The sequence below is a fragment of the Pseudomonas sp. LFS044 genome (assembly GCF_047978245.1).
Classification (GTDB): domain Bacteria; phylum Pseudomonadota; class Gammaproteobacteria; order Pseudomonadales; family Pseudomonadaceae; genus Aquipseudomonas.
In genome coordinates this window covers 112,506-161,433 of record NZ_JBFPFX010000014.1, presented here as the reverse complement: position 1 = coordinate 161,433, position 48,928 = coordinate 112,506, and the positions used below count along the sequence as shown (strand labels likewise).

44 protein-coding genes, 2 tRNA genes and 1 pseudogene (1 of these 47 running past the window's edge) are annotated in these 48,928 nt (G+C 62.6%); 35 read left to right on the top strand and 12 right to left on the bottom strand.

Features of this window, described 5'->3' with window-relative positions; translation table 11 throughout:
• The first annotated feature begins 130 nt into the window (after window positions 1-130).
• Entirely contained in the window at window positions 131-1,414 is a 1,284-nt protein-coding gene (gene cytX / locus ACNQPL_RS14340; RefSeq protein ID WP_416467088.1) for a putative hydroxymethylpyrimidine transporter CytX, read from the top strand.
• Here the strand turns inward: cytX and ACNQPL_RS14335 are convergent.
• Window positions 1,383-2,129 carry an RsiV family protein gene (locus tag ACNQPL_RS14335; protein WP_416467087.1) on the bottom strand — a complete coding sequence of 249 codons (747 nt, stop codon included), beginning with the start codon at window positions 2,127-2,129 and terminating at the stop codon, window positions 1,383-1,385. The genes cytX and ACNQPL_RS14335 overlap by 32 nt on opposite strands.
• 185 nt (window positions 2,130-2,314) lie before the next feature.
• Here ACNQPL_RS14335 and ACNQPL_RS14330 point away from each other — a divergent pair, with 185 nt between their 5' ends.
• From ACNQPL_RS14330 to ACNQPL_RS14290, 9 genes are all read left to right on the top strand, one after another.
• Window positions 2,315-2,932: an NUDIX domain-containing protein gene (locus ACNQPL_RS14330; RefSeq protein WP_416467086.1), complete on the top strand. Its 618-nt coding sequence runs from the start codon at window positions 2,315-2,317 to the stop codon at window positions 2,930-2,932.
• Window positions 2,923-3,375, top strand: coding sequence for a DUF1249 domain-containing protein (locus ACNQPL_RS14325; RefSeq protein WP_416467085.1), 453 nt, complete (start codon window positions 2,923-2,925; stop codon window positions 3,373-3,375). Before ACNQPL_RS14330 ends, ACNQPL_RS14325 begins: the two co-directional genes overlap by 10 nt.
• An 85-nt stretch (window positions 3,376-3,460) precedes the next feature.
• Window positions 3,461-4,264, top strand: coding sequence for a 3',5'-cyclic-AMP phosphodiesterase (gene cpdA / locus ACNQPL_RS14320; RefSeq protein WP_416467084.1), 804 nt, complete (start codon window positions 3,461-3,463; stop codon window positions 4,262-4,264).
• A 200-nt stretch (window positions 4,265-4,464) separates the two neighbouring features.
• Window positions 4,465-5,073 carry a YqiA/YcfP family alpha/beta fold hydrolase gene (locus ACNQPL_RS14315; RefSeq protein ID WP_416467083.1) on the top strand — a complete coding sequence of 203 codons (609 nt, stop codon included), beginning with the start codon at window positions 4,465-4,467 and terminating at the stop codon, window positions 5,071-5,073.
• 35 nt (window positions 5,074-5,108) lie between these two features.
• On the top strand, window positions 5,109-7,013 hold the full coding sequence (gene parE, locus ACNQPL_RS14310; protein ID WP_346614830.1) for a DNA topoisomerase IV subunit B: 1,905 nt from the start codon (window positions 5,109-5,111) through the stop codon (window positions 7,011-7,013).
• On the top strand, window positions 7,010-7,996 hold the full coding sequence (locus ACNQPL_RS14305) for an esterase-like activity of phytase family protein (RefSeq protein ID WP_416467082.1): 987 nt from the start codon (window positions 7,010-7,012) through the stop codon (window positions 7,994-7,996). The genes parE and ACNQPL_RS14305 overlap by 4 nt, the downstream gene beginning before the upstream one ends.
• Complete coding sequence (locus ACNQPL_RS14300; protein ID WP_346614828.1) at window positions 7,993-8,511, top strand: retropepsin-like aspartic protease family protein; 519 nt, start codon at window positions 7,993-7,995, stop codon at window positions 8,509-8,511. The genes ACNQPL_RS14305 and ACNQPL_RS14300 overlap by 4 nt, the downstream gene beginning before the upstream one ends.
• A 10-nt stretch (window positions 8,512-8,521) precedes the next feature.
• Window positions 8,522-10,780, top strand: a complete 2,259-nt coding sequence (gene parC, locus ACNQPL_RS14295) for a DNA topoisomerase IV subunit A (protein WP_346614827.1) — start codon at window positions 8,522-8,524, stop codon at window positions 10,778-10,780.
• Window positions 10,781-10,955: 175 nt separating this feature from the next.
• Complete coding sequence (locus ACNQPL_RS14290) at window positions 10,956-11,666, top strand: PqiC family protein (RefSeq protein WP_346614826.1); 711 nt, start codon at window positions 10,956-10,958, stop codon at window positions 11,664-11,666.
• Between the two features lie 151 nt (window positions 11,667-11,817).
• Here ACNQPL_RS14290 and ACNQPL_RS14285 read toward each other — a convergent pair whose 3' ends face one another.
• A complete protein-coding gene (locus tag ACNQPL_RS14285; RefSeq protein ID WP_416467081.1) occupies window positions 11,818-13,290 on the bottom strand; it encodes a histidine kinase in 1,473 nt (490 codons plus the stop codon).
• A gap of 135 nt (window positions 13,291-13,425) precedes the next feature.
• Here ACNQPL_RS14285 and serB point away from each other — a divergent pair, with 135 nt between their 5' ends.
• On the top strand, window positions 13,426-14,640 hold the full coding sequence (serB, locus tag ACNQPL_RS14280; RefSeq protein WP_346614824.1) for a phosphoserine phosphatase SerB: 1,215 nt from the start codon (window positions 13,426-13,428) through the stop codon (window positions 14,638-14,640).
• 51 nt (window positions 14,641-14,691) lie between these two features.
• On the opposite strand, the gene asd is transcribed toward serB, so the two are convergent.
• The 3 genes from asd to ACNQPL_RS14265 are packed head-to-tail and all read right to left on the bottom strand — an operon-like array spanning window position 14,692 to window position 17,954.
• Window positions 14,692-15,555, bottom strand: coding sequence for an archaetidylserine decarboxylase (asd, locus tag ACNQPL_RS14275; RefSeq protein ID WP_346614823.1), 864 nt, complete (start codon window positions 15,553-15,555; stop codon window positions 14,692-14,694).
• Between the two features lie 9 nt (window positions 15,556-15,564).
• Window positions 15,565-16,374: a rhodanese-like domain-containing protein gene (locus ACNQPL_RS14270; RefSeq protein ID WP_416467080.1), complete on the bottom strand. Its 810-nt coding sequence runs from the start codon at window positions 16,372-16,374 to the stop codon at window positions 15,565-15,567.
• 44 nt (window positions 16,375-16,418) lie between these two features.
• Window positions 16,419-17,954: an HDOD domain-containing protein gene (locus ACNQPL_RS14265; protein ID WP_416467079.1), complete on the bottom strand. Its 1,536-nt coding sequence runs from the start codon at window positions 17,952-17,954 to the stop codon at window positions 16,419-16,421.
• 130 nt (window positions 17,955-18,084) lie between these two features.
• Here ACNQPL_RS14265 and motA point away from each other — a divergent pair, with 130 nt between their 5' ends.
• Both motA and motB read left to right on the top strand, forming a co-directional pair.
• Window positions 18,085-18,936: a flagellar motor stator protein MotA gene (motA, locus tag ACNQPL_RS14260; RefSeq protein ID WP_346614820.1), complete on the top strand. Its 852-nt coding sequence runs from the start codon at window positions 18,085-18,087 to the stop codon at window positions 18,934-18,936.
• 3 nt (window positions 18,937-18,939) lie between these two features.
• A complete protein-coding gene (motB, locus tag ACNQPL_RS14255) occupies window positions 18,940-19,983 on the top strand; it encodes a flagellar motor protein MotB (RefSeq protein WP_416467078.1) in 1,044 nt (347 codons plus the stop codon).
• 32 nt (window positions 19,984-20,015) lie between these two features.
• Here motB and ACNQPL_RS14250 read toward each other — a convergent pair whose 3' ends face one another.
• A complete protein-coding gene (locus tag ACNQPL_RS14250) occupies window positions 20,016-20,495 on the bottom strand; it encodes a molecular chaperone Tir (protein ID WP_416467077.1) in 480 nt (159 codons plus the stop codon).
• A gap of 113 nt (window positions 20,496-20,608) precedes the next feature.
• Window positions 20,609-21,640 (bottom strand): small ribosomal subunit biogenesis GTPase RsgA, encoded by a 1,032-nt coding sequence (gene rsgA / locus ACNQPL_RS14245; RefSeq protein ID WP_346614817.1) that lies wholly within the window; start codon window positions 21,638-21,640, stop codon window positions 20,609-20,611.
• Between the two features lie 141 nt (window positions 21,641-21,781).
• On the opposite strand from rsgA, the gene orn reads away from it, so the two are divergent.
• Window positions 21,782-22,324, top strand: coding sequence for an oligoribonuclease (gene orn, locus ACNQPL_RS14240; protein WP_346614816.1), 543 nt, complete (start codon window positions 21,782-21,784; stop codon window positions 22,322-22,324).
• Window positions 22,325-22,415: 91 nt separating this feature from the next.
• Complete coding sequence (locus tag ACNQPL_RS14235) at window positions 22,416-23,027, top strand: trimeric intracellular cation channel family protein (RefSeq protein ID WP_003249516.1); 612 nt, start codon at window positions 22,416-22,418, stop codon at window positions 23,025-23,027.
• A gap of 49 nt (window positions 23,028-23,076) precedes the next feature.
• Here ACNQPL_RS14235 and queG read toward each other — a convergent pair whose 3' ends face one another.
• Entirely contained in the window at window positions 23,077-24,141 is a 1,065-nt protein-coding gene (gene queG, locus ACNQPL_RS14230; protein WP_416467076.1) for a tRNA epoxyqueuosine(34) reductase QueG, read from the bottom strand.
• Window positions 24,142-24,206: 65 nt separating this feature from the next.
• On the opposite strand from queG, the gene ACNQPL_RS14225 reads away from it, so the two are divergent.
• The 17 genes and pseudogenes from ACNQPL_RS14225 to ACNQPL_RS14145 all read left to right on the top strand — a co-directional run bounded on the left by ACNQPL_RS14225 (window position 24,207) and on the right by ACNQPL_RS14145 (window position 41,736).
• Window positions 24,207-25,067: an NAD(P)H-hydrate dehydratase gene (locus ACNQPL_RS14225; protein ID WP_346614814.1), complete on the top strand. Its 861-nt coding sequence runs from the start codon at window positions 24,207-24,209 to the stop codon at window positions 25,065-25,067.
• Complete coding sequence (tsaE, locus tag ACNQPL_RS14220; RefSeq protein ID WP_346614813.1) at window positions 25,055-25,528, top strand: tRNA (adenosine(37)-N6)-threonylcarbamoyltransferase complex ATPase subunit type 1 TsaE; 474 nt, start codon at window positions 25,055-25,057, stop codon at window positions 25,526-25,528. The genes ACNQPL_RS14225 and tsaE overlap by 13 nt, the downstream gene beginning before the upstream one ends.
• Window positions 25,529-25,539: 11 nt before the next feature.
• Complete coding sequence (locus tag ACNQPL_RS14215) at window positions 25,540-26,973, top strand: N-acetylmuramoyl-L-alanine amidase (protein ID WP_346614812.1); 1,434 nt, start codon at window positions 25,540-25,542, stop codon at window positions 26,971-26,973.
• Window positions 26,970-28,868: a DNA mismatch repair endonuclease MutL gene (mutL, locus tag ACNQPL_RS14210; protein WP_346614811.1), complete on the top strand. Its 1,899-nt coding sequence runs from the start codon at window positions 26,970-26,972 to the stop codon at window positions 28,866-28,868. Before ACNQPL_RS14215 ends, mutL begins: the two co-directional genes overlap by 4 nt.
• Before the next feature lies 1 nt (window position 28,869).
• On the top strand, window positions 28,870-29,841 hold the full coding sequence (gene miaA, locus ACNQPL_RS14205) for a tRNA (adenosine(37)-N6)-dimethylallyltransferase MiaA (protein ID WP_346614810.1): 972 nt from the start codon (window positions 28,870-28,872) through the stop codon (window positions 29,839-29,841).
• A 94-nt stretch (window positions 29,842-29,935) separates the two neighbouring features.
• Entirely contained in the window at window positions 29,936-30,196 is a 261-nt protein-coding gene (gene hfq, locus ACNQPL_RS14200; protein ID WP_003258160.1) for an RNA chaperone Hfq, read from the top strand.
• Between the two features lie 12 nt (window positions 30,197-30,208).
• Window positions 30,209-31,510, top strand: a complete 1,302-nt coding sequence (gene hflX / locus ACNQPL_RS14195) for a ribosome rescue GTPase HflX (protein WP_346614809.1) — start codon at window positions 30,209-30,211, stop codon at window positions 31,508-31,510.
• 96 nt (window positions 31,511-31,606) lie between these two features.
• Window positions 31,607-32,788 carry an FtsH protease activity modulator HflK gene (gene hflK, locus ACNQPL_RS14190; protein ID WP_346614808.1) on the top strand — a complete coding sequence of 394 codons (1,182 nt, stop codon included), beginning with the start codon at window positions 31,607-31,609 and terminating at the stop codon, window positions 32,786-32,788.
• Window positions 32,788-33,657 (top strand): protease modulator HflC, encoded by an 870-nt coding sequence (hflC, locus tag ACNQPL_RS14185; RefSeq protein ID WP_346614807.1) that lies wholly within the window; start codon window positions 32,788-32,790, stop codon window positions 33,655-33,657. The genes hflK and hflC overlap by 1 nt, the downstream gene beginning before the upstream one ends.
• Window positions 33,658-33,947: 290 nt before the next feature.
• Entirely contained in the window at window positions 33,948-35,135 is a 1,188-nt protein-coding gene (locus ACNQPL_RS14180; RefSeq protein WP_346614806.1) for an ATP phosphoribosyltransferase regulatory subunit, read from the top strand.
• A 56-nt stretch (window positions 35,136-35,191) separates the two neighbouring features.
• Window positions 35,192-36,484, top strand: a complete 1,293-nt coding sequence (locus ACNQPL_RS14175; protein WP_346614805.1) for an adenylosuccinate synthase — start codon at window positions 35,192-35,194, stop codon at window positions 36,482-36,484.
• A 523-nt stretch (window positions 36,485-37,007) separates the two neighbouring features.
• A pseudogene (locus ACNQPL_RS14170) lies at window positions 37,008-37,700 on the top strand (methyl-accepting chemotaxis protein); the annotation flags it as partial.
• 21 nt (window positions 37,701-37,721) lie between these two features.
• The gene (locus ACNQPL_RS14165) at window positions 37,722-38,606 is read left to right on the top strand and encodes a methyl-accepting chemotaxis protein (RefSeq protein ID WP_416467090.1); all 885 of its coding nucleotides are present in this window, start codon (window positions 37,722-37,724) and stop codon (window positions 38,604-38,606) included.
• A 522-nt stretch (window positions 38,607-39,128) separates the two neighbouring features.
• Window positions 39,129-39,617 (top strand): Hcp family type VI secretion system effector, encoded by a 489-nt coding sequence (locus ACNQPL_RS14160; protein WP_416467075.1) that lies wholly within the window; start codon window positions 39,129-39,131, stop codon window positions 39,615-39,617.
• Between the two features lie 9 nt (window positions 39,618-39,626).
• Window positions 39,627-40,601, top strand: coding sequence for a hypothetical protein (locus ACNQPL_RS14155; RefSeq protein ID WP_346614802.1), 975 nt, complete (start codon window positions 39,627-39,629; stop codon window positions 40,599-40,601).
• Window positions 40,598-40,975, top strand: a complete 378-nt coding sequence (locus ACNQPL_RS14150) for a hypothetical protein (RefSeq protein WP_416467074.1) — start codon at window positions 40,598-40,600, stop codon at window positions 40,973-40,975. Before ACNQPL_RS14155 ends, ACNQPL_RS14150 begins: the two co-directional genes overlap by 4 nt.
• A 386-nt stretch (window positions 40,976-41,361) precedes the next feature.
• A complete protein-coding gene (locus ACNQPL_RS14145) occupies window positions 41,362-41,736 on the top strand; it encodes a hypothetical protein (RefSeq protein ID WP_346614800.1) in 375 nt (124 codons plus the stop codon).
• 40 nt (window positions 41,737-41,776) lie between these two features.
• On the opposite strand, the gene ACNQPL_RS14140 is transcribed toward ACNQPL_RS14145, so the two are convergent.
• The 4 genes from ACNQPL_RS14140 to ACNQPL_RS14125 all read right to left on the bottom strand — a co-directional run bounded on the left by ACNQPL_RS14140 (window position 41,777) and on the right by ACNQPL_RS14125 (window position 44,799).
• On the bottom strand, window positions 41,777-43,342 hold the full coding sequence (locus tag ACNQPL_RS14140; RefSeq protein ID WP_416467073.1) for an ABC transporter permease: 1,566 nt from the start codon (window positions 43,340-43,342) through the stop codon (window positions 41,777-41,779).
• On the bottom strand, window positions 43,342-44,355 hold the full coding sequence (locus ACNQPL_RS14135) for an extracellular solute-binding protein (RefSeq protein WP_346614798.1): 1,014 nt from the start codon (window positions 44,353-44,355) through the stop codon (window positions 43,342-43,344). The genes ACNQPL_RS14140 and ACNQPL_RS14135 overlap by 1 nt, the downstream gene beginning before the upstream one ends.
• A 182-nt stretch (window positions 44,356-44,537) precedes the next feature.
• Window positions 44,538-44,624: transfer RNA gene (locus ACNQPL_RS14130), tRNA-Leu, on the bottom strand.
• 88 nt (window positions 44,625-44,712) lie between these two features.
• Window positions 44,713-44,799 (bottom strand) — tRNA-Leu (locus tag ACNQPL_RS14125).
• Between the two features lie 271 nt (window positions 44,800-45,070).
• Between ACNQPL_RS14125 and rnr the strand changes: the two genes are divergently transcribed.
• The 3 genes from rnr to rpsF form a co-directional block, all read left to right on the top strand.
• Window positions 45,071-47,650 carry a ribonuclease R gene (gene rnr, locus ACNQPL_RS14120; RefSeq protein WP_346614797.1) on the top strand — a complete coding sequence of 860 codons (2,580 nt, stop codon included), beginning with the start codon at window positions 45,071-45,073 and terminating at the stop codon, window positions 47,648-47,650.
• Window positions 47,647-48,393, top strand: coding sequence for a 23S rRNA (guanosine(2251)-2'-O)-methyltransferase RlmB (gene rlmB, locus ACNQPL_RS14115; protein ID WP_012316466.1), 747 nt, complete (start codon window positions 47,647-47,649; stop codon window positions 48,391-48,393). Before rnr ends, rlmB begins: the two co-directional genes overlap by 4 nt.
• Window positions 48,394-48,693: 300 nt before the next feature.
• Window positions 48,694-48,928 carry the 5' portion of a 30S ribosomal protein S6 gene (gene rpsF, locus ACNQPL_RS14110; RefSeq protein ID WP_346614796.1) on the top strand. It continues 191 nt past the right edge of the window, so 235 of the gene's 426 nt are visible here — the first part of the coding sequence; it begins with the start codon at window positions 48,694-48,696; its stop codon lies beyond the right edge, outside the window.

Genomic DNA, 48,928 nt, shown 5'->3' with positions numbered 1-48,928 from the left:
CTACTGTATTCGCGCATGGCCCGGGCGGCGCTGTACCTGTGGGCGCGGGCTGGCCGGCGATGGGCTGCTAAGCAGCCCAACTGGCCCGATTCACGGGTTTGGCTCACTTAACTCTTTCGGCGATACAACAATGACAACCCCCAGCCATTTCTCCCCCGACCACCCGGTCCCCACCCACCAGCGCCCGTTCGGCGGCCGCGACCTGTTCTCGCTGTGGTTCTCCCTCGGCATCGGCCTGATGGTCCTGCAAGTGGGCGCCATGCTCGCCCCGGGCCTTGGCCTGGCCGGCGCAGTACTGGCCATCGCCCTCGGCACCGGTGTGGGCGTGCTGTTGCTGGGGGCCGCGGGCGTCATCGGCAGCGACACCGGCCTGTCCGCCATGGCCACCCTGCGGCTTGGCCTGGGTAGCCACGGGGCGCGTCTGCCGGCTTTGCTCAACCTGCTGCAACTGGTGGGCTGGGGCGCGTTCGAGATCATCGTCATGCGTGACGCCGCCAGCCTGCTGGGGGCGCGCACCTTCGGCGAAGGCAGCCTGTGGAACAGCCCGATGTTCTGGACCCTGTGCTTCGGTGGCCTGGCTACCCTGCTCGCGGTCAGCGGGCCGCTGGCGTTCGTGCGCAAGGTGCTGCGCAAGTGGGGCATCTGGGTGCTGCTGGGCGCCTGCTTGTGGCTGACCTGGAACCTGTTGGCCAAGGCCGACCTGGGTGAGTTGTGGAACCGGGCGGGTGACGGCTCGATGTCGCTGGCTGTCGGCTTCGACATCGTCATCGCCATGCCGCTGTCATGGTTGCCCCTGATTGCCGACTACTCGCGCTTCGCCCGCAACGGCAAGCATGTGTTCGGTGGCACCGTGCTCGGTTACTTCATTGGCAATACCTGGCTGATGAGCCTGGGCGTGGCCTACACCCTGGCTTTTGCACCAAGCGGTGAGGCAAACGCGCTGCTGCTGGCCCTGGCGGGTGCCGGTATGGGGATTCCGTTGCTGTTGATTCTGCTGGACGAATCGGAGAAGGCCTTTGCCGATATCCACTCGGCAGCCGTATCGACCGGCTTGCTGGTTCGCGTGAAGGTCGAGCACCTGGCGCTGGCCATCGGTGTGCTGTGCACCCTGATCGCCTTGCTGGCGCCACTGGCCCAGTACGAGAACTTCCTGCTCTTGATTGGTTCGGTGTTCGCACCGCTGTTCGGCGTGGTACTGGTGGACCACTACGTGATCCGCCGCCGCCGCTTGCCTGCGCAGGTTGATGGCTGGCATTGGCAGGCACTGCTGGCCTGGGCGGTGGGCGTTGCGGCTTATCACATCATCGCCGCGCAAGCCCCGGAGCTAGGTGCGACCCTGCCAGCATTGCTGCTGGCAGGTGGGCTGCACCTGCTGTTGAGCTTCAGCCGCGGCCGGGAAACAGCTCAGGCTTGAGCACGCCATTGAGGCGAGGGTAGGGCAGCTTCAGTTCCACGTGGCCCATGGAATAGGGCGCGATGGAGTAGACCTCGTACTTGACCACCACCGCGCCGTACGTCAGGGCGATGTGCGGCGACTTCTTGAATGGCCAGGTTTTGACGAACTCGGCGTCCTTGTCCATGCCCACGCTGATCAGCCAGGCGCGGTGCGATTCCTCGACCGTCTTCCAGAAGGCGTCTTCCTGGCCTGGCAGCAGCATGTCCTGCAGGGTCAGCTCCTTGTCCAGCTTGCGCGAGTAGTTGATGAAGCCGCGGCCTGGCATGCCGTGGGCACCACCGCTGTCGAGGTAGCTCGACAATTCGATGATCACCAGCCCGTCATGCTGTTCGCGTACCTTGGCTTGCAGGTAGCTGCTGTTACGTTTGTCGGCGTTGGCCAGGTATTGCTGCTCATACGCCTGCAAAGTGCTGGGCGCGGTGCCATGCTGGTTGTCTTCGGTCAATTGCAACAGGCGTTTTTCGACGATGCCGTCGAGCTTGGGCAGGTCCGGGAAGTGGATGGTGTCGATGTTCACCAGCGGGCAGTCACTGGCGCTGCACCCCGGTTTCACATGCTCCCAGGCGTCACGCTTGACCTCAAGCGGGGCCCGGTAATTGGGCGTGAACAGACTCTGGCAGGCACCCAGGGCCAAGGCCAGCACAGCCACGGAGGTCAGTTTGACAAGTGTCATGATGATCCTTGCAGTACAGGGAAAAGTCGGCCTTTGACCGCCTGCGCGGCCTTCAGTTCGCCACTAAGCTAACAGAGAGCAGGCCCGCTGTCCCGACCGCGCGAACGGTTGCCGGAAGGGGGTGAAACGGGCAGTCGTGCAGAGTAGGATGGCGCGAAGCAGTATTTGAGGTAATGAGGATTTCCATGTCAGACGTGTTGAATTCAGTGCCCAAGGGCTTCGAGGTCATCGAGCGGGCCAATTGCTTCCAGGGCTTCTACAAGCTCGACAAGCTGCGCTTGCGCCATGAACTGTTTGCCGGGGGCATGGGCCGCGAAATCAGCCGCGAACTGTTCGTGCGCCACGATGCCGTGTGCGTGCTGCCCTACGATCCCCAGCGCGACGAAGTGGTGCTGATCGAGCAGTTCCGCGTTGGCGCGCTGGGCAAAACCGACAACCCTTGGCTGATCGAGCTGGTTGCCGGCCTGATCGACAAGGACGAACAGCCAGAAGAAGTCGCCCACCGCGAAGCCGAAGAAGAAGCCGGCCTGACTTTCAGCGCGCTGTGGCCAATGACGCGCTATTTCCCGTCACCGGGTGGCAGCGATGAATACGTGCACCTGTTCCTCGGCCATTGCAGCAGCGAAGCCGCCGGTGGCTTGCACGGCCTGGAAGAAGAGGGCGAGGATATCCGCGTGCGTGTCTGGTCGTTCGAAGATGCCTTGCAGGCTGTGCGCGACGGGCGCATCTGCAATGCGGCGACCATCATCGGCCTGCAATGGCTGGCGCTCAACCGCGATGAAGTACGAGGTATGTGGAAGTGAACCTGCTGCGTGAGCGTTATCGGGTCGATCTGGCCGGGCTGCAGGCAGCCTGCGAGGCCAACTACGCCCGGCTCATGCGCCTGCTGCCCGACATGCGCACCACCCAGTGCTCGCGGCGCATCGGCATGACCCAGGGCGACCAGATGCTGGGCGTGCTGGTGCTCGACGTGGTGCTTGCCTGCCCCTACACCACAACCCTGCGGGTACGCCAGGAGCACAGCCTGCCTTGGCTGCCGGTGCCGCACCTGGAGGTGCAGGTGTACCACGATGCGCGCATGGCCGAAGTGATCAGCGCCGAACATACCCGGCGCCTGCGCAGCATCTACCCGTATCCTAACGATGCCATGCACCAACCGGATGAGAAGGCCCAGCTCAACCTGTTCCTCGGCGAATGGCTGAGCCACTGCCTGGCCTGCGGCCACGAACTGGCAAGTGTGCGCTGAAATGTGATGGCGGTTGGTTTCGGGTGTTTGCTCGCAACCATTCCCCCGCCATAATTCCTGCTGAATCCGCACGAGGAGACGGCCGGTGCCGCACCCAGACCCTTCCCAGGCACCCGTACACGTGGTGCAACTGACCGACGCTCACCTGTTCGCAGACCCTGCGGGCACGCTGCTGGGCCTGCGGACCCGCGACAGCCTGCGCCACGTGATCGGCCAGGTGCGGCGTGAACAGCCGCGCATCGACCTGCTGTTGTGCACCGGTGACTTGTCTCAGGATGGCAGCGTTGCGTCGTATCAGGCGTTTCGCGAGCTTACAGCCGAGTTCGCCGTGCCCACTCGCTGGTTGCCGGGCAACCATGATGAAGCCAGGGTCATGGCCGAGGTAGCCCCGGACCTGGTGCAGGCGGTTACCGATGTGGGCGCCTGGCGCGTGGTAATGCTCAATTCGGCCGTGCTCGGTGCTACCCATGGGCTGCTCGGGCCGGACCAGCTGTCGTTGCTCGATGATGCGCTTGAATCAGCAGGTGAGCGCTACTGCCTGGTCTGTTGCCACCATCAACCCGTGGATATCGGTTGTGCATGGATCGCACCGATCGGCTTGCGCAATGCCGATGAATTGCTGCGTCGGCTTGAGGGTCGTCCACACGTGAAAGCGTTGCTCTGGGGGCATATCCACCAGGAATGGGACGCGCTGCGCGGCGGTTTGCGCCTGCTGGCCACGCCGTCGACCTGCATCCAGTTCGCCCCGCGCAGCGAGGACTTCAAGGTGAGCGAGGAGCAGCCGGGCTACCGCTGGTTGCGCCTGTACGCTGACGGGCGGTTGGAGACGGGGGTGGAGCGGGCCTTGGACTTCGAGGTGAAGCTCGACTTCGACAGCCCGGGCTATTGATGTGGAGATGCTGCACAGGGTTTGAATCGATGCGCTCCTGGTGGCAGCCGGATTGCCGGCGATGGGGCGCACAGCCCACAGCCGTAGCTGAGAAATTGTTGCGAAAATCCCACCGCTACGCCAAAACACGGCGAACGCGCTACACTGCGCATCCCTGCGCCCGCACCATTGGGCGCGAAGCCACAGATTTCGGGGGCAGCATGTCGGGTTCCATCCTCTATATCCATGGCTTGAACAGCTCACCGCTCTCCACCAAGGCGCGTCAGCTCGAAGCTGTGATGCAGCAGCTAGGCCTTGCGGACCACTTGCGCGTCCCCGCCCTGCACCATCACCCGCGCCAGGCCATCGCACAGCTTGAAGCAGCCATCGCCGAGTTGGGCGCCCCCTTGCTGGTGGGCAGTTCGCTCGGCGGCTACTATGCCACCTGGCTGGCCGAGCGTCATGGCCTGAAGGCGCTGCTGATCAACCCGGCGGTCACGCCGCACAAGCTGTTCGACGGTTACCTGGGCACGCAGCGCAACCACTACACCGACGAAACCTGGGAGCTGACCCACGACCACGTACAGGCCCTGGCCGAGCTGGAAGTGCCCGCCCCCACGGATGCCGGCCGATATCAAGTATGGTTGCAGACGGCCGATGAAACCCTGGACTATCGCCACGCCGAGCATTACTACCGTGCCTGCGCGCTGCGCATCCAGGCCGGCGGCGACCACAGCTACCAGGGCTTTGCACAGCAGATGCCGGCGCTGCTGGCCTTTGCCGGGGTTGCCCGGGGGCAGTATGCAGCGCTCGACTTTTCTGTATTTTGATCTTTTTGCATTCACCAGACTGACGACGAGAACCCATGGCCAATCCCAGCGCTAGCGCCTATAACGCAGACGCCATCGAAGTCCTCTCCGGCCTTGACCCGGTCCGCAAACGGCCGGGCATGTACACCGATACCAGCCGGCCGAACCACCTGGCCCAGGAAGTCATCGACAACAGTGTCGACGAAGCCCTGGCTGGCCACGCGCGTTCGGTGCAGGTCATCCTGCATGCCGACCACTCGCTGGAGGTCAGCGACGACGGCCGCGGCATGCCGGTGGATATCCACCCCGAAGAGGGCGTGTCGGGCGTCGAGCTGATCCTCACCAAACTGCACGCCGGCGGCAAGTTCTCCAACAAGAACTACCAGTTCTCCGGCGGCCTGCACGGTGTTGGCATTTCGGTGGTCAATGCCCTGTCGACCCAGGTGCGCGTGCGCGTCAAACGTGACGGCAACGAGTACCAGATGACCTTCGCCGACGGCTTCAAGGCCAGTGAACTGGAAGTGGTCGGTACGGTCGGCAAGCGCAACACCGGTACCAGCGTGTACTTCAGCCCCGACCCCAAGTATTTCGATTCGCCGAAGTTTTCCATCAGCCGCCTCAAGCATGTGCTCAAAGCCAAGGCCGTATTGTGCCCGGGCCTGCTGGTCAGCTTCGAGGACAAGGCCAGCGGCGAGAAAGTCGAGTGGCATTATGAGGACGGCCTGCGTTCCTACCTGGTCGACTCGGTCAGTGAATACCTGCGCCTGCCTGACGAGCCGTTCTGCGGCAGCCTGGCCGGTAACAAGGAGGCCGTGGACTGGGCCCTGCTGTGGCTGCCCGAAGGCGGCGACAGCGTTCAGGAAAGCTACGTCAACCTGATCCCCACCGCCCAGGGCGGTACTCACGTCAACGGCTTGCGCCAAGGCCTGCTCGATGCCATGCGCGAGTTCTGCGAGTTCCGCAACCTGTTGCCGCGCGGGGTCAAGCTGGCGCCGGAAGACGTCTGGGAACGCATTACCTTCGTCCTTTCGATGAAAATGCAGGAGCCGCAGTTCTCCGGGCAGACCAAAGAGCGCCTGTCCTCCCGCGAGGCCGCGGCGTTCGTCTCCGGTGTGGTCAAGGACGCCTTCAGCTTGTGGCTCAACGCGCACCCTGAACTGGGCATGCAGTTGGCGGAACTGGCCATCAGCAACGCCGGCCGTCGCCTCAAGGCCAGCAAGAAGGTCGAGCGCAAGCGCGTCACCCAGGGGCCGGCGCTGCCGGGCAAGCTGGCCGACTGCGCAGGGCAGGACCCGATGCGCGCCGAGCTGTTCCTGGTCGAGGGCGATTCTGCGGGTGGTTCGGCCAAGCAGGCGCGGGACAAGGAATTCCAGGCCATCCTGCCGCTGCGCGGCAAGATCCTCAACACCTGGGAAGTGGACGGTGGCGAAGTTCTGGCCAGCCAGGAAGTGCACAACATCGCCGTGGCCATCGGCGTCGACCCAGGCGCTGTCGACCTGTCGCAGCTGCGCTACGGCAAGATCTGCATCCTCGCCGACGCCGACTCGGACGGCCTGCACATCGCGACCTTGCTGTGCGCGCTGTTCGTTCAGCACTTCCGCCCGTTGGTCGAGGCCGGCCACGTCTACGTCGCCATGCCGCCGCTGTACCGCATCGACCTGGGCAAGGAAATCTACTACGCCCTGGACGAGCCGGAGCGTGACGGCATCCTCGACCGCCTGGTGGCCGAGAAGAAGCGCGGCAAGCCACAGGTCACCCGATTCAAAGGCCTGGGCGAGATGAACCCGCCGCAGCTGCGCGAAACCACCATGGACCCGAACACGCGGCGCCTGGTCCAGCTGACCCTGGAAGACGTCGAAGCCACCTGCGAGCTGATGGACAAGCTGCTCGCCAAGAAACGCGCCGGTGACCGCAAGAGCTGGCTGGAGACCAAAGGTAACCTGGCTGAGGTCATGGTTTGATTCGTCTGCTTGCCGCCTTTTTCCTAGCGCTGGTTGCCCTGCCGAGCCTGGCAGGCAACTGGCCGGAGCTGAAGCTGGCGTCCGGGCACCCGATCGATGGCATGCGCGGCGGTAACCTCTCGGGCCTGGCCTGGTGCCGGGGCGCCTTGTGGGGTGTTTCCGACCGTGATGACGACCGTATCTACCGCTTTGATCAGCAGAACGGGGTATGGCGCGCCCAGCCTCTGACCTTCACCCCGCCACCGGTGCCGGAAAGCGGCTTGCCCTGGGGGCTGAAGTCGCGCAACTGGGCGGTGTCGTACATCCGCGGCGGCGAGCTGGATTATGAAGGCATTACCTGCGACCAGGCCGGCACTATCTACTTGGTCAGCGAGGCCCATGCGGCGGTGCTGCAACTGCCGGTAGACGGCGAGCCGGACTGGCTGAAAATCGACCCGGCGATGATTCGCCAGGCCCGTGCCAGCGGCATGCTGCTGCACTTCAACGCCTTGTTCGAAGGCCTGGCGATCAACCCGCAGGGTGACCGCCTGTGGCTGGCGGCCGAGCGCGAGCGTCGCGGCCTGGTGAAGATAGAGCGCCAGCAATCGGTGTGGACCTGCGGGCGCAGTTGCGTGCTGCTGAGCGAGGCCGGCGTCGAAATGCAACCGCCGCAAATGCCCAATGCCCGTGCGCTTTCGCGTGATTTTGCCGACCTGGCCTGGTTCGAAGGCAAGCTGTTCACCCTCGAACGCAATGCCTACCGCATTTGCCGGCGTGATGCCGACAGCGGCAAGGTCGAGCGCTGCTGGTCGTTTGCCGCCGAAGCGCTGGTGCCCGAGCGCCGCTACGATCAGCCGTTCGGCCTCGCCGAAGCGCTGGTCATCGATGCCAAGGGTGCCTGGATCGGCCTGGACAACAATAACGGTGACCGGGCCGATGGCGAAAGCCGGCCGGTGGTCTGGCGCTTCACAGCGCCCGAAGGCGGCTGGAGCGCCAAGCCATGAGCCAGCCGCCGGGCAAGCGTGCGGGCAGGGTACTGATGGTCCTTGCCTGGGCAGCGGCGATGTTCCTGGCCACGCGCTTTTTCGGTGAGTGGGAGGCGCGTGAACGCAACCCCAATACCCAGGTGCAGTCGGCACACGGCGAAGGCTTCATCGAGGTGCGGCTGTTGAGCAATGGCCAAGGCCACTTCGTGGCTGACGGTGCGATCAATGGCAAGGCTGTGCACTTCATGCTCGACACCGGCGCCACCGATGTGGCGATCCCCGAGGTGCTGGCCCGTGAGCTCGACCTGCAACGTGGCAGCCCGGTCATCCTCAGTACCGCCAACGGCCGTACCGAAGGCTACCGCACCCGGCTGGACAGCCTGCAACTGGGCGACATTCGCCTGCAGGGCGTGCGTGCGCTGGTGGTGCCGGGGCTGGATGGGCAGACCGTGCTGCTCGGCATGAGCGCGCTGAAACAACTTGAATTTACCCAGCGCGGCGGCACCATGCTGCTGCGCCAGAACCTGAAATAACGAGGCCCGCATGAGCGACCCACTGGAACTCAGCCTCGACGGCGTCGAACGCCGTTCGCTGGCTGACTTCACCGAACAGGCCTACCTCAACTACTCCATGTACGTGATCATGGACCGGGCCCTGCCGCATATCGGCGACGGCCTGAAGCCTGTGCAGCGACGCATCGTCTATGCCATGAGTGAGTTGGGGCTCGATGCCGATGCCAAGCACAAGAAGTCGGCGCGTACCGTCGGTGACGTGCTTGGTAAATTCCACCCCCACGGCGATTCGGCCTGCTACGAAGCCATGGTGCTGATGGCGCAGCCGTTCAGCTACCGCTACACCCTGGTGGACGGCCAGGGTAACTGGGGTGCGCCGGACGACCCGAAGTCGTTCGCCGCCATGCGTTACACCGAAGCGCGCTTGTCTCGCTATTCCGAAGTGCTGCTGAGCGAAGTGGGCCAGGGCACCGTGGACTGGGTGCCGAACTTCGATGGCACGCTGCAGGAGCCTGCAGTGTTGCCGGCGCGCCTGCCGAACATCCTGCTCAACGGTACCACTGGCATCGCTGTGGGCATGGCTACCGACGTGCCACCGCACAACCTGCGTGAGGTCGCCAGCGCCTGCGTGCGCCTGCTCGACGAGCCCAAGGCCACCCTCGAGCAGTTGTGCGAGCATATTCAGGGGCCGGACTACCCGACCGAAGCCGAGATCATCACGCCGCGGGCCGAGATCCTCAAGATCTACGAAAGCGGCCGTGGTTCGATCCGCATGCGCGCCGTGTACCGGGTGGAAGATGGCGACATCGTCGTTACTGCTCTGCCACACCAGGTCTCCGGGGCCAAGGTGCTGGAGCAGATTGCCGCGCAGATGCAGGCCAAGAAGCTGCCGATGGTCGCCGACCTGCGTGATGAATCGGACCACGAAAACCCCTGCCGCATCGTCATCATTCCGCGCTCCAACCGGGTGGATGCCGACGAGCTGATGCAGCACCTGTTCGCCACCACCGAGCTGGAAAGCACGTACCGGGTCAACGTCAACATCATCGGCCTGGATGGTCGGCCGCAGCTGAAAAACCTGCGCGCCTTGCTGCTGGAGTGGCTGCAGTACCGGATTGGTACCGTTCGTCGTCGCCTGCAGCACCGCCTGGAAAAGGTCGAGAAGCGCCTGCACCTGTTGGAAGGTTTGCTCACCGCATTCCTCAACCTGGATGAAGTGATCCACATCATCCGCACTGAGGAACACCCCAAGCAGGCCCTGATCGCCCGTTTCGACCTGACCGAAATCCAGGCCGATTACATTCTTGAAACGCGTTTGCGTCAGTTGGCCCGCCTGGAGGAGATGAAAATCCGCGGCGAGCAGGACGAGCTGCTCAAGGAGCAGGCCAAACTGCTGGCCCTGCTCGGCAGCGATGCCAAGCTGCGCAAGCTGGTACGCAGCGAACTGATCAAGGACGCCGAGACTTACGGCGACGACCGCCGTTCGCCGATCGTCGAGCGCAGCGAAGCCAAGGCATTGTCGGAAAACGAGCTGATGCCGACCGAGCCGGTCACTGTCGTGCTGTCGGAAAAAGGCTGGGTACGCTGTGCCAAAGGCCATGACATCGATGCCACAGGCCTTTCCTACAAAGCGGGGGATGGTTTCAAAGCGGCAGCAGCTGGGCGTTCCAACCAGTTCGCCGTGCTGATCGACTCCACCGGCCGCAGCTATTCGGTGGCAGCGCACACGCTGCCGTCGGCACGTGGCCAGGGCGAGCCGCTGACCGGGCGCTTGACGCCGCCACCGGGGGCGACCTTCGAGTGCGTGCTGCTGCCTGAGGATGATGCGTTGTATGTGGTGGCTTCCGACGCCGGTTACGGCTTCGTGGTCAAAGGTGAGGACCTGCAGGCCAAGAACAAGGCCGGCAAAGGGCTGCTCAGCCTGCCGAACGGCGCCAAAGTCATCAGCCCGAGGCCTGTGGCCAACCGTGAACAGGACTGGCTGGCGGCAGTGACCACCGAAGGCCGCTTGCTGGTGTTCAAGGTGGCCGACCTGCCACAGCTAGGTAAAGGCAAGGGCAACAAGATCATCGGTGTGCCCGGTGATCGGGTTGCCAGTCGTGAAGAATATGTTACAGATTTGGCCGTAATCGCCGAGGGCGCGACACTTGTTTTGCAAGCTGGCAAGCGTACCCTGTCTTTGAAACCAGATGACCTTGAGCATTACAAAGGCGAGCGCGGCCGGCGCGGCAGCAAGCTGCCACGCGGGTTCCAGCGTGTCGACGGGTTGCAGGTGGAAGGTCCGGCGTAACCGAGTGAAATGTCTGGAACGGCAATTTCAGCGCCGTTCCAGGCAGAAATGCTGGAGTCGGACCGATATTTCGCGGATGATAGTGCCCCTTCGGAGCCAGCGTGGCTGTGTGCCCGATTGAATCTATATCAGTATCACTGCGGTTAGCCTGGTGGCGACCGCCTGGATGGGATGAATGAAATTTCTGCGCCTTCCATTTGCGCTGTTGATGACGGGCTTGCTGGGGCTGAGCGGATGCAGCATGCATCAGCCGGTTGCCCTGTATCAGCTCGACAGCGGTGATCCTGGCCAGCCTTCACAGAGTGCGGGCATGGCCGTGGTGCTCGGCCCGGTGTCGGTCGCCGATTACCTTCAGCGCGAAACCTTTTTGCAGCGTCAGACTGATGGCAGCCTGAGTTCAGCGACGGACGGTCGTTGGGCGGGTAGCCTGTCGGCAGACATCGACCAGCTGCTGGTTCGCCAGCTGGCCTGGCGGCTGGACAGCCAGCGCGTAGTCCTGGCCCCCGCCAGCACCGGCTTCTCGCCGGACGTGCAGGTATTGCTGTCGATCACCCGCCTGGACTCGGGCAAGAACCAGCCGGCCATTCTAGACGCCCAATGGCGTTTGCTCGACCGCCGCGGCCATGTGCGTGACAACCGCATCGTTCACCTCGAGCAACCGCATGAAGGTAGCGAGTCGTCGCAGGTGCAGGCCCAAGGCAAGCTGCTGCAGAAGCTGGCAGAGCAGTTGAGCAGTGCGGTCAAGCCGCTCGCCAATCAGCCTGCAATTGCCGATGAGGCACCCAAGAAGCCCGCTGCACCGGTTCAGGTCAAGAAAGCGCCAGAGAAGTCGAAGATCCCGATGGCTTCACCGATCCGTACCGATATGGAAGTCTATCGGTTCTGACAGTTAGGCCAGATAAGAAAAAGCCCGCACATGTGCGGGCTTTTTTGTGGGCCTGTGGTGGCCTCATCGCCGACAAGCCGGCTCCCACCATGTCTGCAGCGCTGCAGATTCTTGTAGGAGCCGGCTTGCCGGCGATGAGGGCAGCTCGGGGCTAGGCCCGGCGCTCGTGCATGCGCGCCAGCTGCCGCTCCAGCATTGACGGGTAAGGCTCCATCAACCGCTCCACACAGCAGGCCCCCTCAGGGCTGGCAATCGGCCGAATGCGAGCGCGCTGACGAATCAGTGCGTCATCGCTGATCTGCCGCTCCACCAGCAACAGATTGCGGCTGTGCTGGGACAGCGCCAGGGCATCCTGGGCCTTTTCCGTCATCAGCAGGTCAACCTGCTCCAACCCATGCAGGTCGCCACCCAAAGCCAGGCCCAGTTGCAGTTGCAGGGTGATGCCGCTGTCTGCCACCTCGATCTGCAGGGCATGGCCCAGGGCGCGCAACAGCTCGCCGCAGCAGATCGCGTTGGTCAGGTAGTCCTCGCCGCAGTCGCGGCTGTGGAACAACACCAGTGTGCTGCCATCGTTGAGCGTGTAGGTGTCGCCTTCATACAGCGATGCGGCCTGTTCCAGGCAGTCGCGGTAACGCTCCAGCAGCTCGGTCAGGCGGGTGCGCGGCAGGCGGCGCAGTTGTTCCTGGGAGCCCAGCTGCACGGCCAGCACTGCAGAGTGCTGAGGTTCGTCGGACTCGACCACGGCTGCTTTAGGCGCGGGTTCTTCGTTGTCCAGTAGGCCGGCAAAAGCCTCATCGTCGTCTTCATCTTCGGCCAGGGCGGTAACCTTGGCGCGTGGCGCAACTTTAACGGGCGCCGCAACCTCGTGCAGGTCGTCGAATTCGTCCTCTTCGTGTTCTTCCTCCGGCTCAGGCTCAGGCTCCGGGGGCGGCGGCGGGGCCAGGCGGGCATGCAGCTGGCGAGCGATATCGCCGATCTCATCCTGGCGATCAGTCGCCGGGGTGTACGGGTGCGGATCACGCAGCCATACCCGCAGCTGCAGCAGCGGCAGGGTGATGTGGCGGCCCTGGCGCAGGCTCAGGCTCAACGCCAGTGCCAGCAGGATCGCGGCAAGAATGCCCATGCTTTGCAGGCTGATCAGCATCGGCTGCTGGAACTGGCTCATGTCCAGGCTGATGCGCAGTTGCCCGGCAGTCACGTCCTGGAAGGTGATCTTGGTCTGGTACAGACCTTCAGCTTCCCCCAGCAGGCTATTGCGCGGCCGCTGCCCGGCCTCGGCCAGGATGCGGTTGTCCACGCTGTAGATGGCCGCATGGGCCACCAGCGGGTTCTTCACCAGGTTGCCCAGCAGCACGTTGAGGCTGAGGATGTCGTTGGACACCAGCAGCTCGGTCGCCGAGGTGGCGGTCTGGGTGGTCAGGCTCTGGCCAAGGGCATCCGCCTGCTCGTGCATGGCCTGCTTGAACTGCAGGCCCATTACGCAGGCATAGATCACCAGCGCCAGCGCCACCAGGAATATATTGGTGCTGGCGATGCGCAGTGCCAGTGGAACGCGACGTTGGCGCAGGGCACGGAAGATCATGAGGAAGAAGTTGTCTGGTTTGACGGGCGTGGGCCGGTTCACAGAGCGCGGCTCTTAATGGCATGAAAGTGTTGCGCAGTATAGCGATCAGAGTTTTGTCGGCAAAGTATCGTTGGCGCCCGATGGTCACGGAAAATCGGTAGAATGCGCATTTTTCATCGAAGTCGGAGCCAGGTTGTGCGCGAAATCGTCCTGATCAACATCACCGGTGAGGACCGCCCCGGTCTCACTGCCGCAATTACCGGCGTCCTGCTCCAGGGCGGTGTGAACATCCTCGACATCGGCCTGGCGGTCATGCACGGCACGTTGTCGTTCGGCATTCTGGTCGATATCCCGGATAACGAAGTGGCCACCAGCCTGCTGCAAAGCGTGCAATCCAAGGCCCACGAGCTGAATTTGCAGGCCCGCTACACGCCGATTTCCGAAGCGGACTACCAGCACTGGGCCGATGGCCAGGGTGACCCGCGCTACATCGCCACCTTGCTCAGCCGCAAGATCACCCCCGAGCAGCTGCAGCGCGTCAGCGCGGTCATCAGCGAGTATGGTTTGACCATCGAGCGTATCGAGCGTCTGTCTGCCCGTGTTGCCTTGGATGCCCAGGGTGACAAAGGCAAGGCGGCGCTGGAGATTTCCGTGCGCGGCGAGCCAAGCGATGCCCAGGCGCTGCGCGCCGACTTCTTCGCGTTGTCCGAAGCGCTGAACATCGACATCGCCTTCCAGAAGGACGACCTGTTCCGTCGCAATCGCCGCCTGGCCGTGTTCGACATGGACTCGACGCTGATCGAGGCTGAGGTGATCGATGAGCTGGCCAAGGCGGCGGGTGTCGGCGAGCAGGTGTCGGCCATTACCGAGCGGGCGATGCGCGGCGAGCTCGACTTCCGCGCCAGCTTCAAGGAGCGCATGGCGCTGCTCAAAGGCCTGGATGTCGGCGTGCTGGACCAGATCGGTGCTTCCCTGCGCCTGACCGAAGGTGCCGAAAACCTGTTCGCCGAACTCAAGCGCATGGGCTACAAGACGGCAATCCTGTCCGGTGGCTTCACCTACTTTGCCAAGCAGGTACAGGCGCGCCTGGGCATCGATTATGTGTTCGCCAACGAGCTGGAAGTGGTCGACGGCAAGGTCACCGGCGTGGCCATCGAGCCAATCGTCGACGCCCAGCGCAAGGCTGAGCTGCTGCAGCAGCTGGCGAATGAGGAGGGGCTGCAGCTGGAACAGACCATTGCCGTGGGTGATGGTGCCAACGACCTGCCGATGCTCTCGCTGGCCGGCCTGGGTGTGGCATTCCGTGCCAAGCCGCTGGTACGCCAGTCGGCCAAGCAGGCCATTTCGACCTTGGGCCTGGATGGTGTGTTGTATCTGCTGGGGCTGCGCGACCGCGACGCCCGCGGTTGAGCTGAAACAAAAGGGGCCGCAATAGCGGCCCCAACTGTCTCTACCAGGCAATCAGGCCTGCGCAGGCACCGCCAGCAGCTCACCCATGCGGGTTGCCGAACCTGCACCCAGGTTTTCAGCCCACTTCACTTGCTCCGGCCCGAACAGCACGATGGCCGTGGAGCCCAGCTTGAAGCGGCCCAACTCCGCACCTTTTTCCAGGTGAATGGGTGCACGGCTGCCTTCGTCGTAGCGGAAGGTTTTCAGCTCACGCTTCGGCGGCGTGACCAGGCCAGCCCACACGGTCTCGATCGAGGCCACGATCATCGCGCCGACCAGTACAACAGCCATCGGGCCACGCTCGGTGTCGAACAGGCACACCACACGCTCGTTGCGGGCAAACAGCTCAGGGACGTTTTCCGCCGTGGTCTGGTTGACCGAGAACAGCCGCCCAGGCACGTAGACCATCTCACGCAGGGTGCCGGCCAGCGGCATGTGCACGCGGTGGTAATCTTTCGGCGACAGGTAGATGGTGGCGAACTCGCCGCCCATGAACGGTGCAGCCAGGGCCGGGTCGCCGCCGAGCAGCTCCAGGGCACTGAAACTGTGGCCCTTGGCCTGGAAGATACGACCGTGCTCGATCGGGCCCAGCTGGCTCACGGCACCGTCGGCCGGGCAGAGGATGGCGCCCGGGGTTTCGTCCAGCGGGCGCGCGCCTGGCTTCAGGGCGCGGGTGAAGAACGCGTTGAAGTGCTCGTAGGCGGTCAGGTCTTCGACCAGTGCCTCGTTCATGTTCACCTGGTAGCGCTTGGCGAACCAGGCGGTGAAGGCGTTTTTGAACCAGCGTGCGCGGCACTCGGCAACGCAGCCGGCGAGCCGCGACAGCAGGTGGTGCGGCAGCAGGTACTGGCTGATGATGAACAAACGGGATTTCATGCAGGTTCCTTAGACTTCTACAGGCGTGTCCGGGTGGTTGCCCCATTCGCTCCACGAGCCGGCGTAAGCCTTGACGCGTGGGTAGCCGAGGGCCTTGGCCACCAGGTAAGTGAAACCGGAGCGGCGGTGTGACTGGCAATGGGTGATCACTTCCTTGTCGGGGGTGATGCCCAGTTGCAGGAGGACTTGCTTGATGTCCTGGCGGATGCGCAGGTGGTCGTTGAGGTCCATGCCAGCGGTCCACTCGAAGTTGATCGCGCCGGGAATATGCCCGCCTTTGGCGGCCAGGACTTTTTCACCGTTGAATTCCTGTGGGCCTCGGGCATCCCAGATCACCAGGTCGTCGGCGCCCAGGCGGCTTTGCAGGTATTCGCGGGTGGCGGTCGGCTCGCCGTGCAGGTGCAAGCGCACAGGCGTATTGGCTGGCGCTGGTACTTCGGTCACCAGCTTGTCTGCCGGCCAGGCCTGGATACCGCCATTAAGGTAGTGGTAGTGCGGGTGACCGATGACATCGAGCATCCAGATGAAGCGCCCGGCCCAGCCGCCGCCTTCATCGTCATACACCACGTAAACCGCGTCATCGCGGTGACCGAGCTCGCTGAACAGTTTTTCCAGGTCGGCCAGCGCCGGCAGCAACCCCGGCGCGGGTGGCAGGCCCAGCTGGGTGCGTTTGCCTTCGACGAAGCGCGCGCCCGCAATATGCCCGCTGACATAGCGGTTGGCGCTGCTCAGGTCGACCAGGATCAGCTGGGGCGAACCCAGGCGCGGCAGCAGGTCCGCAGGCTCGATCACCAGCGGCAGTCCGGCAAAATCAGTCATCCACGGTCTCCAGTGTGGAAAGAGGTGCGATTGTAGCGCAAGGGTCAGGCATTGCGGTTGGCAAACACAGCGAGCGCACGCTCGATACATTGCGCGGTTTTGCCAAAAGCTTGCACGCTGACATCGGCCAGCGGCTTGCCGCCCTGGTCGGCCACCGCCAGCATCAGCACCTGGTCACCCACTGCCATTGAGCGCAACAGCAGGTGTTCGCTGCGGAAGAAAGCGCGCAGCGGGGCCGGCATCAAGGCCGAAAGTTGGGCATGGTTTTCTGGCGTCAGGCGCAATTGCGCGGCTTGGCCTACCAGCTTCTGCAGCAGCTTGTTCTGCGGGATGGGCAAGGCGATGGCTTCGGCTTCCTTGGGCAGGCCGGCGGTTTGCTGTACGCGCAGGGCGTCGTTGGCCCTGTCCAGCGTCAGCAGCATGATGCGCTGCATGCCACAGGCCAGCAACGCCTCGCGGGCCTGGGTAGCCAGGTGCACGGTATTGGTAAAGGGGCTGGGCTTGGCCAGCAGTTCCTGGCACAGCTTGCGCCACTGGCCCAGCGCCTCGCTGGAGGGTGGTGGTGGGGTGATCATGTCGGGGTGCGGGCGGCGCTGGTGCCAAGGCCAGATCAGGGCTTCGGCGGGGTGGAACAGGGCGTGCCTGGCGTGGCGTCGGGCACTGGCGGCAGCCTGCTGGTGGACCTGCTGTTGCACGTCTTCCAGCGAGGTCTGCAGGTACAGCGCGGTGAGCAGTTGCCAGCGCAGCAGGTGCGGGTTGTCCCAGCCCACCTGGGCCGCCAGGGCCAGGTTGTTGGCCAGCAACACGGTATTGGCCGGTTGGTTGAACCAGCGGCTCAAGGCGGGTGCTTCGTCCAGGCGGTGCTGCTGGCTCAGCAGGTCATCGTCACGGGCGATGCTGAGGATCTGGCCCAGTTGTTCACGTTCTTCCAGCAGCAGGCGGTAGCCCTGGGTGACCCATTGCGACAGGCGCCAGTGCTCGGCCATGGCTTGGCACAGCGCCATGATGCGCACGCCGAACAGCTCCAGTTCAACCTCTGCAGCCTCTTCGCCCTTGTGGATGACCCGCAGCTCCCAGGCGTCGAGCAGCTTCGGGTAGGCCAGCGCCATCGGCCACAACGGCGACAGGAACAGCAGGCTGCCCCAGTGAATTTCCTGCCACAGCCGCGCCAGGCGGCTGGCGAACAGGCCGCTGGCCTGCTGCGAAGCGTGCTGGCTGATCAACAGGAACTGGCGCAGCACCGGCGGGATATCGTGGTCCGGCAGGGCTGGCAAGCGGGTAAGCAGTTCTCGGGTGCGCGCCAGGCCCAGGCGATTGAGGGCGATTTCCAGGCTTTCGGCGGGTTCGGCCTGGCTGGCATTGGCCGGGTGATTGGCCTCGCGCATCACCGACAGCACCAGTGCTGGGCTGTCCTGCATCAGTTCGGCGATGTCCCGCAGCGAGCGGCGGCTATCGTTGATGGCGCTCATGACCCGGTCGTAACTCTGCTTCGGCACCGGTACGCGAATACCGTCGAGCAGCTTTACCCAGGCCTCTAGCGTACGCGGATTCTGAGTGGGCACCTTGGATTCCATTGGCATTTTGACATCAGTCCGAACTGGCTTTTCGCATTGAGTGGCTATAGTCTGGCGCAGATCTGCCGATAAGTAGAAGAAGAGTTTTAAAGCTCCCGTCCCTCACCCTGACCACGACAGCAAGTGCTTTGAACCTATGGCTAAAATTATCGGCATCATCGTCGTATTCGCGAGCGTGCTCGGCGGATATGTGCTCTCCCACGGCAAGATCGCGGCACTGATTCAGCCGTTTGAAGTGCTGATCATCGGCGGTGCAGCCTTTGGCGCTTTCATGCAGGCCAACCCTGGTTACATGACTATGCATGTAATCAAGAAGTCGATGAAGATGTTCGGCTCGCGCTTCACCCATACCTTCTACCTCGAAGTACTGGGCCTGGTTTACGAGATCCTCAACAAAAGCCGTCGTGAAGGCATGATGGCGATCGAGAGCGATATCGAAGACGCTGCGGCCAGCCCGATCTTCGCTAAATACCCTGCCGTGCTGGGCGATGAGCGCATGACCGCATTCATCTGCGATTACCTGCGCATCATGTCCACCGGCAACATGGCGCCCCACGAGCTCGAAGGCCTGTTCGACATGGAACTGCTGAGCATGAAGGAAGAGCTCGAGCACCCGTCGCACGCGGTCACCGGCATTGCCGACGGCATGCCCGGTTTCGGTATTGTCGCGGCAGTACTCGGTATCGTGGTGACCATGGCTTCGCTGGGTGAGGGCGACCAGGCGGCCATCGGCATGCACGTAGGTGCGGCCCTGGTCGGTACCTTCTTCGGTATTCTTGCGGCGTATGGCTTCTTCGGCCCGTTGGCCAAGTGCCTGGAGCACGACGCCAAGGAAGAAATCAACCTTTACGAGTCGATCAAGGCTTCGCTGGTAGCCTCGGCCTCCGGCATGCCGCCTTCGCTGGCCGTCGAGTTCGGGCGCAAGGTGCTGTATCCGAAGCACCGCCCGAGCTTTGCCGAGCTGGAACAAGCAGTTCGCGGTCGCTAAGCCATGGAAAACAACCAGCCGATAATCATCAAGCGCGTCAAGCGCTTCGGTGGCGGGCACCATGGCGGCGCCTGGAAGATCGCCTTCGCCGACTTTGCCACGGCGATGATGGCGTTCTTCCTGGTGCTGTGGTTGATGTCCACTGCCACGCCAGAGCAGAAGATCGCCATTGCCGGCTACTTCAAGGACCCGATCGGTTTCTCCGAGAGCGGAACCCCCTATGTGATCGACCTGGGTGGCTCGCCAGAGCTCGCCCCGGAGAAGACCATCAACCCGGAGCAGCAGTCCGAGCAAAAACCTGATACCAGCATCCAGCTGAACAAGGATCAGGTCGAGACCATGGCCGAGCAGGTTGAGCGCGAGCGCCTCGAATTGCTGCTGCAGGAGCTGCAGAACAAGGTCGACGAAAACCCGCAACTGCAGAAGTTCAAGGACCAGATTCTGTTCGAGATCACCCAGGACGGCCTGCGCATCCAGATCATGGACGCCGAGAACCGGCCGATGTTCGACATCGGCAGTGCTCGCCTGCAGCCGTACTTCGAGGACATCCTGCTGGCCATGGCCGACACCATCAAGGCGGTGCCGAACAAGGTCAGCATCAGTGGCCATACCGACGCCAAACCCTATTCGGGCAGTGGTGAGTTCGGTAACTGGGAGCTGTCGGCCAACCGCGCCAACGCTGCGCGCCGTGCGCTGGTTGCCGGGGGCTACCCGGACGACCAGGTGGCGCGGGTGGTGGGTTATGCCTCGTCGTCGCTGTTCGACCGCAAGAACCCGTTCAACCCGGTCAACCGCCGTATCGATATCATCGTCCTGACCAAGAAGGCCCAGCGCAACATCGAGGGCGAACAGGGCACGCCGGAGGCCCCGGCTGCAGAGCCGAACCCGTCTACGCCGCCTGCCGGTAGCGCACCTGGTAGTGCTGCCCCAGGGGCTTCGGCGGCCCCCGGTGCGGGCGATGCACCGATGCAGCCGCGTGAACTGCGCCAGAAGCTGAACATCTTCGAGGACGGTACCTTGAAGATGGACGAGGCCAAGGGCCAGTAACCGCTCGGGGCCGCTTTGCGGCCCCGATGCATTCAAAACCCCCGCCGGATCTTGGCCTTCAGGTCGGCATGGAAGAAGTCTGCATTGTCCCTGTCGGTGCAGCTTCCACGCCCTGTCGGCAACACCATCGCCCGCTCGAACGTGCACTCATCGTGATAAGCCCGCACGAACAGGTCGATATGTGCGCGCTCGCGCATCACCGGCCATTTGCCAAACCATTCGGGTAACGTGCCGCCATCGCCCTGGTAGAAGACCACGCGCCGGGTGGCCATGACCGCGGTGCCCAGCAGCCAGGGCGTCCACCAGTCTGCCGCAATGCAGGCTGGGAGCAGGCCGATCCAGTGGGTCGCATCACCCATGTGTTGGCAGAAGCTGCCATACAAGTCTTCGCTGGTCTGCCCTGGGCTGTCGAACAGGACCAGCTGGGCGGGAATGCCTTCGTGCAGCAAGCGCTCGTTGAGGATGAAGGCGTCAAGCCGCTGCTCGTGGCGGTAGCTGATGAAAACCGGCATCGCGGTTGCCCTCCCTGATAGATGTAATGACCATCAGGGAAAGCAGCAGGCGGGGCAATAGACGACGGTGAAACCGGAGGGATCCTACGCGCTCCGGTAATGTTTCCTACAGATCAGTAGGCGTCTTCTGGCAGGCTGGCGATGATCGAGCGGTAGCTGTTCATGCGCTGTTGCTTGATGCGGCCGTCTTCCAGTGCCTTGAGCAGCGCGCAACCTGGCTCGCGATCATGCTTGCAGTCGCGGAAGCGGCACGTGCCGAACAGGTCGCGGAACTCGATGAAGCCACCCTCCACGTCATCACGGCTGACGTGGCCGAGCCCGAATTCGCGGATACCCGGCGAGTCGATCAGGTCGCCGCCGTTGGGGAAGTGGTACAGGCGTGCGGTGGTGGTGGTGTGCGTGCCCTGGCCCGACCATTCGGACAGGTCGCCAACCCGGGTGTCGGCGGCAGGCAGCAGACTGTTGACCAGGGACGACTTGCCCACACCGGACTGGCCGACGAACACGCTGATGTGGCCGTCCAGCATCTGTTGCAGGCGTTGCATGCCATCACCGTGGTGAGCAGAAACCTCCAGCAGCGGATAACCAAGGTCGCGATAGACCTCGAGCAGCGCCTGCAGGGCCGGGCCGTTCTCGTCGTTGATCAGGTCGGCCTTGTTCAGCAGCAGCAACGGGCGAATGCCAGCGTGCTCGGCAGCAACCAGGTAGCGGTCGATCAGGTTCGGGTGCGGTTCGGGCGCCGGTGCGAAGACGATCACGATCAGGTCGACATTGGCCGCCACCGGCTTGAGCTGGCCGTGGTTGTTCGGCCGGCACAGCTCTGTGGTGCGTGGCATCTGCGCGACGATCACGCCGATGCCCTGGTTGCCGGCACGCCAGACCACACGGTCGCCGGTAACCAGCGCCGGCAGGTTGGCGCGCAGGTGGCAGCGGAACACCTGGCCTGCAACGTCGCCGTCCTGAGCTTCGACCTCGACCTGCACACCAAAGTGCGCGATCACCAGGCCCAGTTGTTCGGGCCCCAGGTCACCACCCTCCAGCTCCTGCAGCGCATGCTGCTCGCGTTTGGCGGCGCGCGCGGCGCGTTCGTTCTGGATCTTTTCGATGCGCCAGTTCTGGCGGCGGTTGAGCTGGCGTTTGGCCATGAATGTTCCGTGGTGGGGCAGAATGAAATCGGCAGGCAGTTTAGCACGGTGGGCGGCTGACCATTCTGGTTACCTTCGCGCCGGGAATGCGCGGCACTCTGCCGCTAGGCTACTATGACGGCCTATACGAGGAGCCTCTTCATGCAGAACCCACAGAACCTGATCTGGATCGATCTGGAAATGACCGGCCTGGACCCGGACAACGACGTCATCATCGAGATGGCCACCATCGTCACCGACAGCGAACTGAACACCTTGGCCGAGGGGCCGGTGATCGCCATCCACCACAGTGACGAAGTGCTGGCCCGCATGGACGAGTGGAACACCCGCACCCACGGCGGTTCGGGGCTCACCCAGCGTGTGCGCGAAAGCCAGGTGAGCATGGCCGAGGCCGAAGCGCAGACCATCGCGTTCCTGGAGCAATGGGTACCGAAAGGCAAGTCGCCGATCTGTGGCAACAGCATCTGCCAGGACCGCCGCTTCCTCTATCGCCACATGCGTAACCTGGAAAACTACTTCCACTACCGCAACCTCGACGTCTCCACCGTGAAGGAGTTGGCTGCGCGCTGGGCGCCGGATGTGCGTGACAGCTTCAAGAAGGGCAGCACCCACCTGGCGCTGGACGATATCCGCGAGTCGATCGCCGAACTGCGCCACTACCGCGAGCACTTCATCAAGGTGTGAGCCGAAAGCGCGCAGATATTGTCGTAGCGCCCTCTTTTGGTGCCTGGGGCAACTGGTTAGACTGCGCGCCTTTCTCGCACGGACCCGCGCCATGTTGTTGATGCTCTACCTTATCGCCATTACCGCCGAAGCCATGACCGGCGCCTTGTCTGCCGGCCGTCGCGGCATGGACTGGTTTGGCGTGGTGCTGATTGCCTGCGTCACCGCCCTTGGGGGCGGCTCGGTGCGCGACGTGCTGCTCGGGCACTACCCGCTGACCTGGGTGAAGCACCCGGAGTACCTGGTGCTGACCAGCTTCGCTGCGCTGTTGACGATTTTCATCGCACCCATGATGCGCCGCCTGCGCTCGCTGTTCCTGGTGCTGGATGCCCTGGGGCTGGTGGCGTTTACCCTGATCGGCTGCATGACTGCGCTGGAGATGGGGCAGGGCATGCTGGTGGCGTCGATCAGCGGCGTGATCACCGGGGTGTTCGGCGGGATCCTGCGGGACATCTTCTGTAACGACATCCCGTTGGTGTTCCGCCGTGAGCTGTATGCCAGCGTATCGTTTGCGGCGGCGTGGTTCTACCTGGGGTGCGTGTACTTCAAGGTGCCGGCCGAGCAGGCCATGCTGCTGACCCTGTTTGGCGGGTTTCTGGTGCGCTTGCTGGCGATTCGCTTCCATTGGGAAATGCCAAAGTTTCACTACAACGACCAGCAGTAGCATTCAGGCGCCCGATAGCCTGCAGGAGCGGCTTCAGCGTGTGAAGTCGTTAATGAACCCCGTGCCTGGCCAGCGCCCACTCGACATGCTCGCGCACCAGCTCCGACGGGTCTTCCCGCCGCGCCTTCAAGGCCTCCAGCACCGGAATGGTCGAGGGCGCATTGCCCAAGCCTACGGCCAGGTTGCGTAACCACCGCTCATACCCCGCCCGCCGCAACGGCCCACCCTCGGTCTTGCGCAGGAAGGTCTTCTCGTCCCACAGGAACATCTCGGCCAGTTCAGCATTTTCCAGCCCGTGCCGCGGCTGGAAGTCACCCTCCTGGGTCGGGCGGGCGAAGCGGTTCCACGGGCAGACGATCTGGCAGTCGTCGCAGCCGAACACCCGATTGCCCATCATGCCGCGCAGCTCGACGGGAATCGCGCCCTTGAGCTCGATGGTCAGGTAGGAAATACAGCGCCTGGCATCGAGCACGTAGGGCCCGACGAATGCCTTGGTCGGGCAGATGTCCAGGCAGGCCTCACAGCGCCCGCAGTGCTCGCTGGTATGTGCTTCGTCCACCGGCAGCGGCAAGTCGACGAACAGTTCGGCCAGGAAAAAGTAACTGCCGGCCTTGCGATTGAGCAGCAGGGTGTTCTTGCCGATCCAGCCCAGCCCGGCCTGCTCGGCAATCGCTTTTTCCAGCACAGGGGCGCTGTCGACGAAGGCGCGGTAACCGAACGGGCCGATATCTTCCTGGATGCGATCGGCCAGGTGCTGCACGCGTTTACGCACCAGCTTGTGGTAATCGCGGCCGAGGGCGTAGCGCGATACGTAGGCTTTTTCTGGCTGGGCCAGGCGTTGCGCCATCTGCGTGTCGCCCGGCAGGTAGTCCATGCGCAGCGAAACCACCCGTACCGTGCCGGGGATCAACTGGTCGGGGTGCGCACGTTTGCCATCATGGGCGGCGAGGTATTCCATTTCGCCCTGGTAGCCGGCAGCCAACCACCGCTGCAGATGTTTTTCGTGCTCGCCAAGGTCCACCCCGGCGATGCCGACGTGGGCAAAACCGAGTTCTTGGCCCCAGATCTTGATCGATTGGGCCAGTGCGGCGAGGTCAAGTGTGCAAGCAGACATGGATGGGCAAGGCAATACGGGCTCAGGTGCGTATAATTCTGCCAGACATTGGAGCCTTTGACCCCATGCCGCAGACCAAACACCCAAGCCAAAACCCGCAACTGCTCAGCAGCGTCACCGTCGCGCGCCTGCCTGCCCGCCATCCGCACGCCCACAAAGGCGACTTCGGCCATGTGCTGGTGGTGGGTGGCGACCTGGGTACCGGTGGCGCGGTACTGCTCAGCGCAGAGGCCGCGTTGCGCTGCGGCGCTGGGCTGGTCAGCGTGGCGACCCGCCCCGAGCACGTTGCTGCGGGCTTGACGCGACTGCCCGAAAGCATGTGCCTGGGCGTGAATTCGGCCAACCAGCTGATGGGCGTGCTGGAGCGTGCCTCGGTGCTGGTGGTCGGCCCTGGCCTGGGCCAGGCCGCCTGGGGGCGTAGCCTGTTGTCCGCGGTGGCCAATGCCGAGCGGCCACAGGTGTGGGATGCCGATGCACTCAACCTGCTGGCGCGTGCCCCATTGGCCTTGCCCAGCGGCAGTATCCTCACCCCGCACCCGGGAGAGGCCGCGCGGTTGCTGGGCATTTCCACCGAGGCAGTACAGGCTGATCGGCCGGGCGCCGCGCGCAAGCTGGCGCGCCGCTATGCCAGTGTTTGCGTGCTCAAGGGGGCCGGTACGCTGGTTGCCGACCCGGCCGGCCAGCTGGCGCTGTGCCAACGCGGCCACCCGGCAATGGCCGGGGCCGGGTTCGGCGATGTGCTTACCGGTGTGCTGGCAGCGTTGTTGGCCCAGGGGCTGGATGCCTGGCAAGCCGCTGGCCTTGGGGTGTGGTTGCACGCCTGTGCGGGCGAGCGGCTGGGAGTCAAAGGTAGAGGCTTGGCGGCCAGTGATCTGGCGCCGGTCATTCGTGAGTTGTTGGAGGAGCATTCTGCGTGTCTGGCATAACCCTGTTTCTGGCCGATGAAGACGCCACGGTGAAATTCGGTGCATCACTGGCCGAAGTGACCGGCGGTCGCGGCGTGATCTTTCTCGAAGGTGACCTGGGCGCGGGCAAGACTACGCTTTCCCGAGGGCTGATTCGTGGCCTTGGCCATACCGGTGCGGTGAAAAGCCCGACCTTCACCGTGGTCGAACCCTACGAAATCGGCGAGGTGCGCGCCTACCATTTCGACCTGTATCGCCTGGTCGATCCGGAGGAGTTGGAGTTCATGGGGATTCGTGACTACTTCGAGGGCGACCCGCTGTGCTTGTTCGAGTGGCCAGAAAAGGGCGCGGGCGTTTTGCCAAAGCCTGACCTGACCATTACCATAAGCCCCCAAGCGGGCGGACGCTCGCTGATCCTTTCGCCGCAGGGGGCTCGCGGCGAGGCCTGGTGCACTGCATTGGCCAAACACTATAAACAGTAAGTGGGGTAGGTATGCGCATACGCGCACTGGTCGCTGTCGTTGGGCTGCTGCTGACAGCGGTGACCGTTGACGCTCTGGCCGTCACTCAAGTCAAGAGCGTGCGCCTGTGGCGCGCACCGGACAACACGCGGCTGGTCTTCGACCTGTCTGGCCCCGTGCAGCATAGTGTTTTCACCCTCAGCGCACCCGATCGCCTGGTCATCGACATCAATGGCGCGACCCTGGGCGCGCCGCTGAACGTGTCCACCTCCAACACGCCAATCAGCAGCGTGCGCTCCGCCCAGCGCACGCCCACCGACCTGCGCGTGGTGGTCGACCTGAAAAAGTCGGTTACGCCGAAGAGCTTCACCCTGGCGCCCAATGCCCAATACGGCAATCGCCTGGTGGTCGATTTGTACGACCAGGAGGCCGACGCCATTGCGGCCACGGCGCCGGTAGCACCACCAACGCCTGTGCAAACCCCGGCGACCACACCTGCGGTGCCGGTCTCACCGGCCCAGCCAGCGATCAAGCTGCCACCTGTGCCGAGCGGCAAGCGTGACATCGTCGTCGCCATCGACGCCGGTCATGGCGGCGAGGACCCTGGTGCCTCGGGCTCGCGCGGCCAGCACGAAAAAGACATCGTGCTGCAGATCGCCAAGGAACTGCAGCGCCAGATCAGTGCCGAGAAGGGCTACCGTGCCGAGCTGACGCGGACCGGTGACTACTTCATTCCGCTGCGCAAGCGCACCGAGATCGCCCGCAAGAAGGGTGCAGACCTGTTCATCTCCATTCACGCTGACGCCGCGCCGTCGCGGGCCGCCTTTGGCGCCTCGGTGTTTGCCTTGTCCGACCGTGGCGCGACCTCCGAGACCGCGCGCTGGCTGGCCGACACCGAAAACCGTTCCGACCTGATCGGTGGTGCCGGTAACGTCAGCCTCGACGACAAGGACCGCATGCTCGCGGGCGTGTTGCTCGACCTGTCGATGACCGCGACGCTCAGTTCCAGCCTGAATGTCGGGCAAAAAGTGCTGGGCAACATGGGCCGCGTCACGTCGCTGCACAAGCAGCGTGTCGAGCAGGCAGGCTTCATGGTGCTCAAGTCGCCGGACATTCCGTCGATCCTCGTCGAAACCGGGTTCATTTCCAACAACAGTGAAGCTGCCAAGCTGGCCACCCGCAGCCACCAGCAGGCCTTGGCCCGCTCGATCCACACCGGTGTGCGCCAATACTTCCAGCAGAACCCGCCGCCTGGCACCTACATCGCCTGGCTGCGCGACAGCGGCAAGATCGCCCAGGGCCCGCGTGAACACACCGTGCGCCCAGGCGAAACCCTGGCGATGCTTGCCGTGCGCTACCAGGTGAGCGTGGCCAGCCTGCGCAACACCAACAGCCTCAAGACCGATGAGCTGAAAGTCGGCCAGCACCTCGATATTCCCGCCACCACCCTGGCCTCGCAACAATGAGTGGTGGTTCGCGCATCCAGCTGCTCAGCCCGCGGCTGGCCAACCAGATTGCCGCCGGTGAGGTGGTCGAGCGCCCGGCTTCGGTGGCCAAGGAGTTGCTGGAGAACAGCCTCGACTCCGGCGCCCGGCGCATCGATGTCGAAGTGGAGCAGGGTGGCGTCAAGCTGCTGCGGGTGCGTGACGATGGCAGCGGCATTTCCGCCGACGACCTGCCATTGGCCCTGGCCCGTCACGCCACCAGCAAGATCCGTGAACTGGAAGACCTCGAAGGCGTACTGAGCCTGGGCTTTCGCGGTGAGGCACTGGCCTCGATCAGCTCGGTGGCGCGCCTCACTCTGACCTCGCGCACTGCCAGTGCCGGCGAGGCCTGGCAGGTGGAAACCGAAGGCCGCGACATGACCCCGCGTGTGCAGCCTGCGGCGCATCCGGTCGGTACTTCGGTGGAAGTGCGCGACCTGTTCTTCAATACCCCGGCCCGGCGCAAGTTCCTCAAGGCCGAAAAAACCGAATTCGATCACCTGCAGGAAGTCATCCGGCGCTTGGCCCTGGCCCGTTTCGATGTCGGCTTCCACCTGCGCCACAACGGCAAGAGCATCCTCAGCCTGCACGAAGCCCACGACGAAATGGCCCGCGCGCGGCGCGTCGGCGCCATTTGCGGTGCAGGCTTCATGGAGCAGGCACTGCCGATCGACGTTGAACGCAACGGCCTGCGCCTGTGGGGTTGGGTCGGCCTGCCGACGTTCTCGCGCAGCCAGGCAGACCTGCAGTACTTCTTCGTCAACGGCCGTGCAGTGCGCGACAAACTGGTCGCTCATGCCGTGCGTCAGGCCTACCGCGATGTGCTGTTCAACGGCCGTCACCCGACCTTCGTGCTGTTCCTCGAACTCGAACCCAATGGTGTCGACGTCAACGTGCACCCGACCAAGCACGAAGTGCGTTTCCGTGAAGGCCGTTCGGTTCACGACTTTCTGTATGGCACCCTGCACCGTGCCCTGGCCGACGTCCGCCCGGAAGACCATCAGGCCGCGCCCGCCGCGGCAACCGAGATCGTCCGCCCGACCGGGCAACAGGCTGGTGAATTTGGCCCGCAAGGTGAAATGCGCCTGGCCTCGCCGGTGCTCGAACAGCCCCGCGCGCCCCAGCATTCGATTTCCAACGGCGGTAGCGGCGCGGGGTACCAGTATCAGTACACCCCACGCCCGTCGCAGCCACTGCCGGCGGCCGAAACGCAGGCGGTCTATCGCGAGTTCTACAAGCCGTTGAATGATGGCGCGGCTGTAGCTTCCGCATTGCCGGAGAGCCAGGGCGACATCCCGCCACTGGGGTATGCGCTGGCCCAGCTCAAGGGCATCTACATCCTTGCCGAGAACGCTATCGGCCTGGTGCTGGTGGACATGCATGCCGCTCACGAGCGCATCATGTATGAGCGGCTCAAGGTGGCGATGGCCAGCGAGGGCTTGAGCGGCCAGCCGTTATTGGTGCCCGAATCGCTGGCGCTGAGCCAGCGCGAGGCCGATTGCGCCGAGGAGCACGCCCAGTGGTTCCAGCGCCTGGGCTTCGAACTTCAGCGTCTGGGCCCCGAGACCCTGGCGATCCGGCAGATTCCGGCGTTGTTGAAGCAGGCCGAGGCCAATCGCCTGGTGCAGGACGTGCTCGCCGACCTGATGGAATACGGCACCAGCGATCGCATTCAGGCGCACCTGAACGAACTGCTCGGTACCATGGCCTGCCACGGCGCCGTGCGCGCCAACCGGCGCCTGGCCATCCCCGAGATGAACGCCCTGCTGCGCGACATGGAAAACACCGAACGCAGCGGCCAGTGCAACCATGGCCGACCGACCTGGACCCAGATGGGCCTGGACGACCTGGACAAACTTTTCCTGCGCGGTCGATGACATGAGCGGCAAGCCCCCAGCAATATTCCTCATGGGCCCGACGGCGGCCGGCAAGACCGACCTTGCCATCGAGCTGACCAAGGTGCTGCCCTGCGAGCTGATCAGCGTCGACTCGGCGCTGGTGTACCGCGGCATGGACATCGGCAGTGCCAAACCCTCCAAGGAGGTACTGGCGGCCCACCCGCACCGGCTGATCGACATCCGCGACCCGGCCGAAAGCTACTCTGCTGCGCAGTTTCGCAGCGACGCCCTGGAGGCGATGGCCGACATCACCGCGCGCGGCAAGATCCCGCTGCTGGTCGGCGGCACCATGCTCTACTACAAGGCCTTGCTCGACGGCCTGGCCGACATGCCAGCCGCCGATGCCGGGGTGCGCGCCGAACTGGAGGCCCAGGCCGAGGCCCTTGGCCTGGCCGAGCTGCACCGCCAGCTGGCCGAAGTGGACCCGGTGTCGGCCGCGCGCATACACCCCAACGACCCGCAACGGCTGATTCGTGCCCTGGAGGTCTACCGGGTGAGCGGCGAGAGCATGACAGCCCACCGCCAGCGTCAATTCGCGGAAAGTAGCGGCGCAGACGCAGGCGCTGGCGGGCATTTGCCCTATACTGTCGCGAGTTTGGCGATTGCTCCTACAGATCGTCACATTTTGCATCAGCGAATTGCGCTACGATTTTCGCAGATGCTGGAACAGGGCTTCGTCGATGAGGTCCGATCGCTGCGAGCCAGAAGTGACTTGCACGCCGGGCTGCCGTCTATACGGGCAGTGGGGTACAGGCAAGTCTGGGATTACCTCGACGGCAAGCTGACTGAGAATGAGATGCGAGAACGCGGTATCATTGCCACTCGCCAGCTGGCCAAGCGGCAGTTCACCTGGTTGCGCGGTTGGTCCGACGTGCACTGGCTCGACAGCCTGGCCTGCGACAATCTGTCCCGCACCTTGAAATACCTTGGGGCCGTCTCCATATTGAGCTGAGTCCCTGCTGATTGCCGTCTATTCTTGCGAAGGGGCGGCCAAACTTATCGATTTCTTTGATTTACTACTATTTATCCTTACAGGAGTGCGGCATATGTCAAAAGGGCATTCGCTACAAGACCCTTACTTGAACACCTTGAGAAAAGAAAAGGTCCCGGTTTCGATCTATCTGGTCAACGGCATCAAGCTGCAGGGTTCGATCGAATCGTTCGACCAGTTCGTGGTACTGCTGAAGAACACTGTCAGCCAGATGGTCTACAAGCACGCGATTTCGACCGTGGTTCCTGCCCGTCCGGTTCGCCTGCCAAGCCCGTCCGATTCCGAACACGGCGACAGCGAGCCAGGCAACGCCTGATAGGAGCCTGCATTGTTCTTTGAGCGCCACGGTGGTGGTGAGCGGGCGCTGCTCGTTCACTTGGAAGGTCAGAACCCTGAGGCGCGCGAAGACCCGCAGGAGTTTCAGGAGCTGGCATTGTCGGCCGGAGCCGATATCGTCTCGCTGGTCACGGTGGCAAGGCATCAGCCTACCGCCAAATACCTGATTGGCAGCGGCAAGGTCGAGGAACTGCGCGACCTGGTCAAAGCCGAACAGGTAGACCTGGTAATTTTCAATCACACCCTCACGCCCAGTCAGGAACGCAACCTCGAACGTGTCTTCGAGTGCCGCGTGCTTGACCGTACCGGGCTGATCCTCGATATCTTCGCCCAACGGGCGCGTACCCATGAAGGCAAGCTGCAGGTCGAACTGGCCCAGCTCGAGCACATGAGCACGCGGCTGGTGCGCGGCTGGACCCACCTTGAGCGTCAAAAAGGCGGTATCGGCATGCGCGGCCCGGGTGAAACCCAGCTGGAAACCGACCGCCGCCTGCTGCGGGTACGCCTGCGTCAGATCAAGTCACGCCTGGAGAAGGTCCGCAGCCAGCGCGAACAGGCTCGTCGGGGCCGTCGCCGTGCGGATATCCCGTCGGTATCGCTGGTGGGCTACACCAACGCCGGCAAGTCCACGCTGTTCAATGCCTTGACCGAATCCGAGGTGTACGCCGCCGACCAATTGTTCGCCACCCTCGACCCGACCCTGCGCCGGCTCGAGCTCAACGACCTTGGGCCGATCGTGCTGGCGGATACCGTAGGCTTCATTCGCCACCTGCCGCACAAGCTGGTCGAGGCATTTCGGGCTACGCTCGAAGAGTCGAGCAACTCCGACCTGCTGCTGCATGTGATCGACGCCCATGAGCCAGAGCGCATGGAGCAGATCGAGCAGGTGCTGGCAGTATTGACCGAGATCGGTGCAGAAGGCTTGCCGATCCTTGAGGTCTATAACAAACTCGACCTGCTTGAAGATGTCGAGCCACAGATCCAGCGCAACGCCGACGGCAAGCCGGAGCGGGTCTGGGTATCGGCACGAGATGGACGTGGCCTGGAGCTGGTCGGTCAGGCGATTGCCGAGTTGCTGGGGGATGATCTGTTTGTCGGTACCCTGTGTCTGGAGCAGCGTTTTGCCCGCTTGCGCGCGCAATTCTTTGCCCTGGGTGCCGTGCAGAGTGAAGCGCATGACGAAGAAGGGCGCAGCCTGCTGAGTGTGCGACTGCCCATGGTCGAATTGAATCGCCTGGTCAGTCGTGAAGGCATGGAGCCGCAAGTGTTTGTCGAGCAACACACTTTGCAATAAATGCCCGCCGAGGTCGTCGGGCAGCAGTGGCAGGCATTCTGTAGCATTGGACGGCGCGCCGTGGGCGCGTCTTTGCTTTATCAGATGGAGAGCGCTATGGCTTGGAACGAGCCGGGTGGCAACTCGAACAATCAGGATCCCTGGGGCGGTCGCCGTGGTGGCGGCGGCGGTGGTGGCGATAAAAAAGGCCCGCCGGATCTGGACGAGGCCTTCCGCAAACTGCAGGACAGCCTGAACGGCATGTTCGGCAGCGGCAAGAAACGTGGCGGCGGTGACCGCAATGTCGGCAAGGGTGGCGGCTACGGCCTGCTGGGCATTGGCCTGGCGGTGCTCGCTGCAATCTGGCTGTACAGCGCCGTGTACGTGGTCGACGAACAGGAGCAGGCCGTTGTGCTGCGCTTCGGCAAGTACTATGAGACGGTCGGTCCCGGCCTGAACATCTACTTCCCGCCAATCGATCGCAAGTACATGGAAAACGTCACGCGCGAGCGTGCCTACACCAAGCAGGGCCAGATGCTCACCGAAGACGAGAACATCGTTGAAGTGCCACTGACCGTTCAGTACAAGATCACCAACCTGCAGGACTTCGTGCTCAACGTCGACCAGCCGGAAGTGAGCCTGCAGCATGCGACCGACAGCGCCCTGCGCCACGTGGTGGGTTCCACCTCGATGGACCAGGTGCTGACCGAAGGCCGTGAGCAGATGGCCGTGGACATCCGCGAACGCCTGCAGCGCTTCCTCGACAACTACCGTACCGGTATCACCGTTACCCAGGTCAACGTACAGAGCGCGGCAGCCCCGCGTGAAGTGCAGGAAGCCTTCGACGACGTGATCCGCGCCCGTGAAGACGAGCAGCGTGCCCGCAACCAGGCCGAGTCCTACGCCAATGGCGTGGTACCCGAAGCCCGCGGTCAGGCCCAGCGCATCATCGAGGACGCCAACGGTTATCGCGACGAAGTCATCGCCCGTGCCAAGGGTGAGGCAGACCGCTTCACCAAGCTGGTTGCCGAGTACCGCAAGGCACCTGACGTAACTCGTCAGCGCCTGTACCTGGAGACCATGCAAGAGGTCTACAGCAATACCAGCAAAGTCATGGTGGCAACCAAGGACGGGCAGAACAACCTGCTCTACCTGCCGCTGGACAAGATGGTCGAAGGCAGCCGCAACACGTCGGCACCGACTACCAGCGTGTCGCCATCGGCGAACGATGCGGCCGCACGTGCGGCGCAGGACCTGCAACAGCAACAGCAGCAGTTGCGTACTAGGGAGAGCCGCTGATGAGCAATAAATCGCTGATCGCCCTGATCGCCGCTGTGGTGCTGGCCGTCGTGGCCTGGAACAGCTTCTACATCGTGGCCCAGACCGAACGCGCGGTACTGCTGCAGTTCGGCCGTGTGGTCCAGGCGGATGTTCAGCCCGGCCTGCATGTGAAGGTTCCGTATGTGAACCAGGTGCGCAAGTTCGACGCCCGTCTGATGACCCTCGACGCCCCGACCCAGCGGTTCCTGACCCTGGAGAAGAAAGCGGTGATGGTCGACGCCTACGCCAAGTGGCGCGTCAAGGATGCCGAGCGTTTCTACACCGCGACGTCTGGCCTCAAGCAGATCGCCGACGAACGCCTGTCGCGTCGTCTGGAAAGCGGCCTGCGTGACCAGTTCGGTAAACGCACCCTGCACGAAGTGGTTTCCGGTGAACGTGACGCGCTGATGGCTGACATCACCGCCTCGCTGAACCGCATGGCCAACAAGGAGCTGGGTATCGAAGTGGTCGATGTGCGCGTCAAGGCCATCGACCTGCCGAAGGAAGTCAACCGCAGCGTGTTCGACCGCATGAGCACCGAGCGGGAGCGTGAAGCCCGCGAGCATCGCGCCAAAGGTAACGAGCTGGCCGAGGGTATCCGTGCGGATGCCGACCGTCAGCGCCGTGTACTGCTGGCCGAAGCCTATCGCGAAGCTGAAGAAACCCGCGGTGATGGCGACGCCCAGTCGGCCTCCATCTATGCCAAGGCTTACACCCAGGACGCCGATTTCTACGCGTTCTACCGTAGCCTGCAGGCATACCGCGAGAGCTTCTCGAGCAAGAGCGACGTGCTGGTCCTGGACCCGAAGAACGAGTTCTTCCGCTTCCTGGACAAGAGCAAACCCTGATGCTCTGAATCGGGATCGCCCCGCCTGGCAGCTAAAATTCCAGGCGGGGTGCATCCTGAATCAAAAGGGGTGTATGATGAGGCAGCCGGGAAATTTCCCGGCTTTTTTGCGTCTGCATGGTTGATTGGCAAAGCGCCAGTTGACGGTTTGGTCAGCTCGCAAGGCAATTCGAGGGTATTGGGTACGGTGGTGGCGCTGGGATCAGTGCTGCCTGCTGCTGTGCGCCAATGCCTGCTTTACTGACGGCTCGCCTGTTGGCAAGCCGCCCGGACCAGAGGGGAAATGGCGTAATGGCAACGGTAGACCGCTGGCTGCTGCCAGATGGCATCGAGGAAGTACTGCCACCTGAAGCTGCGCGCATCGAGATTGCGCGTCGGCAGGTGTTGGACCTGTTCCAGAGTTGGGGTTACGAACTGGTCGTCACCCCGCATATCGAGTACCTGGAGTCGCTGCTGACCGGCGCCGGCCAGGACCTGGATCAGCGCACCTTCAAGGTGGTCGACCCGCAGTCCGGTCGCCTGATGGGCTTCCGCGCCGACTTCACGCCGCAGGTGGCGCGCATCGACGCCCACACCCTGCGCCGCGAAGGCCCAAGCCGCCTGTGCTATGCCGGCAGCGTGCTGCACGCGCAGCCGCGTGCACTGTCCACCTCGCGTAGCCCGATCCAGTTGGGTGCCGAGCTGTACGGCGACGCCAGCCCCACCAGCGATGTTGAAGTCATCAGCCTGATGCTCGCCACCTTGCAACTGACCGACGTTGCAGATGTGCACATGGACCTCGGCCATGTCGGCATCTACCGTGGCCTGGCGCGCGCCGCCGGCCTGTCGGGCGCCGTCGAGCAGCAGTTGTTCGACGCCCTGCAGCGCAAGTCGGTGGATGAAGTGCAAGCACTGACCGCGGACCTGCCGAAAGACCTGGGCAACATGCTGCGCGCCCTGGTCGAGCTGTGTGGTGGCCGTGAAGTGCTGGCTGAAGCCCGCGTGCGCCTGGGCCGTGCCCCGGCCAGCGTGCTGGCCGCGCTGGACGACCTGTTGGCGATCGCCGATCGCCTGGCGTCGCGCTTCCCGCAGTTGCCGCTGTACTTCGACCTCGGCGAGCTGCGTGGCTACAACTACCACACCGGTGTGGTGTTCGCCGTGTTCGTGCCCGGCGAAGGTCAATCGATCGCCCAGGGCGGTCGCTACGACGACATCGGCGCAGATTTTGGCCGGGCCCGCCCGGCCACAGGTTTCTCCACGGATTTGAAGACCCTGGTCACACTGGGGCGAGCGGAGGTCGTATTGCCAACTGGCGGCATCTGGATGCCCGACAGTGGTGACGCGGCCCTCTGGCAGCAGGTCTGCCAGTTGCGCAACGAGGGCCAGCGTGTGGTCCAGGCTTTGCCTGGCCAGCCGTTGAGTGCTGCTCTCGAGGCGGATTGTGATCGGCAATTGATTCAGCAAGACGGGCGCTGGCAGGTTCTGCCGCTGACCCATTGAGTTTCTGCGTCGGCAGTAGGCCGGCAACCAAGTTTGCGTGAATGAGGACCAATGTAATGGGTAAGAATGTCGTCGTCCTGGGCACCCAGTGGGGTGATGAGGGCAAAGGCAAGATCGTCGATCTGCTGACCGAACATGCTGCCGCCGTAGTGCGCTATCAGGGTGGCCACAACGCGGGCCACACCCTGGTGATCAACGGTGAAAAAACCGTTCTGCACCTGATTCCGTCCGGCATCCTGCGTGAAGGCGTTCAGTGCCTGATCGGCAACGGCGTGGTCGTTGCTCCAGATGCTCTGATGCGTGAAATCACCAAGCTGGAAGAGAAGGGCGTACCGGTGCGCGAGCGCCTGCGCATCAGCCCGGCTGCTCCGCTGATCCTGTCGTACCACGTGGCCCTCGACCAGGCCCGCGAGAAAGCCCGTGGCGAAGCCAAGATCGGCACCACCGGCCGTGGTATCGGCCCAGCGTACGAAGATAAAGTCGCCCGCCGTGGCCTGCGTATCGGTGACCTGTTCCACCGTGAGCGTTTCGCCGCCAAGCTCGGTGAGCTGCTGGACTACCACAACTTCCAGCTGGTCAATTACTACAAAGAGCCGGCCATCGATTTCCAGCAGACGCTCGATGAGTGCATGGAATACGCCGAGCTGCTGAAACCGATGATGCTCGACGTCACCGCCGAGCTGCACAACCTGCGCCGCGCTGGCAAAGACATCATGTTCGAAGGCGCCCAGGGCTCGCTGCTGGACATCGACCACGGTACCTACCCGTACGTCACCAGCTCCAACACCACCGCTGGCGGTATCTCCACCGGTTCAGGCGTTGGCCCGATGTACCTGGACTACATCCTCGGCATCACCAAGGCCTACACCACTCGCGTGGGTTCCGGCCCGTTCCCGACCGAGCTGTTCGACGAGACCGGCGCTGGCCTGGCCAAGCGTGGCCACGAATTCGGTTCGACCACCGGCCGTGCCCGTCGCTGCGGCTGGTTCGATGCCGTCATCCTGCGTCGCGCCATCGACGTCAACAGCATCTCGGGCATCTGCCTGACCAAGCTGGACGTACTGGACGGCCTGGAAACCATCAACATCTGCGTTGGCTACAAGAACGAGAACGGCGCCGTCATCGACGCACCGTCCGATGCCGACAGCTACATCGGCCTGGAGCCGGTGTACGAAGAGATGCCAGGCTGGAGCGAGTCGACCCTGGGTGCCAAGACCCTGGAAGAGCTGCCTGAAGCTGCCCGCGCTTACATCAAGCGTATCGAGGAGCTGACCGGCGCGCCGATCGACATCATCTCCACCGGCCCGGACCGCAACGAGACCATCGTGCTGCGTCATCCGTTCGCCTGATCTGCCCTCCAGGCTGATCTGACGCCGCGGCCCTGCAAGGGGCTGCGGCGTTTTTGTTTGTCCGCCCGGCTATACGCGCTGCTCTACCTTGGCGTTTATACCTGCTGTTTTCGGCATAACCCTTGCTGTAAGAAGTTTCTGTAGATGCCATCAAAATAGTGGCGCCAGAAAGCACGAGGGTTTCACCGTGTCTGCCATCCTCTCACTGTTACGAAGCCGCCTGTTGCGGCCTGTGTTTGTTGCCCTTGGTATCGCCCTTTTGGTGCAGGTGCTGGTCGCCGTTGCGCTGACCCGAAGCACCGTCACCGCCCTTGAGGCCGACCTGGGCGAGCGCCTGGGCGCTGACAGCCGCAAACTTGCCAGCGAGCTTGAGCAGGCGGGGCAGGATGTGCGTTCGGGTCTCGACAGCCTCTCCAGCAGCACCCGGCAGCGCCTCAGTGCGGGCCTCTCCGAGCGCCTGCAAAGCGAACAGCAACAGCTGCGTACCACGTTGGAAAAGAACCTCAAAGACTCGGCCAACGATATGGCCGAACTGCTGGCGTCGGTCGCGCCCCGTGCAATCTGGGACAACGACGTGCCGACCCTGTCCGACTTCGCCCGCCGTGCTCAGCGCAATCCGAATGTGCTGTTCGTGATCTACGACGACGCGCAGGGGCAGCACCTGACCCGTTACCTGAACCGGCAAAACCCGATCAACCAGGCCCTGATGGAAAAAGGCCAAGGCGAAAGGGCCCTGGACAAGGTATTGGAAGCCGCCCGCCGCGACCCGTCGGTGTACTTCGTCGAAGCCTCGATCAGCCCCAATGGCGCCGAGATCGGCAAGGTCTTGATGGGGGTTTCTACCGCCGGTGTCGATCAAGCGCTCAAAGCACTGGATCAGCGCTTCAGCGCCTTGATCACCAGCGGCGAACAGCTGGTGGGCGATAGCCTTGCTGCGGCAGCTGCAGACAGCGGCAAGGCCCTGCGCGAGCGGTTGGAAACTGCTCAAGGCAGTGCCACTGCCATGCAAGCCAACACCGCGCAAACCGTGCGCGAGTCTGCTGCCGAGCTGCGCTGGCGCATCGGCCTGGGCCTCGTGGTCGTTGGCTTGGGCGTATTGTTGGTGGTTGCCTTGGTGCTGGGCCGGCGCGTGCTCAGCAAGTTGCGCTTGTTGATCGCTGCGCTGGATGACCTGGCGGCCGGCGAAGGCGACCTGACCAAGCGCGTCAACCTCGACAGCCGCGACGAGATTGGCGACATGGCATCGGCGGTCAACCGCTTCGTGGAAAAGTTGCAGCCGATTGTTCGCGAGGCAGGCGAAGTGGCGCAGCGCACCGGCGTCGAGATTGGTGCCATGGCGCAGCGCAATGCCGGGGCCGATGCAGCCGCCGCGCTGCAGCGCGACGAAGTGGCCGCCAGCCTGCGCGACCTGTCGAGCATGGCGGATGAAGCCCAGGCCGAGAGCCACGCCATGCAGGCGGCGCTGCAGCAGGTGGTAGACATCCGTCAGGCCACCGATGAGAACAGCCGCGCTTCGACGCAACTGGCTGGCATGATCGAGAACCTCGCGGGTCAGGTCGAGACCGGCGCCCAGGTCATCGAGCGCCTGGCCCGGCAGAGCGAGCAGATTGAGGTGGTATTGACCGTCATCCACGGCATCGCCGAGCAGACCAACCTGCTGGCGCTCAACGCGGCCATCGAGGCAGCACGTGCCGGCGAAACCGGGCGCGGTTTTGCCGTAGTGGCTGATGAGGTGCGGGCGCTGGCGAGCAAGACGCAAAGCTCGACCGGTGATATCCAGGCGCATATTGCGGCCTTGCAGAAGGGCGCCAAGGAAGCGGTGGCAACCATTGGCCAGGCTGGCCTCAAGGCCAGCGAAGGCCTGTCGGTGCTGCGCGACAACGAGCGCCGCCAACAGTCGGTGCAGGCGGCGGTGGAGCAGGTGCATGCTGCCATCGGCCTGGCTACCCGGGCGGCTGAGCAGCAGGCGCATGGGGCGCAGGCTGTGCGCGGCCGGGTTGAGAATATTCACGCCCAGGCGGAGCGTTCGGCAGAGGTGGTCATGCAGACCACCGCCAGCAGCAAGGTGCTCGACGACCTGGCCTCGCAGCTACGCGCCAGCCTTGGCCAGTTCAGGGCGTGATACATCAAGGTGCTGGGGTGATCCCTTTGGGAGATCGCCCAGCCCATTGGAATGCGCTGTCGGCAGAGAACTGGGCCGCAAGCGGTCCCCGAGCCTCTGCAAGCAACGGTCTTGCCCAAACCCAAGCGCTAGCGCGATCCCTGTGGGAGCGGGCTTGCCCCGCGAACACGGGCGAAAGCCCGTGCCATCCACGACCATTGGGCCGCGGCCTGATTGTGCGAGGATGCTGCGCAGCCAGCCTGCCAACCAGCCCCCTGACCCCGAGGCACCGCGAAGCGGCCAGCACCTGCCAAAACATTTTCATACTCGCTCAATACGACTTCATCACCATGCTTGTAGGCAATTTCCGAATCCAACCCATTTTGACCCGCTACCATTGCGCCGACGATCCCATGGAACTAGGGTGAGTCGGATCCTGAGCGCTACAGCGAGTTCTCCCGCTTACCTCCAGGAACAACCAAAAAAAGGCGATGTCCGAACATCGTCCCGATCAGCCCAATTTTTACCAAGGAGCAGGTAAACATGGCTTTCGACGCCTATATCCAGATCGCTGACATCGCTGGCGAAGCACTGGACGAGCAATTCACCAACTGGATCGAGATCCTCGGCTACAAATTCGGTGCCAACCAAAGTACCTCCGCTACCGCCAGCTCTGCCGGCGGCGCTTCTTCAGGCCGCACCACACTCACCAACTTTACCTTCACCAAATACCTGGACAGCGCCAGCTGCAAGTTGCTTGAAGCTAGCTGTGCCGGGCAGCACCTGAAGGAAGTGAAGCTGGTGCTGTGTCGTGCTGGTGGTGACAAGCTCAAGTACTACGAGATCGTTCTAGAGGAAGTGATCATCGCCGACTATGCCCAGAGTGCCAGCACTGGGGTACCAGTGGAAGTGGTGCAGCTGAACTACGGACGCATTAAGACTACCTACACACGGCAGAAACGCCTCGACGGCAGTGCCGGCGGCAACGTCACGGGCGGTTGGGACCGCATCAACAACAAGAAGTATGCGTGAGGTGCGACCATGTCTGAGGCGAGTAGCTTTATTAACCCACAAGCGCAGTCGTATGAATCGCTGAGGGCCGACACCCCGATGTCCGCCAATCAGCGGGCTAAGTTTGATGTGCTGAATGCACATATCGCCAATGGTGTAGTTGTTGGTGGGGAACTGGTGATTGTAGGCGATCCGAGTACTCCTTCATGTACGAGCCATGAAGCATATCTAATGGCGAGTGCCGCGGGGATACATCAGCAGCTTGAAATCAATCGCGCAGGGGTAGATGACTTTTTTCTGGATAACTACGAGATGCTGAAAAGCTTGCTCGCCCATGCGTCGATGGGGGTAGGAATTGTGAGCGATGGATGGCACAGGCACCTTGAAGCGATCAAGAAGACGTTGGAAGAAATCGAGATATTGCATAGGGAATATCTCAAAAATGGAACTATAAAAGCACGCGATGAATTTTATGCCAAGAGGATGGCATTGTTCGTAAGATTGGAGGCGCAACTGAACAAGATGGCTGCTTACGGTTCAGGGTTGCGCAATAAAGGCTCGATGAAAAGAACTCTGGAGATTTCTACCAAGAGCTACCTTCATACAGGTGAAATTGCTGGGTATGCGGAGAAAGTTGCTGGGGTTTCGAAAGCGGCAAATTTGATAAAGTCGGGTACTTACATTGGCTTGGGGCTTGACGTAGCCTCAACGGGTTTGAGTATCCGTCATGCCTGTACATTTGGGCGTCCCGAAGACTGCAGAAGGGCCAAGTATGTGGAGGGTGGCTCTCTGCTTGGTAGTACCGGCGGATCGTTCGTTGGAGGGTCAATTGGTGGGTCTTTAGGTGGGGCTGGATGTGTAATGTTCCTCGGGGTAACTACAGGCGGCCCTGGAGCCTTGGCGTGCACCGTGATCGGAGGTGCTATTGGTGGGGCTGCAGGCGGTTCGGTCGTGGGAGATATAGGTGAGATGTTAGGTGAGTTGTTATATGAGGTAATTCAATGAATGACTTCGACCTCAGATGGTTAGGTCTTCCTTTGGTGGCGGCCATGCTTATAGTAATATTTATATGGATCTATGTTTCGGTTCGCTATGTGAATTACATAGAGTCCTTGCTTTCTAATAGCTCAATGATTTCGGGTAACAAAAAAATTTTTGGTCATGCGGGCTTGCTGGGTAAAATAATGCGTACCGGTTCGGCATCTCTCTTGTTATCAATGCGCGCACTATGTGTGCGTAAGGGTGTGCTGGATGCTGAGGATGTGAAAGATTTCCCTGAAAGATTCCGGCGTATACTTGTTGGGTTGTGGTTTTTTCAAGCTGCTGTTTTTTTGTCACTTATTGGTCTGTGGGGGTGGTTGAGATTGGTCGGCAATTGATATCTGCTTGGTATGCGAGTCTGTGCAGTGGTCAGTATACTGATCGCCTATTTGGTGAGAGTGCGGTAGTTGCAGCGCTAATGTGCTGCGAATATTATTAGTTCGTATGGGTTGTGTTGCTATTGTGCTCGTCGCTTAATTTGTCAACTTTTTTCATCACGCTCACCTTTGCCATATGTTCCAAGCTGATGATGGCCTCTGCCGTCTTATTCTTTTGAACCGCTTGGCCGAATACTCGTTGTGAGCAGTGATGAATTAGCGGATCGCGGAGGCGCTGCGACCATCGCCTGTGCTGTCATAGGGGGGGCTGTGGGCGGGATTGCTGGTGGAGAGTTGGGGGGAATGGCGGGTGTAGAACTTGGAGAGGTTTTATATGAGGTAGTTCGATGACCAACTTGCAAGTGGCAGTGCTCGGTGTGTCTTTGTTTGCTGCGCCTTTTTTTATGTTCGCGGCGTGGATACTCGTTGCGTGCCGTTACCTTGATCACATTGAGTCGGTTTTTTCAAAAAGTCGGATGGTCGTAAGTAATAGAGAAGTATATGTGCATGCCGGCATGGTAGGAAAAGTTATGCGGGTTGGATCTGTTTCCGCCATGTTGGCTATGAAGGGGCTAAGCGTTCGTAAGGGTATGCTGGATTGTGAAGATATCCGTAAGGCACCTGACGACCTTAAGAAATTGTTAGTGCGTTTATGGGTTGCGCATGTCTTGCTGTTTGTAATGCTCACATTGTTCTGCATTTGGATTGTATTCTGGCGTTAGCCAATGCTCCTCCAGGCCGCTTAGCGGCCTAGAGGAGCTCTCAGGCTTTGTTCAAATACATCCGCGTGGTCAGCAAGTACACCGGCAACCCGGAAACCACAATCAACAACGCCGCATAAGGCGCCGCCGCCGCAAACTCGACGTTGGCGGTGTGCGCCCAAACCTCGGTGGCCAGGGTGGTCATGCCGGTCGGGCTGAGCAGCAGGGTAGCGGTCAGTTCCTTCATGGCATCAAGGAACACCAGCGCAAACGCAGCGGCCAGCGCCGGGAAGATGATCGGCAGGGTCACGCGGCAGAACGCCGTGAAACTGCTGGCACCCAATGTCCGAGCGGCTTCTTCCAGTGTCGGCGAGGCCTTGTTCAGCGCGGTACGCACCGGCGCCTGGGCCAGTGGCAGGAACAACAGCGCATAGGCCAGCAGCAGCAGCGCAGTGGTCTGGTACAGCGCCGGCACATAGTGCAGCGCGAACACCACCAGGGTCAGTGCGATCACAAGGCCAGGCAGGGCATGCAGCAGATATGGCAGGCGCTCGGCCCAGATCGCCAGGCGGCCTTTGTAGCGCACCACCAGGAAGCTCACTGGCAACGCCAGCAGCACGCAGAAGCCTGCGCCACCCAGCGATACCGACAGCGAGGTGAGCAGCGCCTTGCTGATTGCTGCCACCGGGAATGCCGCCGAGGAGCCGACACTCAGCCAATAACCGAGCATCGCCAGCGGAATGCCGCTGCCCAGTATCGCCAGGCCCAGGCAGAACAGCTGCGCCAGGGGCATCCAGCCACGCAGGCGTACCGGTTGCGCGCGGCGTGCCACGCCTTGGCCAATGCGCACATGGCGAGCCTTGCCGCGCACCTTCAGCTCCAGCCAGAGCATCGCCAGGCACAGTGCCAGCAATACTGCCGACAGCATGGCGGCATTGGCGTTGCTGAACTCCAGCTCGAACTGCTGGTAGATGGCCGTGGTAAAGGTCTGCAGGCCGAGGATCGACAGGGCGCCGAACTCCACCAGCATGTGCAGGGCGATCAGCAATGCGCCGCCGAGCATCGACGGCCACAGCAGCGGCAGGGTGACCTTGGTGAATACGCCCCAGCGGCTGCAGCCCAGCGTACGCGCCGACTCTTCAAGCGAAGTGTCGAGGTTGCGCAGGGTGGCAGCCACCGGCAGGAATATCAGCGGGTACTTGGACAGCGCCATGACCAGGATCGCGCCGCCCAGGCCTTCGAAGTCCGAGCTCAGCGACACCCAGGTGAAGCTGCTGACGAACGAGGGCACGGCAAAGGGCAGGCACAGCACCACGCCCCACAGCCGGCGGCCCGGCAGGTTGCTGCGTTCCAGCAGCCAGGCCAGGGCCAGGCCAACGACCATGCATGCCAGCGTCACCCCGACCATCAGCATCAGGGTGTTGCGCATCAAGCCCCAGACGAACGGGCGCCAAAGCAGGTGCAAGGCTTCACGCCAGCCGGCCTCCCAGGCTTTCATGGCGACGTACAGCAGCGGCAACAGGCTCATCGCCACCAGGAACAGCACAGGCAGCACTACCCAGATGGAGGGGCGCTTGCGGCGCGGTACGAAGCGTACCGGCACCGGCTGGGACAGGGCGGCGGTCATCAGAGCAAGCCGACCTCGCGTTCAAGCTCCAGCGCTTCCTCGGCATTACCGAGGTCGGCCGGCGAGATTTTCGGTGGGCGCAGCTCATCGAACGGCTTCAGGCCACGGTCGGAGACCATGCCTTTATGCAGCGGGTATTCGGCGGTGGTCTGGGTGATCACGCGCTGGCCTTCTTCGCTGGCCATCCAGTTGAGCAGGGCCTGCGCTTCCTTCGGGTGCTTGCTGGCCTTGACCGCAGCGGCGCCGGAGATGGTCACTAGGCCACCGGCATCACCATCGGCCAGGTAGTACAGCTTGGAATCCAGCTTGCCGCGCTCGCGCTCCAGGGCATACCAGTAGTAGTTGTTCACCAGTACCGCAGCGACTTCGCCTTTTTCTACCGCTTTCAGGGCGACCATGTTGTTGGTGTAGGTCTTGCCGAAGGCTTTCAGGCCGGTCAGCCACTCTTCGGCAGCATCACGCCCGTGCATCTTGAGGATGGCCACGGCCTGTTCCTGGAATGCACCACTGGTCGGAACAAACCCGACTTTGCCGTCCCACTCGGGGTTGGCAAAATCCATGACCGATTGCGGCAGGTCTTTCTCGTCGATCTTCTTCGGGTTGAACACCACCACGCGGGTGCGCGCGGTGACGCCCATCCACGTGCCGTTGGCGGCAACGTATTCCTTGGGCAGCATGTTCAGCGTGGCGTCGTCGATCTTCGCCAGCAGGCCCAGCTCACCCAGGTTGTTCAGCGGCGGCGATTCTTCGGTGTAGATGATATCGGCGGGCGAGCGGTCGCCTTCCTCGATGATCTGGCTGGCCAGCTGATTGCTGCTGCCCTTGCGGATATTGATGTGGATGCCGGTCTTGGCCTCGTAGGCCTTGGCGATGGCTTCGCCGATTTCCTTGTGCTGACCGTTGTACATGGTCAGGCTGACCGGGTCGTCTGCCATGGCGGCCGGAGCGCCGATCACCAGGCTCAGGACAGCGGCGGCCAGGGTGCGCATCAGCGGTTGCGGACGGATCGTCATGCGGGTACTTCCTCGCTTACGGCTACATATTTGGAAACAATGGTAAACGAAATCGTTTCTCAAGTGGCCGGGTGACGAGAAATTCATGGTCAGACCATTGTCGAGCGGTAGCCCATGCGGGGAGGGCGCTTCAAAAAACGCAGGCAAGAAAAAACCCACTAGCAAGCTAGTGGGTTTTTGTATGGTGCCCAGGAGAAGACTCGAACTTCCACGACCTTGCGGTCACTGATACCTGAAACCAGCGCGTCTACCAATTCCGCCACCTGGGCAAAGCTTTGCATCATCTGATGAAGGCGACTATTGTTCGCTTTCACACAGTAGTAACAGATCCTTGGTCATCTATTACTTGAAAATACTTGGTGCCCAGGAGAAGACTCGAACTTCCACGACCTTGCGGTCACTGATACCTGAAACCAGCGCGTCTACCAATTCCGCCACCTGGGCACACATTCGAGATTACAAGATGCTTTACAGCGCCGTTCATCTCTACTACAACTGCGGGGTTGTCCGTCGTTGTGGTGCGCACTATACGGACGCTCCCGAGGGCTGTAAAGCCCCCAATCAAAAAAAATTTCAAAAAATTCAACTTGTTGATTCCACACGCCTATTGCCGCTCCCCGGACATGCTGCAGGGGCTGTCCAAGCCCGACATTTCCGGTTTCAATAGGCCTATGCCAGAATTCATATCTATATACCCCAAGGTGAACCCCTTCTGATGGCCGATTGGCAATCCCTCGATCCCGAGGCCGCTCGCGAAGCGGAAAAATACGACAACCCTATCCCCAGCCGTGAGCTGATCCTGCAACGCCTTGCCGACCGTGGCGAACCGGCCGCGCGCGAGGAACTGGCGGCCGAGTTCGGTCTTTATGAAGAAGACCAGATCGAAGCCCTGCGTCGCCGCCTGCGGGCCATGGAGCGTGACGGCCAGCTTATCTATACCCGGCGCGGCACTTATGCCCCGGTAGACAAGCTCGACCTGATCTGCGGCCGTGTCTCGGGCCACCGCGATGGTTTCGGCTTCCTTATCCCTGACGATGGCAGCGACGATCTGTTCCTCAGCCCGTCGCAGATGCGCCTGGTGTTCGATGGCGATCGCGCTTTGGCGCGGGTCTCGGGCACAGACCGCCGTGGCCGTCGTGAAGGCGTGCTGGTCGAAGTCATCTCCCGCGCCCACGAAAGCATCGTCGGCCGCTACTTCGAAGAAGGCGGCATCGGCTACGTGACGCCGGACAACCCGAAGATCCAGCAGGAAGTGCTGGTGACCGCGGGCCGCAACGGCGGCGCCAAGATCGGCCAGTTCGTCGAGATCAAGATCACTCACTGGCCAACCCCACGCTTCCAGCCGCAAGGCGATGTGGTCGAAGTGATCGGCAACTATATGGCGCCGGGCATGGAAATCGATGTTGCCCTGCGCAGCTACGATATCCCGCACGTCTGGCCTCAGGATGTGATCAAGGAAGCGCGCAAGTTCCGCTCCGAAGTCGAAGAGAAGGACAAGGAAAAGCGCGTCGACCTGCGCCACCTGCCGTTCGTCACCATCGACGGCGAGGATGCCCGCGACTTCGACGATGCGGTCTACTGCGAGCCGCTGGGCAAGCTGCGCATGTTCTCCGGCGGCTGGCGCCTTTATGTGGCCATCGCCGACGTGTCCAGTTACGTACGCCTGGGCTCGGCCCTGGACGTCGAGGCTCAGCAGCGTGGCAACTCGGTGTACTTCCCCGAGCGCGTGGTGCCGATGCTCCCCGAAGAGCTGTCCAACGGCCTGTGCTCGCTGAACCCGCACGTTGATCGCCTGGCCATGGTCTGCGAAATGACCATGAACAAAGCCGGCCAGATGGTCGATTACCAGTTCTACGAAGGTGTCATCCACTCCCATGCCCGCCTGACCTACAACAAGGTCAGCAGCATGCTCGAGCACTCCCGTACCCGTGAGGGCAAGGCGCTGCGCGAGGAGTACAAGGAAGTCCTGCCAGACCTGAAGAGCCTGTACAGCCTCTACAAAGTGCTGGTCGAAGCCCGTCACGCCCGTGGCGCCATCGACTTCGAAACCCAGGAAACCCGCATCATCTTTGGTGACGAGCGCAAGATCGCGGAAATCCGCCCGACCGTTCGCAACGATGCCCACAAGCTGATCGAGGAATGCATGCTGGCGGCCAACGTCGCCACCGCCGAGTTCCTGCAAAAGCATGGTGTGCCGGCGCTGTACCGCGTCCACGATGGCCCGCCACCGGAGCGTCTGGAAAAACTGCGTGCCTTCCTCGGCGAACTGGGCCTGAGCCTGCACAAGGGCAAGGACCCTTCGCCCAAGGACTACCAGGCGCTGCTCGCGAGCATTGCCGGGCGCCCGGACTTCCACCTGATCCAGACCGTGATGCTGCGCTCGCTGAGTCAGGCGGTGTACAGCACCGACAACAACGGCCACTTCGGCTTGAACTACGAGGCGTATACGCACTTCACCTCGCCGATTCGTCGTTACCCGGACCTGCTGGTGCACCGCGCCATCCGCAGCATCATCCGCTCCAAGGTGGATACCCCGCACGTCAAGCGTGCAGGTGCCATGAGCATTCCCAAGGCGCGTATCTACCCGTACGACGTGAACACCCTCGACCAGCTGGGCGAGCAGTGCTCGATGACCGAGCGCCGTGCCGATGAAGCCACGCGTGACGTGGTCAACTGGCTCAAGTGCGAGTTCATGAAGGACCGCGTTGGTGAGACCTTCCCGGGCGTGATCACTGCCGTCACCGGTTTCGGTTTGTTTGTCGAGCTGACCGATATCTACGTCGAAGGCCTGGTGCACGTCAGTGCGCTGCCGGGCGACTATTACCACTTCGACCCCGTACATCACCGCCTGTCGGGTGAGCGTACCGGGCGCAGCTTCCGCCTGGGCGACACCATTGAAGTCAAGGTCATGCGTGTCGACCTCGACGAACGCAAGATCGACTTCGAGGTGTCCGAACAGCAGCTCGCCGCCCCGATTGGCCGTAAGGGCCGTGGCGCCGCACCTGCCGCCGAAAAGGCCGAGCAGCAGCCGGTTACAGAGGCCAAGGCCACGCCGAAACCGCGCAGCCGCAAGGGCGAAACCGCCGAGGCGTATTTCCCGAAAGACGCCGTGCAGCGTAACGCCGAAGTGCGCAAGAGCCGCGAAATGAAGAAGGCGCTGATGACTGATGCCCGCAGTGGTGGGCACGCCAGCAGCAAGTCGGACAAAGGTGGCAAGCCTTCCGGCAAGCCGACCAAGCACCGTAAAGGCCCGCCGAAGTCCGGCGCGCCACGCAAGAGCAAGAACAAGTCATGAGTCAGCTGGAAAAGATCTACGGCGTGCACGCCGTGCAGGCGCTGCTGCAGCACCATCCGAAGCGGGTCAAGCAGATCTGGCTGTCGGAAGGGCGCAGCGAGCCGCGCATTCAGGCGTTGCTTGCTCTGGCTGCGGAAAACCGCGTGCAGGTAGGCCAGGCTGAGCGCCGTGAGCTGGACGCCTGGGTCGAAGGTGTACACCAGGGCGTGGTCGCTGAAGTCAGCCCGAGCCAGGTATGGGGCGAATTGATGCTCGAGGAATTGCTCGAGCGCACCGAGACGCCACCGCTGATCCTGGTGCTGGACGGTGTCACCGACCCGCACAACCTCGGCGCCTGCCTGCGCACCGCCGATGCCGCCGGTGCCACGGCGGTGGTGGTGCCCAAGGACAAGTCGGCGACCCTGACGCCGGTGGTGCGCAAGGTGGCCTGCGGCGCTGCCGAAGTGATCCCGCTGGTGGCCGTGACCAACCTTGCGCGCACCCTGGAAAAACTCCAGCAGCGCGGCCTGTGGGTAGTCGGCACGGCGGGCGAGGCCGAGCAAGAGATCTACCAGCAGGACCTGACCGGGCCGCTGGTGATGATCATGGGTGCAGAAGGCAAGGGCATGCGCCGGCTGACCCGCGAGCACTGCGACTTCCTGGTGAAATTGCCGATGTCGGGTAGCGTCAGCAGCCTGAACGTTTCGGTGGCTACCGGGGTTTGCCTGTTCGAGGCCGTGCGCCAGCGCCAGGCCAAGCGCTGATCTGCCGTCTGTCCTGGCCTCTTCGCGGGGCAAGCCCGCTCCCACAGGATCCCTGCAGCCTTCGTGGAGACCTGTGGGAGCGGGCTCGCCCCGCGAAGAGGCCAGCACAGGCATAAACTGTTTCCGGCTGTTCAAATAATCGCCAATCACCTTGCTTGTGCGTTCCGCCTTCTCTACAATTGCGCCCCTTGCCGAGCTGGCAGGTGCGCATGCGCCTCCCCTCCATGGCAAGACATACAGTGTCATTCACTCCTTGTCTGACCAGCATCCTGGCAGACTACTAACCCGTAAGGAGCATTCATGCGTCATTACGAAATCATCTTTCTGGTTCACCCGGACCAGAGCGAGCAAGTCGGCGGCATGGTTGAGCGTTACACCAAGCTGATCGAAGAAGATGGTGGCAAGATCCACCGCCTGGAAGACTGGGGCCGTCGTCAACTGGCCTACGCAATCAACAATGTTCACAAGGCTCACTACGTGATGCTGAACGTTGAGTGCACCGGCAAGGCCCTGGCCGAGCTGGAAGACAACTTCC

Excerpts from the sequence above, each read along its gene's own strand:
- ACNQPL_RS14180 (WP_346614806.1), top strand. The coding sequence starts at position 33,948 with ATGGCAACGGTAGACCGCTGGCTGCTGCCAGATGGCATCGAGGAAGTA.
- ACNQPL_RS14225 (WP_346614814.1), top strand. The coding sequence starts at position 24,207 with ATGCCGCAGACCAAACACCCAAGCCAAAACCCGCAACTGCTCAGCAGC.
- ACNQPL_RS14290 (WP_346614826.1), top strand. The coding sequence starts at position 10,956 with ATGAAATTTCTGCGCCTTCCATTTGCGCTGTTGATGACGGGCTTGCTG.
- rsgA (WP_346614817.1), bottom strand. The coding sequence starts at position 21,640 with ATGGCCAAACGCCAGCTCAACCGCCGCCAGAACTGGCGCATCGAAAAG.
- motA (WP_346614820.1), top strand. The coding sequence starts at position 18,085 with ATGGCTAAAATTATCGGCATCATCGTCGTATTCGCGAGCGTGCTCGGC.
- asd (WP_346614823.1), bottom strand. The coding sequence starts at position 15,555 with ATGAAATCCCGTTTGTTCATCATCAGCCAGTACCTGCTGCCGCACCAC.
- ACNQPL_RS14150 (WP_416467074.1), top strand. The coding sequence starts at position 40,598 with ATGAATGACTTCGACCTCAGATGGTTAGGTCTTCCTTTGGTGGCGGCC.
- ACNQPL_RS14165 (WP_416467090.1), top strand. The coding sequence starts at position 37,722 with ATGGCATCGGCGGTCAACCGCTTCGTGGAAAAGTTGCAGCCGATTGTT.
- miaA (WP_346614810.1), top strand. The coding sequence starts at position 28,870 with ATGAGCGGCAAGCCCCCAGCAATATTCCTCATGGGCCCGACGGCGGCC.
- hfq (WP_003258160.1), top strand. The coding sequence starts at position 29,936 with ATGTCAAAAGGGCATTCGCTACAAGACCCTTACTTGAACACCTTGAGA.
- ACNQPL_RS14265 (WP_416467079.1), bottom strand. The coding sequence starts at position 17,954 with ATGCCAATGGAATCCAAGGTGCCCACTCAGAATCCGCGTACGCTAGAG.
- ACNQPL_RS14155 (WP_346614802.1), top strand. The coding sequence starts at position 39,627 with ATGTCTGAGGCGAGTAGCTTTATTAACCCACAAGCGCAGTCGTATGAA.
- ACNQPL_RS14140 (WP_416467073.1), bottom strand. The coding sequence starts at position 43,342 with ATGACCGCCGCCCTGTCCCAGCCGGTGCCGGTACGCTTCGTACCGCGC.
- ACNQPL_RS14175 (WP_346614805.1), top strand. The coding sequence starts at position 35,192 with ATGGGTAAGAATGTCGTCGTCCTGGGCACCCAGTGGGGTGATGAGGGC.
- ACNQPL_RS14270 (WP_416467080.1), bottom strand. The coding sequence starts at position 16,374 with ATGACTGATTTTGCCGGACTGCCGCTGGTGATCGAGCCTGCGGACCTG.
- ACNQPL_RS14300 (WP_346614828.1), top strand. The coding sequence starts at position 7,993 with ATGAGCCAGCCGCCGGGCAAGCGTGCGGGCAGGGTACTGATGGTCCTT.
- rlmB (WP_012316466.1), top strand. The coding sequence starts at position 47,647 with ATGAGTCAGCTGGAAAAGATCTACGGCGTGCACGCCGTGCAGGCGCTG.
- ACNQPL_RS14145 (WP_346614800.1), top strand. The coding sequence starts at position 41,362 with ATGACCAACTTGCAAGTGGCAGTGCTCGGTGTGTCTTTGTTTGCTGCG.
- hflK (WP_346614808.1), top strand. The coding sequence starts at position 31,607 with ATGGCTTGGAACGAGCCGGGTGGCAACTCGAACAATCAGGATCCCTGG.
- orn (WP_346614816.1), top strand. The coding sequence starts at position 21,782 with ATGCAGAACCCACAGAACCTGATCTGGATCGATCTGGAAATGACCGGC.
- ACNQPL_RS14235 (WP_003249516.1), top strand. The coding sequence starts at position 22,416 with ATGTTGTTGATGCTCTACCTTATCGCCATTACCGCCGAAGCCATGACC.
- ACNQPL_RS14135 (WP_346614798.1), bottom strand. The coding sequence starts at position 44,355 with ATGACGATCCGTCCGCAACCGCTGATGCGCACCCTGGCCGCCGCTGTC.
- ACNQPL_RS14315 (WP_416467083.1), top strand. The coding sequence starts at position 4,465 with ATGTCGGGTTCCATCCTCTATATCCATGGCTTGAACAGCTCACCGCTC.
- parC (WP_346614827.1), top strand. The coding sequence starts at position 8,522 with ATGAGCGACCCACTGGAACTCAGCCTCGACGGCGTCGAACGCCGTTCG.
- queG (WP_416467076.1), bottom strand. The coding sequence starts at position 24,141 with ATGTCTGCTTGCACACTTGACCTCGCCGCACTGGCCCAATCGATCAAG.
- ACNQPL_RS14250 (WP_416467077.1), bottom strand. The coding sequence starts at position 20,495 with ATGCCGGTTTTCATCAGCTACCGCCACGAGCAGCGGCTTGACGCCTTC.
- ACNQPL_RS14335 (WP_416467087.1), bottom strand. The coding sequence starts at position 2,129 with ATGACACTTGTCAAACTGACCTCCGTGGCTGTGCTGGCCTTGGCCCTG.
- mutL (WP_346614811.1), top strand. The coding sequence starts at position 26,970 with ATGAGTGGTGGTTCGCGCATCCAGCTGCTCAGCCCGCGGCTGGCCAAC.
- motB (WP_416467078.1), top strand. The coding sequence starts at position 18,940 with ATGGAAAACAACCAGCCGATAATCATCAAGCGCGTCAAGCGCTTCGGT.
- cytX (WP_416467088.1), top strand. The coding sequence starts at position 131 with ATGACAACCCCCAGCCATTTCTCCCCCGACCACCCGGTCCCCACCCAC.
- ACNQPL_RS14330 (WP_416467086.1), top strand. The coding sequence starts at position 2,315 with ATGTCAGACGTGTTGAATTCAGTGCCCAAGGGCTTCGAGGTCATCGAG.
- rnr (WP_346614797.1), top strand. The coding sequence starts at position 45,071 with ATGGCCGATTGGCAATCCCTCGATCCCGAGGCCGCTCGCGAAGCGGAA.
- ACNQPL_RS14160 (WP_416467075.1), top strand. The coding sequence starts at position 39,129 with ATGGCTTTCGACGCCTATATCCAGATCGCTGACATCGCTGGCGAAGCA.
- hflC (WP_346614807.1), top strand. The coding sequence starts at position 32,788 with ATGAGCAATAAATCGCTGATCGCCCTGATCGCCGCTGTGGTGCTGGCC.
- ACNQPL_RS14215 (WP_346614812.1), top strand. The coding sequence starts at position 25,540 with ATGCGCATACGCGCACTGGTCGCTGTCGTTGGGCTGCTGCTGACAGCG.
- parE (WP_346614830.1), top strand. The coding sequence starts at position 5,109 with ATGGCCAATCCCAGCGCTAGCGCCTATAACGCAGACGCCATCGAAGTC.